We start from the raw sequence: 47,622 nt of genomic DNA, 5'->3' as shown, positions 1-47,622 counted from the left end.
CTCGTCGATCCGGATCACGTTGCCAATCTCTTTGCCGTCCATATCGTCAGTCATGTCTTGCTCCCTTCCGTCACAATAAAGGGAACCGTCTCAATCGGAAAATGTGCGAAAGATTTTGTACGTTATCCATTCATGTCCACCAATGCCTGCGCGTGAGGCAATCCGGTCGATCTTGTCGGTCATCACCAATATCGGTGAAATCGCGGCATCCAGTGTCAGGGAAGCTTCTCAGCCGCTGATGTAACGCGACCGGCCACGTCGCTCCTCATCTGAGACGACTGTCTGAAAATCCGTCCTCACGGTTCCCCCCGTGAAGACGGAGCGGCTTCCAGCGACCGGAACCAGACCTGCATGGGCTTTTCCGTCTCATGGTGTTCGCCGACATCGGTCCAGGGAAAACGCACAAACACCCCCTCCAGCTTCTCGTAGCCGCGCTTGCGCCAGAACGGATCGAGCGGCCGGTAGTCCGCCGGACGCAGGGGGTGGTCATCGGGACGGACGACAGCGCAGAACATCGCGTGGGCGAACCCGAGCCGCCTGGCATGCGCCTCACGCTCCTCAAAGAAGCGGTGGCCGATGCCCCTGCCGCGATAGGCGGGGTCGAGCACGGATTCAGCCAGGTAGAATATCTGCTCGGGCACATGACCGCAGGCTTCCAGGGGCGTGCGGAATGCCGCCAGTTCGCCGCCGAGCGGTTCGCCGGTCGCCGCCCCCACCAGCCGCGGGCCGTCGAAGGCTCCGACGATCACGGCCCCCTCGCTGCGCGCGTAGCGCTCAAGATATCCCGCCTCGTAATCGAGTGATCCCTCATAGAGATACGGCCAGTCCCGGAAGACGGATATCCTCAACCGCGCCAGGCCTTCCAGGGCCGCTTTCAGGTCATCGCCTGTCAGACTTCTGATCTCGACCGGCATTGCGCCCCCTCCCTATCGGCGGAAAACTCGCTTCCACGGCGCGTGCCCCGTTGACCGTGCACGGCAAGCGGCAATTCTTGCAGAAAACGCCTGCAGTGGGAATGGCCGAAAGCCTCCTAGAACCCGACTGAAGAAGACCGGGCAAGAACTTGAATCCGTGACGTCGAATCCTGCTTCCTGACACATTGCATGAACCCGTGCGGCTGCCCTGCGGCTACCGGCGTGCTGCCGGCTACGTGGTGTTACCGAGTGACACATATTCACGTTAACACCCGGTGGAAACCTGTGGCAGAACAAACCGTCATCCCAAGCGGACCTGTTCAATCTCAGGAGGTCGAGCCAGCCATGTCAAAGACACAGCCAGCCGCATACAGTCCCGTTCATATCTTTCTTCACTGGGTCATTGCCGCCCTGATCGTCTTTCAGCTCGTCTTCGGCGAAAGCATCAAGGACCTCGGACGCGCCCTGCGCGACACCGGTGCCCCGGACACACTGACCACCGTCATGGGCAATGCGCATATCTGGGTCGGGGTCACTGTTCTGGTGCTGACCCTTCTGCGCCTGCTCATCCGGGCCAGGTTCGGTGTTCCGGCGCCGGTTCCCGCCTCCCGGATTCAGGAACTCGCCGCAAGGGTGGTCCATGGCCTGCTTTATCTGCTGATGATCGTCGTGCCGATCACGGGCCTGCTCGCCTGGTATGGCGGCATCCGCGAGGCCGGTGACTTGCATGAACTGGCCAAGCCGCTCTTCATCATCCTGATCCTGTTGCATGTTGCAGGCGCGCTTTACCATCATTTCGCCCTGAAGGATCGGACGATGAAGCGGATGATCACCAGCCGTATCTGAGAGGCGCCCGAGAGCGACTGACGGGACGAAGCCTCCCGCGGTGCCATGAATGCGAAAGCCCCCCGCCCGTCAGTCCCGCGCCTCCAGCCAGCGGCGGGTGCTGTCCATATCCCGGGCCATCAGCCCCTCCGCCAGTTTCTGTCCCACCACGGCGCCGAACTTGTAGCCGTGACCGGAACAGGCCGACACGACGGTCGCCTTGTCCGTCGTCGTTGCGAAAAAATGCTCGTCCGCCGTGAAGGTATAGGCGCAGGTCACCACGTCATCGACGCGATATTCGCCGATCCGGCCGAACGGCGGCGAGAAATAGTCGCGCAGGGTCTCGCCCTCCTCCGGTCCGGCTACCCGGTCCTGATCCGGCAGCGCCTTGTACTTGTGAATGCCCGCACCGAATTTCAGCCCCGTTCCTGGCACCGGCGGCAACACGTAGCCGTCAATCGGCCCGCCCGGGTCGAGGATGGCCGGACAGCGCGCCCAGGCCTCCCGCAGGTCCTCCGGCGGCGTCAGATAGACGACCGCCGTCCGGTATGTGGTCAGGCTGCCCGCCAGATCCGGAAACAGGCCCAGCGTCCAGGCACCGGCCGTGACAATGACATGATCCCCGCTCAGAACGGAGCCGTCGGCCAGCGTGAGGGAAGCGGCCGCCGGATCGACGGCGCTCACCTTGCAGTTCTCCCGGACGGTCGCGCCCTCCGCTCTCAACCAGTCCCGCAAGCCACCGGCGATCTTCCGGCACAGCAGAACGCCGCCTTCCTCGCTCACCGCGCCATAGCGGATGGTTGCCGGATCGACAAACGGATACCGCGCCGCCGTCTCCCCGGGAGACAGCGTCTCGAACGGGTAGCCGCCCTCGACAAGCCCGTCCCGATAGATGTCCGCCCCGTCGCCGGCCTGCTGGGACAGCAGCATGAAGCCGGTTTCCACCAGATGCTTTTCGCCAAGATCGGACCACATCTCGTCCCAGGCATCATAGGCGGCACCGATGCGGCGCTGGTATCCGCCCTGGCCGCCGTAGGCCCGGCGGATGATGCGGTGCAGGTCGCCGGAGGCCGACAGCGGATTGGGGATCGGGCCCTGCTCGACCAGCGTGACCGGCACGCCCCGCTTTGTCAGGGCCCAGGCCGTGGAAAGGCCGGATATTCCGGCGCCAACAACAAGTACCGTCATGTGAAAACCATCCTGCGCTGTGCTCCCGAAAATTGAAATACGGCCCCGTGCCCGGTGACTTCGTCTGCAGGACCGGGGCACGCAAACCGCTACATGCCGGTTATGCAGCTGCCGATGCCGGAAAAAAAGCAGCTTCCGGGAAACAGACGGATTATTTCAGGGGAAAATGTCTCGGGTCCGGGAGTACGGAACGTGCTGGAATCAGGCAAATTGACGGATGAACCGCTGGCACAGCGGCGCCTGTCGGATTATCCGGACTGGGGCTACCTGTTGCGGGAGTTCTACGAGGCCTACCGGTTTCTGTCCTCCGGCGGCAGCGAGAAGATCCGTGCCCATCAGCGCGCCGTGCGCGAAGCCGTCAACCGGGTCAGCAAATCCAATTCGGAAATCATTTTCGATGCCCCGGCACAAAAGCCGGTCACCGCCCATCTGAAGCGCGCCCTGGACGAAGGCCGCCTCGAGCGCACGGCCACGCTGATCCGCGCGGTGGAAAGCGTTCAGGATCACCTGATCTGGCAATACGGATACGAAAAGGTACCGCGCGGCCTCGACAAGACCTATGCCTACGCCGAAATCTGCGGGCCCAACGGTCCCGTCCTCACAGATGAAGTGATCCTCGGACTGGTCCTCTTCGCGCCCGGCTGCACCTATCCGGCCCATTCCCACACCGAGATCTCGGAAAGCTACATCTGCCTTTCCGGATCGGTCTCGGAAAACCATCAGGGCGTGTATGCGCCCGGGTCGATGATCTTCAACCCGCCCGAGCACACCCACCGCATCACCGTATCCAAACTGGAGCCGGCTCTCCTGGCCTATGCCTGGGTCGGCCCCAGTGACCGGCTCGCCAACCAGAAAATGGTCTTCAGCCGCAAACGCAGCTGACCGGAGCGTTCGGGAAAGCCGGAGACCTGTACCGTCCCGCCCCCTGAGCCGGGACCTTTTCCTCCGGTTCGTCCTACGCCGCCACCACGTTGTCGGCGCATTCCTTCCGGATCGTGATCTCCGCCTTCTCCAGCCGCCCGTCGGCACGCACCCAGGCCGGCTCGTTGATCAGCTTTTCGCAGACGATGCCAGGCCCGGGAAACGTCAGGCCCATGGAATGCGCCACCGCCACCCGGTCGCCGGGCCTGGGATTGAGACCGCAGCAGATGTCGCGGGTCCCCATCTTCAGGTGGTGGGCGATATCCCATTCTAGGACGACGCCCTTGTGGCGGGTCACCACCCAGCAGTGCCCGTCATCGCAGCACCCGTTCTTCTCGCGCGGAAAGAAGTAGCCGGTGAGATAGCCCGCCTCGTATCCGGCGGCACGCAGACTGGCGATCAGATAGGTGTTGATGTCCACGCAGGAACCTTCCGTCAATCCGCAGGAAAGGTAGGGAACCTCGTCGCAACCGTCGTTGAAACGCACATCCGGATGGGCGTAGCGGAATTTCTCGGCGGCGGCGTTGACCAGGGCCTGGATCGCAGCATGGCCGTCCGCCTGCGCTTCGGCAATGGCGATGGCATCGGACACCAGCTCCGCCGCCGCCTGCGTGAAGCGGTTCCGGTGCGGAACGAAGACCGCATCCGGATAGCCCGGTCCGCCGTCCAGATAACTGTAGCGCACCTCCAGAGGCACTCCGCCGGCCGGAGTGACCAGCGCCGCCATCTGCCCGGTCGTGCTTTCCCCGCTCAGGGAGACATGTCCTCCCCGGACCTCGAAGCCGACAGGCATCTGGTGCGGTGTCGGCAGGCCGGTCGGCACAAGCAGCCGGCGCGAGCGCTCCGCATGGGGGGCAACGTCAATGATGACATTGGTACGCATGTCAGGCTCCTCAAACAACAAGCTGAAAGATCAGGCCGGACAGGACCGCGCCTGCAAAGCCGAGACCGAGATAGGCGACAAACACCGGCGGCTTGACCAGCGACCAGACCGCCGCCATGGCCGGAATGGAACTGACCGCGCCCGCGATCATGAACGCCATGGCGGCGCCCGCCCCCATGCCCTGATCCATAAGGCCCGCAAGCAACGGTGGTGCGACATAGCTGTTGAGATAGGCCGGCATGCCGACCAGCGCCGAAGTCACGATGGAACCGAAACCGTCGCCGCCGACCACCCTTGCGATCACATCCGCCGGAACATAGGTCACCAGAGCGGCTTCCAGCACATAGGCCAGCGCCAGCCACTTGATCAGGAAAACCGCGTTGGCTTTCAGCTCGACGCCGAACTTGGCCGTCCGCTCGCTTTCCCGCCAGAACATCCAGACCGGACGACCGGTCCTGGGCGACGCGCCGCAACCGCAGCCGCTCGCCATGGAGCCGCTTCTGACCGGATCGGAAAACACACCTGCCCGCATGGCCAGCGCAACCGCCGCCCCGCCGAAGAGCCCCAGCGAGACCGCGAAGACCGCCTTGCCCATGGCAAAGGACCAGCCGAGCGCACCGGCGGTGATCAGCAGCGTCGGCGGATCGATCAAGGGCGAGGCCAGCCAGAAGGCCATGATGGCGGAAAGAGGCGCGCCGACCGCCAGAAGTCCGGCGATGAAGGGAATGACCTCGCAAGAGCAGAAGGGGGCCAGACCGCCGAAGAGCGCAGCAAGACAGATGGCAACCGTCTCCCGTCCCTCGAACGCCTTGCCCACGTAAGCCTCCGCGCCCGCAGCCTTGAGCCAGGCAATCAGCGCCACGGCAAAGGCGATATAGGGCAGCGTTCCCAGAAAGGCCTTTACCGCGAAGACAACGAAATCGACGAATTGCGGCTGGTCGAGGATCAGCACCAGCAGCGGCGCCCCCAGAACGATGGTCCAGGTCGAGAACAGGTACTTCCGCCCCGGAAGGGCTTTCCAGGACCATTTCGCGGCAGGCGCTGAACAACATGCCGTGTTGGGTGCGCAGCAGGTTGCCTCGCCCCCGCCCGACGATACTACGGTTGATTCCAGGATATCAGTCATTGGGGGTCTCCGTTTCCGCGTCGGCTGCAGCTCCGTTTTCTTCGGCACAGCATTCCTTGAGAAGGTATCCGGCGAGACTTTCCAGATGGTCGTAGGCCGCCCGGCTGATCACCGACCTGCCGTCCTTTTCCTGCAGGACGAGGCCCGCCGACGACAGGAAACGCAGATGATGGGCCAGGGTCGAGGCGGCCATCCCGGTCCGGGACTGGATATCCCCGACCGTCAGGCCTTTCCCCCCCGCCCGGACCAGCGCCAGCAGCACCTGCAACCGGGCTTCAGAGCCCAGTGCGGCAAACCCTTGAGCGGCTTCTTCCAGTTCCATTCTCGCCTCGCCTATAAATAACTATTTTTCTAGTTATATAGTTATTTATAGGCGAGTCAATGGCCGCATATCCCACTCCGCGGACGCGCAGGATAAGGCACAGGACGGGACAAGGAATTGAAAGGTGCCTTGCGACCGGCAGCCCCCTGCCTGGATCATGTGGCGTCGTGAATTCTGGACGTGGCCCGAGCCAGCACCCGCCTCGCAGATGCCTTGGGGACATGTCCTGAAAAATCAATCTGAGGCAACACGCTCTGACGGCGCCTGCGGGGCGGGGACCGGGACAGCCGGATCCTTCAGGCTTGCGCGGTCAGGCTCTCCGCCTCTTCACCCTGCACCTGATCGATCCAGGTCTGAAGATTGTAATAGGTGGTGATACGGGCAATCCTGCCGTCGCGGATCTCGAAGAAACTGCCTGCAGGAAGCTTGTAGGTCTGCCCCCTGGCTTCAGGCAGGCCCTCGTCGGTCTCGATATAACTGCCGTGAACGATGAATTCGGCCGCCGCCCGGCTGCCGTCGTCATTCACGAACAGCACGATATCGGAAAGCCGCTCCTTGTAGCAGCGGCTCATATGCACATTGAAGGACCAGAACTTGTCCTTGCCGATCCGCCGCTCCCCCTGATTGACGTCATGAATCAGATCGTCGGTGACCAGGCTCTCCATCTTCCGGGTATCGCCGGCATTGAATGCGGCGAAATAGGTGTCGATCAGAAACCGGGACTGCTTGTTCTGCATGGGATCTCGCTGAGACTGGAGGGCGATCTGAACAGGAGTTTGCCTGTTCGCAAAAGACCCCGCAAGGGGCAGTGGATGCGCTGGTTTACAGAGATTGACCGAATTTGCAGCAATGAATTTCAAACCCTTCCAACATCGCCGCCGCATGCTGCCGTCCCGGCCCGCAAGAACCGCCCGCGCACTGCGGCAGGCCGGAAACAGACGATCAGTCCGGCCTCCGTCCCCGCGTTTCGATCCGGAACATCCAGGTGACAACTGCCCCCAGGAGGGAGGTCACCACAAGCCCGCTCAGCAGGGCAACCGTGCCGATATCCGCCAGAAGGATGGGAAACAGGAAGGCGGTCGAAACGGCGCCCAGCTTTGCGAAGGACGCGGCGAACCCGGCCCCGGTCGCCCTGCAGCTCGCGGGGAACACTTCGCCCGCGATCAGATAGGTCTGCGCATTCGGCCCCAGGTTGGTCATCAGGTTGAACAGCATGAAACCGGCGAAGACCAGAACCACATCCCAGCCGCCCCCGGCAAAGCTGCTCGAGGCGGCGATCGCCAGACCGGCGGCACATCCGATGAAGCCGAACACCTGAAGCCGTACCCGTCCGATACGGTCGGTCAGGAGAACCGCCAGGAGGATTCCGACAAGCAGCAACATGTCGATTGCCGCCGACCCCTTGGCGGCCAGAAGATCGTTGTAGACGAGATCGGAAACCGAGACCGCATTCCTGCGCTCGCTCCCCAGCGTGCTTGCCAGAACAACCGGTGTGAAAATGCCGATGCCATAGGTGCCCAGATCCTGCAGGAACCAGGGTACGGAGGCAAAGATGGTCATCCGGCGCGTCGTCTTGTCGGTAAAGAGCTTCGTCCAGGAGACGCCCTCCCGTTCCCGAGCCGTCCCTTCCATCAATGTCTTCAGCACGACGCTGCTGGGATACTGGGGATCGCGGCGCAGAAGATGCAGCAACGCCTTTTCCGCCTCCTGCACCCTGCCCTTGACCATCAGCCAGACCGCGCTTTCAGGAACGGTAAAACGGCCGAGAAACACCAGCAGGGCCGGAATGACGGCGACCAGATACATCCACCGCCAGGCATTCAGTTCCGGAAACCAGATGAGGGTCAGCACGGCGATCCCGCATCCCGAGATGGCGCCGATTGCCTGAAAACTGAAGGCACCAAGCACCATGCGCCCGCGGGACCGGGCGGGAATGCTCTCGGAGATAACCATATGGGCTGTCGGGTAGTCGCACCCCAGAGCCGTTCCGATCCCGAACAACGCCAGCAGGGTAACGCTCAGATTGGGTGAAACCGCAAGCACCAGCAGAAACAGGATGAATAGTGCCATTTCGGCGATGAACATCGCCCGGCGGCCGTAGTGATCGGCCAGCCCGCCCAGGGCCGTCGCACCGATCAGAACCCCGAACAGCACAGCCGACGCTACCAGCCCGTGTTCGATCGCGGTGAGATTGAACTCCCGGCCGATCAGCGGCAGGGCAAGCCCTGTCATGAACACGACCATGCCCTCGAAAAACTTTCCGGCACTGGCCAGCCACCAGATCCGCCACTGCATGCCGGTCAGGACCGGTGTATCGAGGCTGGTGCCGTCCGGCCAGATAGGCGTTTCCTCGATATAGTCGTGAGGGTGCTCATAAGTCATACGGGAGAGGTCGTGATCTCTTCCCGGTGCATCATTCACAGTCATGTCTCACCCGCCTGTCTGTCCTTGTGCGGATATAACGGCCTGGATATGACATGCCTGTGATCCCTTATCGCGGTTGGTGGACTGTCCTCGCAAAAACCGGGATCCCGTCCGGCCGGCCTGACGGAATACCCGTGACAGCGGATCCGGGGACGGCGCAAACGGCTTTGCGGACCGAACCTCGGATTGTCATTTACAGGCATGGCAATCTCTCGATTTATTCCGGAAAAATCCCGATATGGATACGATCTGAAATGGCAAGACACTCCACTCACCGGGCTTTGACATCCGGAACTCTCTCTCGTTTACAAGGGATTGGACATACAACTGCCTCAACGCCGCGCTCGCGCTCCGGACATCCGCAAACGTGAAAAGTGTGATGTGACGGCATTGACTATCAAGGGTTTCCGGCTGAGAGTTTCCCTATTGTTTTGGCAAAAAAGCTGGATTTTTCATGGGATTTCCCGCCGCACGAATTACAGACATGCATACCTGCCCCATGTGCATGGGGGTGCCGGCACCGATCGCCTGGAAAGGCGCCTGGACCGTCCTGACGGGGAAGATGCCCCAGGCACGGGTGACCGACTTGTGTGTATGCGTCGGCCCGCCACCGCCTGTTGGCGGCGATCCGATCATCACCGGAGCCTGGAACGTTCTGGTCGAGGGCATGCCGGCCGCCCGCATGGCCGATCTGACGGGCAAGGGGGGCATGATAACCACCGGACTTCTGACCGTCCTGATCGGCACGGCGGGAAGTGGCGCCGCCAGTTCGCCCGCCAATCTCTCAAGCTTCACCCCGCAGGAACAATCGAATTCCTGCGTGATCGCCACGTCACGCAACATGATCCGCTACTATACCGGCGTGGACATACCGGAATCGGTTCTGCGGGACGAAATGCGCGATATCATGAACAGCCCGAACCACAATTTCGAAACCCAGCCCATCAACCCCGCCTTTGCCGAACAGCTTCTGGAGAACCACGGCGTCCCCTCGACCGTGCGTACCAACCAGTCGCTCAACGATATTCAAAACCTCACCGCCGGAGGCGATCCCGTCATGGTCGGCTTCACCAACCCCGGTCACAGGGTCGCGGTTTCGGGCGTCGAGACAGATGCCGCAGGAAACCGTACATTCGTTGTTATGGATCCGGCGGCCAGCTACAATGGTCAACCGCGCAGAATGAGCGAAAGCGACTTCAACAACCGGTACAATCCAAATGCCATTGTCATTGACCCCGACTGACCATGCACCCCGCCCGCTTCCTCCTTCTTTTCGCTCTTTTCATCGGATTGCCTGCAATGTCCCCCAATGAACTCCCGGCCGGTCTTGTTTCGGTGCTGAACGCCCACAACATCGTCTTCTCTCCGGACCTGTTCGTTCGCGACTGGACGGACCGGGTCGAAATCTACAAGCCCAAACGACTGTTCTGGATCGTCGACGATAAATCGATGGAATCCCGCGTTTTTGCCAGCCCGGACGGAACTGCCTGGCATTCCCTGAACCGGCCGGCCAATATTCCCGTCCTCAACCGCAACCTGGTCGCCCCGGACCTGAAGGATTCCGCAACGGCCGAAATCATCGCCCAGCGGCTGACCGCGCTCCTGCACGACCCCCGCGTTCTCCTGTGCGGCCCGCGGTTCGCCTCATGGCCGGACGCGATACTGCGAACCTATCTCGAGCCGGGCGGACAGCCGCTTGAGGTCCTGCGTTCCGCATGTCAGACCCCGCCGGCCCTCCAGCAAAGCGGTGACGACTGGAGCTTGCAGGCGCGGCTCATGGACGGCACCGGCGCACTTCTGGACGTGCACTACACCGGCAGCATCGTGCCGTTTCAGGTGAATTCGATGAACATCTCCGAGGCCATGAAGCCCGGATCCTTCCGGTTCGCCGACGAGTTCTGATCGGCTGCGTGACCCGGCACTGAGCGCGAGGCCGCGTTTGCATTGCACACGCATTCGGGCGTTTTCCCGGTTTCGGTCCGACACAACCTGCTTCAGAACCCCGTCAGCCCCCGCTCCAGCCACTGGCTCTGCGGAATCTCCGGGCCGATCTTGAAGGAAAAATTCTCGACCCGGGTCACGTCACTGTCCGTCTCACAACGGAATGCGACGTCGAACCACCTGCCGAGCCCCCGGAAGGCCGCGCGGCGTGGCTCCAGGACGGTGCCGGGCTGCGGACGGAAGGAGGGCAGCAATTCGGGAGGGGCCGGGCTCACGACGGTGAGCTGCGCGCGCAACTCGGTCATGCACAGAAGATTGAGCCGCTCCCCCTGTGACATGCCCTTCATGGCGGTCCGGGTGCGTGGATCGTCCAGAATATCACGGGAATAAAGTTCCCTGGCGGCAAGCAGGTCCCTGCGCGGCGCCGCGTTTCCGCCGCTGTTTCGACCGGTCTCCCTGCCGGCTGTCTCCCGGCGCGCCGCCGCCACCGGCCGTGCCGGCTTGGGTACCGGCGTAGCTTCGGTCACGATCGGCCCGACGATACCGAAGTCCTCGGCCGGAACCTCGCCGTCCTCGCCGGCATCCTGCGTGGCCTCCGTTCCGGTTTCATCGGCTTCGGCTTCAGTCTCGGCCTCGGTCTCGGTCTCGGTCTCGGTCTCGGTCTCGGTCTCGGTCTCGGTCTCGGTCTCGGTCTCGGTCTCGGTCTCGGTCTCGGTCTCGGTCTCGGTCTCGGTCTCGGTCTCGGTCTCGGTCTCGGTCTCGGAAGTCGGCTCTTCTTCCCCGGGCTCCCCGTCAAGTTCCGCGGCCTCGTCTTCAGTCGCCTCCTCAGTAGCGTCGGCTTCCGAAGCGGAGTCCTCGTCTTCCTGCTCACCCGGTTCCGTTTCACTCACCGCCGGATCCTCGACCTCGGTGTCATCCTCCTGCGGTCCCGTCGCCTCTTCGCCGAATTCCGTTACGGGCTGCACCACCGTTGGGGGCGGCGGTTCCTGAATGTCCGCCTGCTCCTGTTCTTCCGGCTGTTGCGGCGGTTCGGGAGGCTGAGGCGGCTCGGCGGGTTCCGCAGCCTCCGGCTGCTCTTCCTGCGGCACTTCCGGAACCGGCAGGTCCTCCGGGGCCACCAGTTCCACCTCGATCGGCTCGACCTCCGGTGCCGGCAACGGCAGCACCAGCCAGCCTGCGAGCGCCATGGCGATGAGAACATGAATCGCCAGCGAGATCGCAAAGCCCGCGCCCAGAAACCGCCGGTCGGAGACTTCCACGTCTTCCGCCGGGTCTTTCATGTCTGCGACTATTGCCAAAACGGCGCCTCATCGGAGAAACGGACTTCAGGAAACCGGGGTGGCGATCCGGGACATTCACCCGTCACGAACACCCCACTGTAAACGAAAAACCCGGCGTTTCCGCCGGGTCTTTTTAAGATCTTGTCCCTTCAGGCGGCCACTCAGCTGTCGAGGAACGAGCGCAGTTTCCGGCTCCGGCTCGGGTGTTTCAGCTTCCTGAGCGCCTTCGCCTCGATCTGGCGGATACGTTCGCGGGTTACCGAGAACTGCTGGCCGACTTCTTCCAGCGTGTGGTCGGTGTTCATGCCGATACCGAAGCGCATGCGCAACACACGTTCCTCGCGCGGCGTGAGCGAGGCCAGCACGCGGGTGGTGGTTTCGCGCAGGTTCGACTGGATGGCCGCGTCGATCGGCAGGACCGCGTTCTTGTCCTCGATGAAATCGCCGAGATGGGAATCTTCCTCGTCGCCGATCGGCGTCTCGAGGGAGATCGGCTCCTTGGCGATCTTCAGGACCTTGCGGACCTTTTCAAGCGGCATCTGCAGCTTTTCGGACAGCTCTTCCGGGGTCGGCTCGCGGCCGATCTCGTGCAGCATCTGGCGGGACGTTCTGACGATCTTGTTGATCGTCTCGATCATGTGCACCGGAATACGGATCGTCCGGGCCTGGTCGGCGATCGACCGGGTGATCGCCTGACGGATCCACCACGTCGCATAGGTGGAGAACTTGTAGCCGCGGCGGTATTCGAATTTGTCCACCGCCTTCATCAGACCGATGTTGCCCTCCTGGATCAGATCCAGGAACTGCAGGCCGCGGTTGGTGTATTTCTTGGCGATGGAAATCACCAGGCGCAGGTTCGCCTCGACCATTTCCTTCTTGGCGATGCGCGCCTCGCGCTCGCCCTTCTGCACCATCGCGACGATGCGGCGAAATTCGGTGATCTCGAGGCCCGTTTCGGTCGCCAGCGTCTGGATCTCCTGACGCAGCTCACGCACGGTTTCCTTTTCCTTGGCGATGAAATTCTTCCAGCCGCGCGTGGACAGATTGGCCACCTTGCGCAGCCAGTTCGGATCGAGCTCGGCGCCCTGATACTGTTTCAGGAAGTCGGTCCGGTCCACATTGTAGCTGTCGGCCAGACGCAGCAGCCGGCCTTCGTAGCCCATCAGGCGCTTGTTGATGTCATAGAGCTGGGCGACCAGGGCATCGATACGATTCTGGTTCAGCGACAGGCTCTTCACATCGACAATGATGTCTTCCTTGAGCTTCTTGTAGCGGCGCTCCTGGCTGGGAGACAGGGTTTTGTTCGCCAGCTTGTTTTCCACCAGCTGGTCCTGCAGGCGGCGCAGCTTCTTGTAGTTGTCGGCGATATTGTCGAAGGTTTCCAGGACACCCGGCTTGAGCTCGGCTTCCATCGCGGAAAGGGAAACGTTGGATTCGAACTCGTCGTCGTCGTCCTCTTCGTTCTCGCCTTCCTCGGAATTCTCGGTCGCTTCGGACGTCCCGGCTGCCGGGGTCTCGGCAGCGCCCTCGCCCGGTGCGACATCGTCATTGGCCACGGCCGGTCCCGCCTTGGCGTCCGGACCCGCATAGGTCGCTTCAAGGTCGATGATGTCGCGCAGCAGCACCTTGGCTTCATTGAGTTCGTCGCGCCAGATGATGATCGCCTGGAAGGTCAGCGGGCTCTCGCAAAGCCCCGCGATCATCGCTTCGCGGCCGGCCTCGATGCGCTTGGCGATCGCAATCTCGCCCTCGCGGGACAGCAGTTCGACCGATCCCATTTCGCGCAGATACATGCGGACCGGATCGTCCGTCCGGTCGGCCGGTTCCTTCGCCGTGGTGGTCTTGGCCACCGCGCTCGGGGCTGCGGTCACCAGTTCGCCGGCATCCACCTCTTCCGGACCGTCCTCGGCTTCGTCGGAATCGATCACATTGATGCCCATATCGGAGAGCATGGACATCGTGTCTTCGATTTTTTCGGACGATACCTGCTCGGAGGGCAGAACTTCGTTCAGCTCATCATAAGTGACATAGCCGCGCTTCTTGGCGGCCTTGATCATCTTTTTGACGGCCGCATCCGACAGGTCCAGCAGCGGACCGTCCGGACCTTCCGCGCTCGTTTCCTGTGTCTCGTCTGCTTGCGTCGCTTTGGCTACCATTTCGTGCTCCTGTTCGTGGCCGGAAGGGCCACGCAGCGCCCTTTGTTAAGCTTCAAACCAAATTCGCCCCAGCGCGCCAGCATCACCTGCGGCGGCGTCTGAAAGAATCACCCTTGAGTAGGTTTGTAAGCCGTGTCCCTTAAGTCCCTATTAACCGTACCCTTATCGACATTGCGAGAATTCATCATCGATGAAGCACACGGCCTTTTTCAAATTCGCATCCGTATCGCGGATACCGACGCGGTATTCAAACGGGTTTGCAGCTTCCTTGTTCAGACTTTCGACCGCAAGCAGGCTTGAAGGCTGCGGCGCACGCGAGCTGCAAAACTTCTATTTAGCTCGACGCCCGCGATTCGCAAGTGTGATTCGTCATCGGTCAATTGGAAAAAGCGCATTTTCGCCCTTCCGGCACGCAAAAAAACGAAATTTCGGGCAAGCCCTCCATCTTCAGACGCTTTCTCGCCGCAATTCCCCCGTGCACGAACCGCCCGTCTTTCCGATCGGAATTTGCTAGTTGGCAGCGGCGGTGACGACCACAGGTGGCGCGGATCTGATTTTTCGCGCCCGCTCCGCCAGGTCGGCCTCGTCACGGCTGCATTCCTCCCGCCGCCGGCTGAGATCCTGGGTGAGCGCCTGAATCCGTGCCCAGACCTGTTCGTCCAGATGCTCGTCCGCTCCGGCCAGTTCTGAGGCAAGTTCCGCTTCCAGTGCGTTGAGTTCCAGAACATCCAGAAAATGCACGAAGGCCGCCTCGACGAAATCCTCCGGCGGATTTGTTTTCAACAGCGGGAAACGGTGGTTCAGAGCGGAAAACTCCGCCTGCCTCTGCTCCTGGAACCCGATCGTTTCCAGCATCATCTCGGACATGATGTCCTTGAGCGGTTCCGCCACGCCATTCATCAGATCCGCAACGGGCCGCGTTTCCAGATCGTCGACGATCCGGCACAGGACGTCCCGCAACTGCGTGTGCAACTCATTGACGAAAGGCAGCCGGGAAAAGCGCTCGAAGTTGCGGTCGAGCAGATGCGGGTAGCGCAAGCCCAGACCGAGTATCACGCGCTCGGTGCCGAAATCGTCACTTGTCGCGACCCGCTCGCGCGCCAGACCCGGACTCCAGAGGCTGTCCGCGCCCTTCGTATCGTTCTTGCCGTTTTTGCCGCCCTTCCCGCCCGGCCGCGTCTGCCGCGCCTGCTCGAAAAACAGGTTGGACAGCTTGAACCGCAGGTCGAGCTGGTAGCGCCGCCGCACCCGTTCATCGCGAATGGAGCCGATCAGATCGTCGAAACGCTTCTCGAGCGCCGCCTTGCGCTCCGGCGTGTCCAGGCGGGAGACCGAAAGTTCTCGGTCCCACACGACGTTGAACAGCGACTGCGCCCTGTCCACCTCCGCATGAAAGCCGGCCAGTCCGCGCTGCTTGATCAGATCGTCCGGATCCATTCCGTCCGGCAGGAAGCAGAACTGAAAGGAAAAGCCGCTTTTGAGAACCGGAAAAATCCGGTCGATGGACCGGTGCGCCGCCGCCACACCCGCCGCGTCCCCGTCAAAGCAGATCACCGGTTCGGGTGCGAATTTCCACAGCCGCAGGATCTGGTCTTCCGTAAATGCCGTTCCCAGCGACGCGACCACATGCCGGATACCCGCCTGCCACAGGGCAATGGCATCGAGATATCCTTCAACGACAACAGCCTCCCCGGACTTGAAGGCCGGTTCCCGCGCCCTGTGGGCGTTGAATAGCATGACACCCTTGTGAAACAGCGGCGTCTCCGGCGAGTTCAGGTACTTCGGCTGGCCTTCCGGAGAAAGTGTACGTCCCCCGAAGGCGACCACCCGTCCCCGATCGTCCTGGATGGGGATCATCAGCCGCCCTCTGAAGCGGTCATAGGCGGGCCGTCCGGCCTCGGGCCGGATAAGCAGTCCGGCCTCGATCATGTCCGCTTCCGGCACGTCACGGGCGGCAAGATAGCTTTTCAGGGCATTCCTGCTTTCCGGAGCAAAGCCGAACCGGAATTCGGCGAGCGTTTCGGAGGTCAGCCCGCGCTTGTGCACATAGGTGCGCGCGACCTCTCCCCGCGGGCCGGCGAATTCGGACTGGAAGAAGCGGGCGGCCATCTCGCAGATTTCCGCGAGCCCGGCCCGTTTCTTCTCCCGGCGGGCCGCTTGCGGGTCCACCGCAGGCAAGCTGACGCCCGCCTGCTCCGCCAGCCTTTCGACCGCTTCCGGAAAACTCAGACCCTCGGTTTCACACAGAAAGGTAAAATGATCGCCGGAAGCCCCGCAACCGAAGCACTTGTAGCGGTTGCGCCGGTCGTCCACATGAAAACTCGGGCTTTTTTCCTGATGGAAGGGACAGCACGCCCAGTAGTCGCCCTTGCCCGGCTGCGTCTTGCGCCGGTCCCAGCTCACACGTCGGCCGACGACCTCCGACAGGGTCAGCCGGGCGCGGATTTCATCGAGAAGACGCGGTTCGAAACGCATGGAACGCGGATTGTCCATAATTCGCTGGATACGGGCGGCCCCTGACGGCGCCACAGGCACCGCAGGACAGACGGGGTAAAATAGAAGGTCAGGACCGGCGATGCCAGCCCTTCACGCGATCCGCGCGCATTCTCTGGATGACCTGTTGAAAGACGCTTCAGCGCTGCGGGCAGCAAATGGCCCCGGGCCTAGTCCTTGCCCGCGTCTTCCGGCCCCTTGCCGGACTGCCCGTTGCCGTCGATGCGCAGCATGTCCTTCATCAGGCAGGACGCCTGGACGAAATCCATCTTGCCGGGGTAGCGGGTTTTCAGCTCGCTCATGCAGCGGCCGATATCACGCAGACCGTGGGCCTCGATATCCTTGACGGTCTCCTCGCACAGGGTGCGCATTTCCTCTTCGCTGATCTGTGCCGGCAGGAACTCCCGGATAATGTCCTGCTCGATGCGTTCCTGCTCCGCCAGATCAAGCTGCCCGCTGCTTTCGAACTCCGCGGCAGACGCTTCCCGCTGCTGGACCATTTTATGAAGTATCTCAATAACTTCACTGTCATTTACGCCATCTTTCCCGTTTTCCCGGGCAGCGGCTTCACGGTCTTTCACCGCAGTCTGGACAAGGCGCAAGGTCGCACATCGGCGCTTGTCCCCTTCGTCCTGCGCCGCCTTCAAGGCAGCATTGATTCTGTCGCGCATGGCATCGCGCATGGTTTACCCTATCCTGCCGCACTGAAGCTTCAGGCGCTCGCACGCCCTGTGTGAATGCTCAGTCAAGCTATTGAATTTTAAAGATCTTTTTTCACCGGATCAATGTTGACGATCCCAGCCGCTTCCCATAGAGTCCCGCGCTTGATGCAGGCGGCCAGTTGCAGCCACTTTCGGACTGTCCCAGACGCCTTTCCTGCAGCGCATGATGTCACCAACAGACTCTGGAAACAAGACATGACGATTGCAGACGCATGGTCCGAGACCCCGGCGACCGCCCTGCTTGTGCTCTCCGACGGCAGCGTGATCGAGGGACAAGGCCTGGGAGCCACCGGACAAGCCGTTGGTGAGATTTGCTTTAATACGGCCATGACCGGATATGAGGAAATCCTCACGGATCCGTCCTACTCCGGTCAGATCATCACCTTCACTTTTCCCCATATCGGCAATGTCGGCGCCAATGACGAGGACATCGAGACGGTCAACATGGCCTCCGAAAGCGGCATCCGCGGCCTGGTCCTGGCAGCCTCCATCACCGATCCGGCCAGCTACAGGGCGACGAAACATCTCGATGCCTGGCTGAAAAGCCGCAATCTGATCGGCATCAGCGGCATCGATACCCGGGCATTGACCGCGCTGATCCGCGAAAAGGGCGTTCCCAACGGCGTCATCGCCCATTCTCCGGACGGAAAATTCGACCTGGAGAGCCTGAAGGTTGCCGCCGCCGGCTGGCCCGGTCTGGTCGGCATGGACTTGGCCAGGGACGTTTCCACGACCCAGTCGCATCCCTGGTCCCAGACCCCCTGGAAATGGGGAGAGGGCTACGGGGAATCGACAGGCGGGCGGTTCAAGGTCGTTGCGATCGATTACGGCATCAAGCGCAATATCCTGCGGCTTCTGACCGATGCCGGCTGCGAAGTGACCGTTCTTCCGGCCACGGCGACGGCACAGGAAGTTCTCGCGCACGAACCGGACGGTGTGTTCCTGTCCAACGGCCCCGGCGATCCGGCCGCCACGGGGACCTATTCCGTCCCGATGATCCGGGAAGTCGTCGAAAAGGGTGTGCCGACCTTCGGCATCTGTCTGGGCCACCAGATGCTCGCCCTGGCGCTGGGCGGCAAGACCCTGAAAATGCACCAGGGTCATCACGGTGCCAATCATCCCGTCTTCGACCACACCACCGGCAAGGTCGAGATCACTTCGATGAATCACGGATTTGCCGTCGACGCCGAAAGCCTGCCGGAAAATGTTACCCAGACTCATGTGTCGCTGTTCGACGGGTCCAACTGCGGTCTTGCCATGAAGGACAAGCCCGTCTTTTCCGTGCAGTACCACCCGGAGGCCTCACCGGGCCCGCGGGACAGCCACTATCTGTTCAAGCGCTTCACCGACCTTATGGAATCCGCCAGGGCCGCCTGAGCTCCTGGCGGTGCCGGGCGAGCACCGGCCGTCTGGTCCGGCAGAGGGAATACCGGTCAGTCCGATTTCGTGTCGACCAACATGAAGGAAGTCTGACCGGGGGACCGGCCACGGCCCTCGGCCCGTCCGATTCCGGAAAACCCCAGAATGCCGATGCAGCCTGGGGTCCCATGCGTTCGAATTCTGGCCGGATTATCCGACCAGCTGGTCAAATACGGCCAGGATTTCAGTCACCTCGGCAACCTGCTCGTCAAGCATCTGCTTCTGTTCGATCAGAATTTCGTGCTGGTTCCTGCAGATTTCCTGAATTTCCTTGTACTGGTCCTGGCGTTTGGCGTTGCTTTCAACCAGCTTGATCACTCTGCGGATCTCGGCAAGCGTCAGGCCGATCTTCTTGGCCTGGAGAATGATCCGCATCCTCGAAACGTCCCGTGCGCCGTAAAACCGGCGGGCACCTTTACGCACGGGATTGAGGAGACCTTTTTCCTCGTAGAAACGTAAAGTCCGGAGCGTCACTTCGAAACGTTCCGACATTTCCGATATCGCGAGAGCGCGATCATCCAACACGACATCCTGTCCCGGTCCAGCTATGTCCGGAACAGCAACCATCTTGGTAGCTACATTGTTCATTTTTAAGCCCGATCTTGTCTTTTTTTGTTTCAAGTCTGGCTGGGTCTTGCAACACCCCCGGCTTCCGGGTCCCACCACCCGGTCCTCAGGTCCCACTAGCACCGCAATAACAGCCCCCGCAGTTATAAGCGCATAGCTTACTGGCTCACATGCCCCCATACTTCAAACTCAACGGAGGCTAAGCATTAGTCTAATACACCGGATCAACAGTTAAAATCTACGTAAAAATTGGATTTATTGGACATTTTCCGCAGCAGCATCAGGTTAATCGGCACTAAAACACCGCCACCTCCAGCTAGTTCATACAACTATAAATAACTATTGAGTTTCAAAACCACACGACATAGTAAATAATATTAATTATCGATAATCTGAACCAAGCAAATATACTTGCCACAAATATGGCTGCCTGTTTCAGGTTTTCTTGACCTCACGCCACACTACCTGAGGAAAATACTTAATTTCCGACGTCGCGACACTGATAATTATTACAGTATCCCATAAAGCCAGGGCGCGTATGTAAGCGACTAGCAGTTGAACTACTTTTTCCGGCCATCACCTGATAGAAGAGAGCAGTTCGAAGAATACTCGCAATACGTGTGTTAACGACTGTCACCGAAAAGTCGTGAACCTGCGTTTCATCCCCCGAAATTCCCGGGCGACGGGTTTCGATCAGGCGAATATCGCGCCGAACCGGGTCCCTGTTTCCGTTTATCGAGGCCCTGCAGACGCGGTGCACAATGCGGTCAGGGCGAGAAACCAGCATGGTTCGTAAGGAATGGCCGACAAAAAAGAGCACATTGTGCACTTCACGATTGACAAGCGAACCTGCAGGTTATTTCTGTCAGGTTTGCTGGCGAGCAAACCGCCGATCGTGACCGCAAGGACCCAGGTTATTACGAAATATGGCCGAATCGAAATCAAAAAACCCTGTACGCGGCATGACCCCGCAACAATTCCGCCTCTGGCGACGGACGCTGGGCCTGAAGCAGAAGGACGCCGCCGACCGGCTCGGCTTGAAAAAACGCATGATCCAGTATTACGAGAAAGGCAATCGTGACGGTCGTCCCGTGGAAATTCCGAAATCCATCCGTCTGGCCTGCTACGCCCTTTCCGAGGGAATTGACGATTTTGACGGTCAATCCGCCGTTCCCCTGACAACGGAAGCGTCCGAAACGGACTGATCTTTTCTCTCCGGACCGGAAAACAGCGCCTTGATGGCCGGTCGGGGTTTCCTAGCGCTCCGCTTTTCCCTATAAGACGCGCTCAGCCAACATTGTCATTCACTTCAGACCCGAGCCAGACCGAATAGCGGCCCCGCTAATCCGGATTGGCCGCTGCGAGCCGCGAGCCGAGATGCCCAAACGCACAGATATCTCTTCCATCCTGATCATTGGTGCCGGACCGATTGTCATCGGCCAGGCCTGTGAATTCGATTATTCGGGCACTCAGGCCTGCAAGGCTCTGCGCGAAGAAGGTTACCGCATCATTCTGGTGAACTCGAATCCGGCAACGATCATGACCGATCCGGACCTCGCCGATGCGACCTACATCGAGCCCATCACGCCGGAACTGGTGGCAAAGATCATCGAGAAGGAGCGTCCCGACGCCCTTCTGCCGACCATGGGCGGCCAGACCGCCCTCAACTGTGCGCTCGATCTCGAGGAAATGGGCGTACTGGAGAAATTCGGTGTCGAGATGATCGGTGCCCGGGCGGATGTCATCGAAAAGGCGGAAGACCGGGAAAAGTTCCGCGCCGCCATGGACGTGATCGGCCTGGAGAACCCGCGCGCCGCCATCGCCTCCTCCCCGGCCATCCGCGACGAGAATGGCAAGATCACCGGCTATGACCGCAACGCCGGCTACCTGGAAGCCATGCGCGCGCTCGACGAGATCGGCCTGCCGGCCATTATCCGGCCCGCCTTCACCCTTGGCGGCACCGGCGGTGGCGTCGCCTACAACCGGGAAGAATACGAGACCATCGTCCGCTCCGGCATCGATGCCTCCCCGGTCGGACAGGTCCTGATCGACGAAAGCCTTCTGGGCTGGAAGGAATTCGAGATGGAAGTCGTCCGCGACAAGGCGGACAACTGCATCATCATCTGCTCGATTGAAAACGTCGATCCGATGGGTGTGCACACGGGCGATTCGATCACCGTCGCTCCGGCACTGACCCTGACGGACAAGGAATACCAGATCATGCGCGACGCATCGATTGCGGTGCTGCGCGAAATCGGTGTCGAAACGGGCGGCTCCAACGTCCAGTTCGCGGTCGATCCGGATACGGGACGTCTCGTGGTCATCGAGATGAACCCGCGCGTGTCGCGTTCCTCGGCCCTGGCCTCCAAGGCCACCGGCTTCCCCATTGCCAAGATCGCGGCCAAGCTTGCCGTGGGCTACACGCTGGATGAGCTGGAAAACGACATCACCGGAGGGGCGACACCGGCATCCTTCGAACCGACCATCGACTATGTGGTCACCAAGATCCCGCGGTTCGCCTTCGAGAAATTTCCCGGTTCCCAACCGACCCTGACCACGGCCATGAAGTCCGTCGGCGAAGTCATGGCCATCGGCCGTACCTTCAACGAAAGCTTGCAGAAAGCACTGCGCGGACTGGAAACCGGTCTCAACGGTCTCGACGAGACCGAAATCCCCGGTCTTGACCAGGGCGACGACAAGAATGCCCTGCGCGCCGCGGTCGCGACACCGACACCCAGCCGTCTGCTCAATGTCGCACAGGCCATGCGGCTTGGGATGAGCATCGAGGAAATTCATCAGGCCAGTGGCATCAACACCTGGTTCCTGGAACAGATCGCCGACCTTCTGGCCATGGAGAGCAAGGTCCGCAATATCGGCCTGCCGAAGGATGCCGTAAATCTGCGCAAGCTGAAGGCAATGGGTTTTTCCGACGCCCGCCTGGCAAGCCTTGCGGAACTGGACGCCCATGACGTGGTCAGTCTGCGCAATGAGCTGGACGTCCATCCGGTCTACAAGCGCATCGACACCTGTGCCGCGGAATTCGCTTCCCCGACCGCCTACATGTACTCCACCTATGAAGCTCCCTTCATGGGCAAGCCGGCCTGTGAGTCCAACCCGAGCGGGAAGAAGAAGGTCGTCATTCTGGGCGGCGGTCCGAACCGGATCGGCCAGGGCATCGAATTCGACTATTGCTGCTGCCACGCCGCCTTCGCTCTGGAAGACGCCGGCTACGAGACCATCATGGTCAACTGCAACCCGGAGACCGTTTCCACGGACTACGATACGTCGGACCGGCTCTACTTCGAACCGCTGACCGAGGAAGATGTCCTTGAGATCATCCGCAAGGAACAGGAAAATGGCACCCTTCACGGCGTGATCGTCCAGTTCGGCGGCCAGACCCCTCTGAAACTGGCCCAGGCGCTTGTCCGGGCCGATGTGCCCATTCTCGGTACCTCTCCGGACATGATCGATCTTGCCGAGGACAGGGACCGGTTCCAGAAGCTCCTGGTCAAGCTGGACCTGAAGCAACCTGAAAACGGCATCGCCTATTCGGTCGAACAGGGCCGGCTGATCGCCGGACGGCTCGGCCTGCCGCTGGTGGTCCGCCCCTCCTACGTTCTGGGCGGGCGCGCGATGCAGATCATTCGCGACGAGGAAGCCCTCAACTCCTACCTGCTCGGCACCCTGCCCGAGCTGGTTCCCGGAGAGGTCCGCGCCAAGTATCCGAATGACAAGACAGGCCAGATCAACACGGTTCTCGGCACCAACCCCCTGCTCTTCGACCGCTATCTGGACGGCGCCATCGAGGTGGACGTCGATGCCCTGTGCGACGGCAAGGACGTATTCGTCTGCGGCATCATGGAACATATCGAGGAAGCCGGCATTCACTCCGGTGACAGCGCCTGTTCCCTGCCGGCGTTCTCCCTCAAGGAGGACATGATCGAAGAGCTCAAGCGCCAGACCCGCGCCCTGGCGCTGGCGCTGGAGGTCGGCGGCCTGATGAACGTGCAATATGCGATCAGGGACGGCGAAATCTACGTTCTGGAAGTCAACCCGCGCGCCTCCCGCACGGTGCCCTTCGTCGCCAAGACCATCGGTGTGCCGGTTGCGAAGATCGCCAGCCGGATCATGGCCGGCGAAAGCCTTGCATCCTTCGGACTGAAGGAGAAGAAACTGGACCATATCGCAGTGAAGGAAGCCGTGTTCCCCTTTGCCCGCTTCCCCGGCGTCGACACGATCCTCGGCCCGGAAATGCGGTCCACCGGAGAAGTCATGGGTCTGGACACCGCTTTCGGCAAGGCATTCGCCAAATCCCAGCTCGGATGCGGAACCGGCGTGCCGGATCACGGCACGGTATTCGTCTCCATGCGCGATGAGGACAAGGCGGGGGTCCTCGAGGCGGTACGCAGCCTGGAGGCCATCGGCTTCACCATCATCGCCACCGGAGGCACGCAGGAATTTCTTGAAAGCAACGGAATTTCCGCGAAGAAAATCAACAAGGTGCTTGAAGGCCGTCCGCATATCGTCGATGCTATCAAGAACGGTGAAGTCCAGCTCGTCTTCAACACGACGGAAGGCGCTCAGGCCATCTCCGACAGCCGGTCGATGCGCCGGGCAGCTCTCCTGAACAAGGTGCCTTATTACACCACCCTCGCCGGATCTGTCGCCGCAGCCAAAGGCATCGCCGCCCACAAAGCGGGGAGCCTTGAAGTAAGACCTTTACAATCCTACTTCGGCTAAGTCTAATATGCCCGCGACCGGCCGGGAAAGCGCGCCTTTCCCGGCTTGGTTTGTTTTAGAAGCGTGGTCCTCAGGAAGGGGGACCCAATAAGCTGAAGGTCTGAGACCCATGGAAAAAGTTCCGATGACCTCCGCCGGGTACAAAATGCTTCAGGATGAACTGAGGCAACGTACAACGGAAGAGCGTCCGCGCATCGTTGATGCCATTTCTGAGGCACGTGCGCATGGCGACCTGTCGGAAAATGCCGAATACCATGCCGCAAAAGAAGCCCAGAGTCACAATGAGGGCCGCATTGCCGAGCTGGAGGACAAATTGTCCCGCGCAGAAGTCATTGACGTGACGAAACTGTCCGGAGACATCGTCAAGTTCGGTGCGACAGTTTTCCTGATCGACGAAGATACGGAAGAAAAGAAGCACTACATGATCGTCGGAGATGTCGAATCCGACGTGAAGCAGAACAAGGTTTCGATCTCATCGCCAATCGCCCGTGCCCTGATCGGCAAGACCATCGGCGACAGCGTTGAAGTGTCGGCACCCGGCGGGTCTCATTCCTACGAGATCGTCGAGGTGAAATACGGCTGACCTTAAACCCAGATCGGCCCTCCGATCAGCCTCCACGATATCAGGATGCGGCCCCTCAATCATATACGCATGCTTCCCAATTGACGCCTGCCGGTCGCCGGTTACGGTAGCACCGGCATGTGTCGGAGGGTAGTCTATGGTTTTCAATGCAATAGCGTTCTGGTTGCTGGTCGCGGCGGTTCCCTTGTGGATCTACCGCTGGTTTGCCTATTCCCGGCTGAGTGCGGCCGAAAAGCAGCTGTTCAAGCGGCTGGTGGCCCGCCGGCATGAGCGTTCCATCGGATTCGCGCTGCGCATTTTCGGGTTTCTGACAGCCTTCACCGCTGCCGTTTTCGTGGTCGTGTTCGGGCTGCGTTACCTGAAATACGGGACATTTCACATCCCCCTCTATCGGGACATGTTTCACACCCGCCTCTATTCCGACGTCGAGCCGGTCGACCAGGCCCTGGACACCTTGCAATATGATCAGGTTCTGCCGATCGCCATCCTGACCACCTGCCTGCTGTTGAGCATCGCCTTCACGCTGGTGGCGGCGGCCCTTCGGGACATCAACCTGATCCGCAGGCTGCACCGGAAATTCAGCCATTTGGGACATATGTCCGGAACGCCGGCAAGCTAAATCCAGGCCCTGGGCCGCATTCCGGACCGGTCCGGGGAACGGACGCGTACCGGCCGCGACGGGCGGACCGGAAGCCGCACGGCCCCGGATGCGTCACGGAAATCAGCAGATCAGTCGATCGGCACGACCGGTTCGTATTTGGTCCGGCGGATCGTCAGCGCCGTACGCACGCTATCCACATTCTGCGCGGCCGTCAGGTCGCGGATGACGAAATTCTGGAACGTCTGCAGGTCCGGAGCAACGCACTTGAGAAGAAAGTCCACCTCGCCGGACAGCATGTAGCTTTCCCGCACCAGCGGCCATTTCTGCACCGTTTCCTCGAAGGCGATCAGGTCTGCCTCGGTCTGGCTGTGCAGGCCGACCATGGCAAAGGCCGTGACATCATAGCCGAGCTGTTTTTCATCCAGCAGCGTCCGGTATCCGAGGATGAGTCCGGCTTCCTCCAGCGCCCTGACCCGGCGCAGGCAGGGCGGAGCGGAAATGCCGACGCGCCTTGCCAGTTCAACATTGGTCATCCGGCCGTCTTCTTGCAGTTCCTTCAGGATCTGCCAGTCAATGGCATCAAGCCGCGCTTTCAAACCTGTCTCCTTCGAACGTGGCCTGGACATGCAGGCCGAACTAGATGTGGGTAGTCGACACCGAACCGGCCCTGGCGTCTTGCGGGATAAGAGAATCCCGCTGTAACGTATCTCGCCGGTGCCGGATTATGATTTTTTGCGCGTTTGTGCAAGACTATAACAAAATCACGCACGATCTCGAAAGATTAGGTAGGGGAACCTCGCCAAAAATGACGAGACCGCTGGAGACGTCCCCTTCCTCTGTGTGGATCCTGACCGATGGCAAAGCCGGCGACCTGGCCCAGTGCACCGGCGTCGCGGAAGCGCTTAACTGTCCTTATGAAGCGCGGCAGGTCGCCCCGCGCGCGCCCTTCTCCTGGTGGCTTCCTTTCGGCCCGACAGACCCGAGGGAATGGGAGGGTCGGCCCGACAGTCCCCTGGCGCCCCCCTATCCCGATATCGCGATCGCCTCCGGCCGACGCGCTGCCGCCTATCTGCGCCGCATCAAACGGCGCTCCCGCGGACAAACCTTCACGGTGTTTCTCAAAGACCCGCGCACGGGCCCAAATGCCGCCGATCTGATCTGGGTTCCCGAACACGACAGACTGCGCGGCCGCAACGTTCTGGTGACCCCCACATCGCCGCACCGCTTCCCGGCCGCTGTACTGGCCTCCCTGCGCGCGCGGAAGGTCCCTGAAATCGACGCCCTCTCCCACCCGCGCATCGCGGTGCTCGTCGGCGGAGATAGCCGTCATCACACCTTTACCGAGGACGACCAGAACCGGTTGCTGAACGGACTGCGCCGGGTCGCACGGGACGACGGGGCTTCTTTCATGATCACCGCGTCCCGCCGCACCCCTCCCGGCCTTGCCTACGGTCTGGCCAGCCTGGCGAAATCCGGAGGGCACCTTTACTGGACTGGCGAGAGTCCCAATCCACTCGGCCTTTACCTGGCCAAAGCCGATGCCATCGTCGCGACGGCGGACTCCACCAACATGATCGGCGAGGCCGCCGGCACCGGAAAACCGGTTCACGTGTTTCATCCCGGCGGCGGTCACCGCAAGATTACCCGTTTTTTGGACAATTTGCAGCGTCTCGGCGTCACTCACCCCTTTCCAGGTCCGCTGAAAACCACTACCTACGAGCCGATTGACGCAACACCCGTGATCGCGAAACGCATTCTTGCCGATTTTGCCGCATTGCGGTTGCAGGACAAGAAGGCCTAGGCAGGGTGTGGCAGGCAACACCGGCCCCGGAACAGACGCATAGGAGAAGATGTCCTTCATGAGCACGGAACACAGCAAACTTCTGATCATCGGCTCCGGTCCGGCCGGCTACACGGCCGCGATCTACGCGGCCCGCGCCATGATCGAACCGACACTCGTTGCCGGTATCCAGCCCGGCGGCCAGTTGACCATTACCACCGACGTCGAGAACTACCCGGGCTTCGCCGACCCCATCATGGGGCCCTGGCTCATGGAGCAGATGCAGAAGCAGGCGGAAAACGTCGGCACCCGGATCGTTCAGGACACCATCGTCAACGCGGATCTCAGCCAGCGTCCCTTCCGCCTGGAAGCCGATAGCGGCACCGTCTTCACCGCGGACACGCTGGTGATTGCCACCGGGGCCCAGGCCCGCTGGCTCGGGCTGCCGTCCGAGGAGGCCTACATGGGCGCCGGCGTTTCCGCCTGCGCGACCTGCGACGGCTTTTTCTACCGCAACAAGGAAGTTGTGGTGGTCGGTGGCGGCAACACCGCCGTCGAGGAAGCGCTTTACCTGGCGAACCTTGCAAGCAAGGTGACGCTCGTGCATCGCCGCGACAGCCTGAGAGCCGAGAAAATTCTGCAGGACCGGCTGTTCCAGAATCCCAGGATCGAAGTGATCTGGGATCATCAGATCGACGAGATTCTCGGGGGCGGCGATCCCAAAGCGGTGACCGGTGTGCGCCTCAAGCATGCCACGACAGGCGCGTTCCGGGAGATTTCCACAGACGGTGTCTTCATCGCCATCGGCCATGCTCCATCCGTGGAACTCTTCAAGGATCAACTGACCCTGAAGCCGAACGGATATTTGCAAACCGAGCCGGATTCGACGAGAACGTCCATTCCCGGCGTCTTTGCCGCCGGCGATGTTACCGACGATATCTACCGCCAGGCGGTGACGGCTGCAGGCATGGGCTGCATGGCGGCACTTGAAGCGGAGAAGTTTCTGGCCGAACATGAAGCGGCATCCACACGGCAGGCGGCGGAATAAGCCTCCTGACTGTCCTCCGGAAGGGGCACGCATGGACTGGGACAAGTTACGTATCTTTCATGCGGCCGCTCAGGCGGGCAGCTTCACCCATGCCGGTGATGCCCTTAACATGAGCCAGTCGGCTGTCAGCCGGCAGGTCAGCGCCCTGGAACAGGATCTGGGAGTATCCCTCTTCCACCGCCATGCGCGCGGTCTGCTGCTGACCGAACAGGGTGAACTGCTCTACCGGACCGCCAGCGATGTCATGATGAAGCTGGAGGCGGTACAGTCAAGCCTCACCGACAGCAAGGAGAAACCCTCCGGCGCCCTGCGGGTGACGACCACGGTCGGCCTCGGCTCGACGTGGCTCACCTCCCGCATCAAGAATTTCATCGACCTGTATCCGGATGTGGATCTGCACCTGATCTTCGACGACGATGAGCTGGACCTGGGCATGCGTGAGGCCGACGTGGCCATCCGGCTGCGGCAGCCGACCCAGCCCGACCTGATCCAGCGCAAGCTGTTCACGGTGCATTTCCATGTCTATGCCGCACCGGAATATCTACAGCGCTTCGGCGCCCCAGGCTCCATCGACGATCTGGACAATCATCGCATCATCACATTCGGGGAACAGGCTCCCGCCTATCTCAAGTCCATGAACTGGCTGGAGACCGCCGGTCGTGTGGCAACCAATCCGCGCCGGTCGGTGCTCAAGGCCAATAATCTGGTCGCCATCAAGCGCGCGGTTCAGTCCGGTGTCGGCATCGCCATCCTGCCGGACTACATCATCGACCAGAACTCCCTGCTGGTTCCGCTGCTGACCGAGCAGGAAGACAAGGTGCCCATTTTCGACACCTATTTCGTCTATCCCTCGGAACTGAAGAACACGGCAAGAGTGACCGCATTCCGCGAGTTTCTGCTGACCAGTGCGGAAAAATGGGTCTACTGACACCATGTCCGGGACAGGCTGCCCCGAATACGGTCGCAGCCGTCATCCCGGTCTTCCGGAACCTGCCCGAATACCGGGCAGGTCCGAGGCAGCCTCAATTCGCGCCCTCAGGAATGCAGGCCGATCCGCTCAGCCCTTCCCGTCCTTTTTGCCGATGCGCTCCTTGAGCGCATTTTCGATCGGCAAAACGCTTTCTCTCACCTTGGCAAGGCCGAAGTGATAGGCCTGATCCACGGTGATTTCTGGCGGGACGATCAGCGCACCGGGGTCGACCGCCACATTGATGACCGTGGGCAGATTGTTGCTGAAAGCCTCCGCCAGCGCGGCCTGAAGCCCCTCATGGCTGTCGGCGCGCAGCCCCACGCCGCCGCAGGCCCTGGCGAAGGCAGCGAAATCCGGGTTCACCAGATCGATCGAATGTTCCGGCAATCCCTTGCCTTCCTGTTCCAGCGCGATGAAACCGAGCTTCCGGTTTTCCAGAACCACCACAGTGATCGGCAGTTCGTAACGCACCGCCGTGACGAAATCGGCCATCAGCATGGCAAACCCGCCGTCTCCGGCCAGGGCAACCACCGGCCGGTCGGGAAAGCTGAGCTGCGCGCCGAGCGCCCCGGACATGGCAAAGGCCATTGTTCCCAGACAGGCTGACAGAACGAACCGCTGGTCGTCGCGTATCGTCAGGTGACGGGCGGACCACGCGGTCACCGTCCCCGTGTCGCACAGGAAAATGGCATTGTCCGGCGCCAGCCGGCCGACCGAAGCCAGCACCGTCTGCGGCTTCAGTGGCGTGTCCTGGGAGGTTTCCTCCTTCACCCAGCCTTTGCGCTCCTTCTCGTGAATCGTCCTGATGCCCTGCTGGAACTCTGCGGAGGATTTTTCCGCAACCAGCGGAACCAGCGCCGACAGGGTCGATCCGACGTCGCCGTGAAGCGGCACATCGATCGTGGTGCGTTTGCCAAGTTGCCGGATATCCCGGTCAACCTGGATCGTCTTGGCCGTCTTCGGATAGAAATCGACATAGGGATAGTCCGTGCCGAGCATGATCAGGCAGTCGCATCCGTCCATCGCCTTGGAGCCGGCGCGGCCGCCGAGAAGCCCCAGTCCCCCGACACACTCCGGGTAATCCTCGTCGATCCAGTCCTTGGCGCGAAGCGTACGCACGATCGGAGCCTTCAGTCTGCGCGCCAGTTCCAGAATATCCGCCTTCGCCTCCGCACCGCCGATGCCGGCGAGAATCACGGGTTTCGCCGAGCTGTTGATCAGATCCGCCGCTTGCCGCAAGGCCGCATCTGCCGGCGTGATCCGCGATTGCGCCTTGGCCAGCTGCAGATTGCCGGGGATGAAGGGCACCTTGAGGCCGGCAATGTTGGTCGGCACGGAAATATGCGCCGGTCCCCTCTCGGACAGCGCCGCCTTGATGGCTTCCAGCAGGATACCGGGAAGCTGCCCCGGATCCATCACGGTCTTGGAATAGACGGCGACATCGGAGAACAGGCGTTCGGTATCGACTTCCTGATGGTAGCCCGTCCCGATGAAATCGGTTGCCACCTGGCCGGTGATGGCAATGACAGGCGCCTTGTCCATCCTGGCATCGTAAAGACCGTTCAGCAGATGGATGGCCCCGCCGCCGGCCGTTCCCATGCAGCAGGCAAGCTCTCCGGTCAGTTTGGCCTGGGCGGAAGCCGCAAATGCACCGGCCTCTTCGTGACGCACGAGAACGAACTCCATGTCGGAGCGATTCCGGAGCGCATAGGTAAAGTCATTGATCGCGTCTCCGGGGATGCCGAAAACCTGACGGACACCATGTTGATGAAGGGCTTCTAGGACAAGTTCGGCGACGCGCATGGTTTTCTCCAAAATTGATGGATGAGTCGGGGATCGGATTGCCCCGCTTCCCCGGAAGGAATCACTTAAAAGCAGGTCGGGCGATCTTAACGCGTTGAATCTTCCTGTCTGCGCCCTTCTAAATGTGAAGCCGCACAGCTTTCCGCAGCCGCCCACCATCATTTTCCGTGATATTCCGGTGGCTCGAACAAGGAATTGCGTCGTTTTTCACGAGCCGGGAGACCGCCCCTGCCGCCTGACATTTAGGCAAAAACCGGCATGCACACTGAAAATGCAGCTACGTTAACTATCTGGAATTATTACTTTTTCGTTTATTCACCAGACAGTCGCATCGCCTCGCCGGAGCAAGATGCGCCATAACTGACTGACAGGACTTGGCTTTCACAACAGGCAAGGAAGCCCCACCAGATATGTGAAAAATGCATAGCAGACCTGCGCACCCTGCCTCTTGTTTATGCAGCTTGTGCACTGCATATAAGCATCACTGTTGGTCAGACGGACGTCACGTCCTCCTCCCTGTGAGGTCCAGACCAGCTGTTCCCCTCTGGAAGGTGATTCCACTGTTTACAGTGAATCAATTCAGACTGCCGGGTCTTTTCAGACCCGGCTTTTTTTTGCCTTCATGTCAGCGACGCGGGCATCCAGGAACCAAATCATCCCGTTCGGTTGTTTTTCGTGCAATCCCTATTGGACCATGCTCAAAACCGGATTGAATTGGGCCAACTTATCCGGACTGAGCGAAAGCGCCAGCAACCCACGCAGGAGAAGCTTGCGGAACTATCCGGCGTTGGCGTGCGCTTTGTCAGGGAACTTGAGCCCGGCAAGGAGGGCTGCCATATCTGGCTTGCCTTTGCCGTGATGCAAAGGCTTGTCTGTCCGCGTGACAGGCCGTGGGAGTAGCGCATGAGCCGCGCCCGGGACGTTATATGTGCGGAAAGATGAGGTTGGCCTGCCTCAACAGGACGAAGGCGGCCGACCTCTCTCCGTAGGAGAAAGTGTCGGCAAGTCCTTCCAGGTCACCCGCACCGGCAAGACCGGAGAAGTACCATTCATTCTGATCGGACTATTTGCCGCCGGAACGCCGGCGAATCTCAACCCGACGGTTTTGTGTCCTGCCTGCGACAACGATCCTGGCGCCTTCCGTCGCTTTGGCGGAAACTGTCTGCGCTGCCGGTTTGACCTGCATCTGCGAATGAGTTGCAGCATTGACCGTAGAGGCCGCGGCAAATGCGGCAAAAAGCATAACCGAGGCAATCGTCGTGCGGAACATGGGGGTCACTCCTGATTGGGTTGATATTGGTTGCTCCACTCGTGAAGGTACTCGGTTTATCCGCCATGACATGTGATGGTCGGCACAGCCGATGAAAGTCAAATTTCCCCTCGAAGATCAGAGAACCGGGACGCCAATCGGCGTCCCGGTTCTCGACAGGATGACCTGCCTGGCTCGCCCGCGTTCGAGCGCAACTCATGAGGCCTGACTTTCGGAAAAGGAACGACCGCGTTCAGGCGAATGATTTGCACACCACTGACGCGGACATCCGCCCCTACATGAACAGACGCTCGCCCGTAATGTCCTTGTAGAGACCGGCAACCTGTTCCTCATAGCCGTTGTAGAGCAGCGTGTTGCGGCGCTCGTCGGTGCCCAGCACGGCCTCTGACGCCTGCGGCCAGCGCCGATGCGGCACTGACGGGTTCACATTGGCCCAGAAACCGTATTCCTGCGGCTGGATCTCTTCCCAGAAACTCACGGGACGTTCGTCGGTGAAGGAGATCTTCACCACGGACTTGATGCACTTGAAGCCGTATTTCCATGGCGTCACCAGCCGCACCGGAGCCCCGAACTGCTTGGGAAGAGGCTTGCCGTAAATGCCGGTCGCCATGAAGGCCAGCTCGTTGGTAGCCTCTTCAATGGTCAGGCCTTCCACATAGGGCCAAGGATACCACGACTGGTTCTGGCCATTGGCGACGGAGGGATCGAAGAAGGTCTCGAAACGGATATATTTCGCATCGCTCCGGGGACCGGCCAGCTTGACCAGCTCCGCCAGCGGAAAGCCGGACCAGGGAACCGCCATCGACCAGGCTTCGACGCAACGGTGCCTGTAGAGCCGTTCTTCCAGGGGCATTTTGGCGAGAAGGTCATCGATGTCGAGGGTCTGCGGATTGTCGATCATCCCGTCCAGCGTGACGGTCCAGGGCCGGATCTCCAGCTTCTGCGCCGCTGTCCAGGTCTGCTTGTGGGTTCCGAACTCGTAAAAGTTGTTGTACTTGGCCGCAATTTCCTCGGCGGTCAGATCCCGGTCCAGCGTGTAAGCCGCGTTCCGCTCGACCGGATAGAGCCCGGCGCTTGGATCCTCTTCGGCGAAGGCAGGCCGCAGGCCAAGGCCGCTGCCGAGCAGCGCACCGCCCCCGGCGAGACCGGCGAGAATCTGGCGGCGGTTCAGAAAGATATGCTCAGGCGTGGCTTCCCGCTCGGGAAGGTCCCAGCTGCGTTTTTTCAAAATGTTCATCTCAGGTCTCCCGTTTGTGCCTGAGAAAAGCGGAAACGCCCATCAATGGCAAATAACGCCCTGGTGACCGGCTTCACCAGGGCGCTGCTGGAGAGGCTCCGGCACACCGGCAGACAACACGGGAAGGGCACCGCCGCCCTCCCCCAGGTTGCCGGAAACAGGAAGGCCCGTTCACGCGGCCTGCTGTTTGCCGGAGCGCTGCAGGGCCAGATCCGCGGCCTTTCCCGAAAGCTCGGACAGATGATCGAATTCGGCCGTATAGCTCGCGACGCCCGCCGTCGCCGAGCGCAGCTCGACAATCAGGTCGCCGATTTCGGCTTCGGGCATCAGGGCCTGAACCTCGTCCCAGCCGGGCCAGCCCGGCCGGGCGTCGAAGCCGAGCAACTGCCCCCGCCGCGCCGAGACGATGGCGTTCACCCGGGCCGTCGCATCACTCGGACAGGCGATCACCACCTTGTGGACCGGTTCCAGAAGCACCGGCTTGCACTCCGGAAGCCCGTCCCGGATGGCGAGGATGCCCGCCATCCTGAACGCCTGGTCGGAGCTGTCGACGGAATGATACGACCCGTCCGTCAGGCAGACGGACACATCCACGACCGGAAAGCCGAGAGGTCCCCGGCCGAGCGCCTCCAGCACACCGTCCTTCACGGAGGGAATATACTGTTTGGGCACCACGCCGCCGGCAATCGTGTCGGTGAATTGCACCCCCTCGCCACGCGGCAGCGGCCCGATCTCCAGGGCAACATCCCCGAACTGCCCGTGTCCGCCGGACTGCTTCTTGTGCCGCCGGCGTATCTTTGTGCCCGAGCGGATGGTCTCCGCATAGGGCACATGCGGCGCATGGGCCGAGATGTCCAGTCCGTATTTGCCGGCAAGCCGTTCCTGGGCAACACGCAGATGCATTTCTCCCTGGCCCGCCAGCAGGGTCTCCGCCGTTGTCTGGTTCTGGCTTATGGTCAGGGAAGGGTCTTCCTCGGCAAGTTTCGTCAAGGCCGCCGAAAGGCGGACTTCATCCTTGCGCTGGAGGGCGGAAACGGCCGTCGCCAGCACCGGCGGACGTGCCTCGGCCAGGGCGGGACCCGAAACCGCACCCGCCTCGAAACACAGAAGATCGCCTGTTGCCACACCGTCCATCCGGCCCAGCGCGACCAGGTCCCCCTTGCCCGCCGTCGCGATCCTGGAGGCCTGCTGGCCGAAGACCGAGAACAGACCGGACACCTTGACCTCCCCCTTGCCGTTCCGGAACAGGGTATCGCCGTCTGAGACCTGCCCGTCGAGAACACGGGCGATGGACAGTTTGCCGCCATGCTGGGTATGCAGGGTCTTCACCACCTGCAGCGCAGCGCGCGTGCGTTTGCCGAGCACCCGGCTTGCAAGAAGGTCGACACCCGGCACCTCATGCCGCAACGCCTTCAGGAGACGGCTGACGCCGTTCCCGTGTTCGGCGGAGCCGAAAAAGACAGGACAGATCAACCCGTCCCGCATTTCGTCGACGAGATCGGCGAAGACCAGGTCCCGGTCCGGCGCGATGTCCTCCAGCAGGGCTTCCATGAGATCGTCGTCATGGTCGGCCAGGTGCTCCAGCATGGTGAAGCGGGCGTCGTGTTCGCGTGTCCGATCGGCGTCGGACATGTCGATCTCCGTACTCGTGTCCTTCTCGTGATAGACATGCGCCCGCTCCAGCGCCAGATCGATGAAACCCGTCGCCTGACCGTCTTCCCAGATCGGAATCTGCCTCAGAACCAGCGGCACCGCGGAGGCCGGCTGCAGCACGCTCAGGACGTCGCGCACGCGCCGGGTGCTCCTGTCGATCTTGTTCAAAAACAAAACCCGCGGGATGGCGCGGGCTTCCAGGGCTTTCAGGATGAGCTGCAGGGCAGGAACCTTGCGCTCGTCGTCCTCCGCGACAACAACGGCCAGATCCGCGCCGTTGAGCGCTCCGTCCATCTCGCTCAGGAACTCCACCGACCCCGGGCAGTCGACAAAGATAAAGCGGTCGCCGAGATAGATGGTGTCGGCGATATTGAGTTCCACACTCATGCCGTGCGCCCGCGCTTCCGGCGCGGCGTCCCCCACCGTGTTGCCGTCCGCCACGGTTCCCTGCCGGGCCACCTTGTCCGTTCGCGCCAGCAAGGCCTCCAGAAGACTGGTCTTGCCGCTGCCGAAGGGACCGACCAGAGCGATGCAGCGCGGAGCGCCCTCTGCTGCAGATGCCTTTTCGTTGGTAGTGATTGCCATCATTTGCCTCCCGTGTTCGAGGATATGTCCTCAACAACGCGGCACGGCCGGCGGCAAGAGCAAGATGACTTAAAGAGAAACCGTCCGGCTTCGCGGCGACGGTCCGCCGGCGCGGCGCCGGGCATTCCGTCCGTTGCCGTCAGCACCGCCTTGCGTCATGAAACAGTTCATCTTTCGCACGTCTCGCTCAAGGGACGCGGGCCCGCCGCGTCTCGCCCGAATGAAATCGAAGGCCGATGGCCGATACGCCGGAATTCGAAGAAAGGCGGACCTCTGACCGTCTTGCGGTCAGGGGCCGGCCATTGCCAAGTCCCGGGCACCTGGCCCCGATGAGTGCGGCGCATCGATCGGGGGCGGTCATTCATGGTCGCGCCGAACGCGACATCAACGCAAGGGAAACTTGCGCGGCAGCGCAGCAATTCTTTACGCCGCATCCTGTTCCCGGCACGGGTCATCCGATATCATCGCGCCTGCGTAACAGCTTGACGACCGGTGCCCCCGGAAAGGATCCGCGAATGCAGAAAACACATGGGAAGACAATGCGAGCCGTCGCCGGCGCGTCAACGACGCGGGGAATGATGGCTGCGGGTCTGGTGATCTTCTGGACGATCGCCGCCGGCGCCCAGTCCAACCAGCTTCGCGTCCTGCCCCAGTCGGGCTCTCCGCGCCTGCCGTCGGCCGAACAGCAGCTCAACCAGAACATGAACCGCCAGGAATCGGATTTTTCCACCCGCCAGCGCATGGACAGCACGAACCGGCTGAACCGGACGGAGGATATCAACCGTCAGAACACGCGTCCCGACATCAACTCCGCCCCCTGCCCCGGCGCCAATGCCACCTGCCGGGACAACCAGTAGCGGCGGCCGCGGTTCAGATCCCGAATTGACCCGGCACGCAAAACCGTTGTCTCCCCGGAACACATCCCGGGGAGACAACAATGTGCTGCTCTTACTTGATGAGTTCGAGCGTCATCTTGCTCACACCGAGCGTCAGATTGGTGCCGGTCTGGCTTTCCAGGCTGAACGGATTCAGCGCAATCGAACGGTCAAAGCCGCCGACAAGCGCATTTGCCTTGATCCCGGCTCCCAGGCTCGCACCGGCGGTCACACCACCATAATTGCCGGCCAGAAGACCCGGCTTGCGGTTGGCGGACGGCGCCAGAACGCCCCAGACCAGGGTCGCTTCCTTGGTCTTGCCGATATCGAGGCCATAGTCGCTGACCTTGCCGGTGTAGTTTTCGATCGCACCGCCATCGGCCGGGTTGAAGCTGCAGCCGAGCGTCGCGGTGGAGCCGACGATAAAGCTGTGCTCACCCTCCACGAGGCATTTCAGCGTGCCGATTTCAACAGTCGGGCTGTTTTCGTCGGCCAGAACCGGGCCTGTCATGAAAAGGGCAGTCGCAGCAACGGCAAATAGGGAAAAACGCATTCAGGAAGTCTCCTAACAAAGAGCGTAAACGCCCGCACGGCCTCAAGGGTCGCGGGCAGATCCCTCATATGCGCGCCCATCACGTCAAAATCGGGGCAGGTTGCACACCCGGAAAAATCAGGCCGCATTTTCCGCGCCACAGGAGCCGTATATCTCACCCGTCCCGTCCGGCGTCCCTGCTCTCACTCGGCAGGAACGCGAATGAAAAAGGTTGCAAACACCACCCCAGACTGCTGACAAACCGGTCAGGTCATAGCGAACCGGTGAGACGCACGCCAAGCACCGATCCGGAATCCAGACATGTTCTGTTCCGCTGGCGCGCCCTGAATTCAATAGTTTCAAGAGATTATGGGGGGCTGGCGCTCGTTTCCGCTCGCCTGTATGCGCCGGGTTCCGGATCTGCGCGCAGCGAGGCTGCCGTCTTCGGGAGGACAGGCTTGAGACCTTGTCATCAGTCTGAAAGGGCGGCCAATGCCGCCCTTTCCTGCTCCGGAAATACCGGAGGGCTTATTTCAGATTGCCGCAGAAGCGCTGGATGCGTGTGCAGGCCTCTTCGAGCGCCTCGGTGGCGGTCGCATAGGAGATGCGGAAGTTCGGGCCCAGGCCGAAGGCCGATCCCTGCACCACGGCCACCCCTTCCGTTTCCAGAAGCTCGGTGACGAAGTCCGCGTCGCTCTCGATCACTTTTCCGGACGGAGCGGTCTTGCCGATGGTTCCGGCGCAGGAGGGAAACACATAGAATGCCCCTTCCGGCACCGGACAGGTAAGGCCCTTCGTCTGGTTCAGCATGGAGACCACCAGATCCCGGCGCTCCTTGAAGACTTCATTGTTCTTCGGAATGAAATCCTGCGGGCCGTTCAACGCCTCGACCGCCGCCCACTGGGCGATGGAACACGGGTTGGACGTGGACTGCGACTGGACCTTGGCCATCGCCTTGATCAGTTCGGCCGGGCCACCCGCATAACCGATCCGCCAGCCGGTCATGGCATAGGCCTTGGACACCCCGTTGACCGTCAGCGTGCGCTCGTAAAGCGCCGGTTCCACCTGGGCCGGCGTGGTGAACCTGAAGTCGTCATAGACCAGATGCTCATACATGTCGTCGGTCAGCACCCAGACATGGGGATGTTTGATCAGGACATCGGTCAGCGCCTTCAGTTCGGCTTCCGTATAGGCGGCGCCGGACGGATTGGACGGGGAGTTGAAGATCATCCACTTGGTGCGGGCGGTGATCGCCGCATCCAGGGCTTCCGGCGTGATCTTGAAGGTGGCCTTGTCCGCTTCCACGATGACCGGCTCGCCGCCCGCCATCAGAACCATGTCCGGATAGCTCACCCAGTATGGGGTCGGGATGATGACCTCGTCGCCCGGATTCAGGGTCGCGACCAGCGCGTTGTAGAGAACCTGCTTGCCGCCGGTCCCGACGGTGATCTGGTTGATTTCGTAGGTCAGGCCGTTTTCCCGCTTGAACTTCTCGACAATCGCCGCCTTCAGCTCGGGAATGCCGTCAACGGCGGTATATTTGGTCTTGCCCTCGTTGATGGCCTTGATGGCCGCCGCCTTGACGTTGTCGGGCGTGTCGAAATCCGGCTCGCCGGCACCCAGTCCGATCACATCGCGGCCCGCAGCCTTGAGCTCGCGTGCCTTGTTGGTGACAGCTATGGTCGCGGAAGGTTGAACACGCGCCAATGCGTCAGCGAGAAAGCCCATAATGTCCTCCAGGGAAACGGGAATAACAGCGCGCGGACCCTAGATCCGTGCGCTGCGTAAGACAAGTGCGAAATCCGTGCATCAGCTGCGCGCACAGGCTCGTACTCCGGCAAAAGACCTCCGGCCGCGTTCAGCCGGAGATCTGAAGGATCATTCTGCGTACCGCTGACCGCGAAACGGATCAGCTCCGGGTCTCCAGGATCAGCTTCGGTTCTTTCTTGTCCGCGTCCATGATGCTGCACTTGAACCGCTTCTTCTTGGTCTGGCCGTTCAGCAGGTTCACCGGCACCGAAACCGGTACTTCCGAACCCTGCGTCGCCGCCTCCAGCAGCGCGGAATAGCTGTTGGCATGCAGCAGCATGTCCGTGATGGGCCGTTCTGCGAGAACGTCCGCCGTCAGGTGAAAGGCCTTCAACGCCGCACTGTTGGCGGCAACGATCATGCGCGACTTGCCGTTGACCACCAGCATCGGCGCACTGCAGATCTCGAACACTCTGGAGAAATCGATATCTCCGCTGACATGCCCCGCGGAAAACAGCACGCCGCCGACGGTACCGCTGATGCGGAAATACATGGCGTCGTAATTGAGTTCGAGACTGTCGTTGTTCGCAAGCAGGAACTTGCCCCGTCCCGTCGCGCTCGCCCGGCGGGTGAGGGCGGCCAGCGTCAGCGAAACGATGGTGCGTCCGACCCGGTTCTGAATATGGGCGACGTTGCGCCCCAGGATCATGCGGGCGTCCTCAATCTGGAAACACTTGAGAAAGCCTTCGCTGGCGAAGCGCACATACCCGAAATTGTCGATCAGCAGGACCACCCGATTCGAGGACGCGACGAAATGCTGAAGGATCGGCGCCAGTCCGAGCACCATGCGCCCCGGATTGTCGTCGTTCTCGCCGATCGAGGGAAAACAGATGGCGATGATGCGCCCGTCCGGGAGTTCATACCTGTGGGCCACAATCGGAATGCCCGGAATACGGTGGTCCGGACCGCCGCCGACGTCGAACGGTCCGGCCTGCCCCTCTCGGATCGCCCCCTGCACCAGACGCAGGATGGTCTTGCGGTCTTCCGGCGACAGATGCCGCAGCGCTTCGTTGGAGGGCGCTTCCTGGAGATCCTTGACCTCGCTGTTGAAGCTCTGCGACCCGATCTCGTGCCAGAGGATCGTCTTCCGGCTGATATCCGCGATAAAGAACTGCAGACCGGCCAGCGACAGCGCCGGACTTTCGCCCTCCTCTTTCAAAGGCGTCTCCGGAGAAATCACAGGCTCCTGAGGCTTTTCAGCCAAAGTGCTCCGCGCTGCCTTCAATGTCATCCCTGATCCGACCTGTATGTAGAGGTTCACCCTTGAGGCGAGCATCTTTCATAAAAGAAAACAAAGACTGAAACGGCTCGATAAAATCGAAGTTTTTCGAACACATTTTCAAGTTTAGCGGAGTCTAACTCGAGCATTTTGTCGATATGTCATCGTCATTTTTACCGCTGATTAATTGCCGGGCTCCGCAAGTCTTTGAAGGCGCGGTCGGCTTGCTTGCCTTTCGGCCCGATTCGGGAGTTTCGCCGATACGTTTCCGGACCTCCGCCTCCTCGTCGCATTCATTAAAATTTGCCTCAATATTGCCTCGAAAACACACATCTGCGGCCTGAATGGAGTCCGGGTGCCGGCGCAATTTCTTCGCAGAGTGGCAGCCTGAAAAATGAAGGAGGCTCCCATGCAGACGCCGGATAATGAAGACAGGTCCAATCGCACGTCCAGCGCAAGCTTCGCACCGGCTTTGCTTTATATGCTGGCGGCTGGTCCGTTGCTGTTGATGGCCTTCGCGTTGGAACCGACGTTGGCACCTCCGCTCGCTGCTTTCCTCGCAATGACCGCACTGACCTTCCGCATGGGCCAGCGCCTTTACGGTGAGCTTGTCCGGGCCGCGAGCCGCAGGAACTGAACGAACGCCGGCCGGAACCGGCCACAGACACGAAGACCACATGAGCAGACCATGTCACACCCTCGAACACCGAAACGCCGCAGGCCGGCCCATGAAAAAAGCGACCTGAACGAGGCCCGCCCGCTCCTGCAGGCCATCTTTCTCGGCATGCTGCTCGCCGCGGGCCTGATGACCGCGGCAGCGATAGCCAGTCCGGAAGAGCAGAAGTCTTCTCCCGCCCCGACGGAGACCGTCTCGCAATCCGCCGTCCAGAAGACGGCCCCCTTCCCCGATATGCATCAGCCCTACTGAGGACTGGCCGCAGCTTCGTTACGGCCGCGATGCCTGATCAAGGCCGCTGCGAACCGCTCTGGTTCACCGGCAGCACCTTCGTCTCCTCCGGTGTTGATCGATCCCCGGAACTGTTGATACGGCCGCCCGAACGACTCCCTCTCCGATGAGGCTTGGGCGCGGCGTTCGCTTGCGCGTCAACTGTAATACTGTCCACCGCCGCCCTGGCTGAAACCTCCTTTGTCGACCATCGCGGCCGGACAATCACCTTCGAGACGCCCCCAGAGCGAGTCGTGACGATCGTGCGCTCCGCACCGCTGATCTACCGCGCGATCGACGGCAAGAGCGCTTCAGGGATTGATGGAAGGCAGGCTGCCGTTCTGAAGGAGGCGCAGGGCCAGCTTGGGGCAGCGCTGGCGGCCCCGCAAAGGCGAGGCCCGGCTTCCTGCCTGTCTGGCATGAAAGCCGGGCCCCAAGTGCCCGGTCCGCCCCCGGTAAAGTGTCTTTCCGCGCTGGCCGAAGGCCCCGGCTTCCGGTCTGCGCGGAAATCTGTTCGTCAGGTAAGTAAAGCAACGGACCCGGCTGTCTGCAAGATCGTTCATGCCTGACGAAGCGGCAGAACCTGAAATTAACCCGATGCGCGTTTATCAGACGGGGATACCGGGGATAATCTCCGGACGCCCTTGAAAGGCCCGCACCGCCGCATCCTGTCCGACGGCTGTCTGTATCTGCAGACAATTTCCGCGCCCCCTTGCAACAGATTCATATCATCCCCATTGCCAAGGATGGAAAGTGAACCGATAAAGGACGGCAAGGTTCGTCGGAGGCAGACATGGACATCGACCTGAATTTATCCGCGGAGACCATCCGCCTGCTCGCACAAAAGGCCCGTGCGGTTTCCTCTTCGCTGGAGGACACCTTCGAGGACGGTCATGAGGGCGACGTGGAATTCGACGCCGACTCGCTGGAACAGAGCCACGGCCACGACGGTCTGGCGGAAGAGGAAAACGACGACCTCTCCGATGAGGAACTGCGCGAACTGATCGAAGACCTCAACGTCGACGAGGCCGCCGAACTGGTTGCCATCACCTGGGTCGGCCGCGGCGATTTCGACGCCGAAGATTTCGGGCAGGCCCTACAGGAGGCCCGCGAACGCGCCGAGGGCCCCACCGCGAAATATCTTCTCGGCATGCCCTTGCTGGCCGACCACCTCGAAGCCGGCCTCGACGCGCTGGATCTCTAGGCCAGGCCGACCCGGCACGGAAAATCTTACCGCACTGTCCACATGATGGCGGTTTTCTTGGGAAAACGGGTCAGGAACCGGTTTCCGGCCTTCCCGTGAGCCCCTGATTGCACCAATCTTGCCCGACTGTTTCGGGATCAGGGGATTGATGGACATGCTGCAGGATCAGGCAAACCGCGACGTGTTTACCGCCCACAGGCCGTCGCCATGGCCCTATGTCGCCGCGATGCTGGCCGCGACGGCCCTGATCACGACACTGGTTGTCACCTTCAGCAGTTAGCCTTACCTCTTTCGGGGAATGAACCGTTTCCCTGCCTTCCCGCGTCCGGCGGGCGCCGGTGCGGAACCCTGCGGAAAGCCGGAATATGTCCTCAACTCGTCTGGCAGTGCCCGACCTCGCCCGTGGTCTCGCCGTTGTCGCCATGGCGGTCTATCACCTGTCCTGGGACCTCTCCTGGTTCGGTGTCGTCGACTGGCCGGTGGCGCAGGGCCACGACTGGCGCATATTCGCCGCGCTGATTGCCGGCAGCTTTCTCTTTGTGGCGGGCATCAGTCTGGATCTGGCCCATCACAGGGGCATTCGCCTGCATGCCTTCCTGCGCCGTCTGGCGGTCATCGTCGCGGCGGCAGCGGCCGTTTCCCTGGCCACCTGGTTCACCTTCGGCGACAGTTTCGTGCGCTTCGGCATTCTGCACTGCATCGCCGCCTCCAGCGTCATCGCCCTGCCCTTCACACGCTGGCCGCTCTGGGCGGCGGCCTTGGCCGCCGCCGTCGTTCTGACCCTCCCGTTCTGGGCAAGTTCCGCCATCTTCAATGGACAGTTCTGGCTCTGGACGGGACTGGGAACACCGGACTATGGCAGCGTCGATTATGTACCGCTGGCCCCCTGGGCCGGCGCGACCCTCTCCGGTCTCACCGTTTCCAAGCTGTTCCGGCGGACCGGGATCTGGGAAAAACTGTCGGTCATCCGGGCCAGCGGTCCCGCAGGCCGGTTCACCCGGTTCATCGGCCGCCACTCCCTGCTGATCTATCTGCTGCACCAGCCGGTTCTCTACGGTCTTGTATGGACAGCGACCCTCGTCGCCGGCGATATCGACCGGGCCGGAACGGCCTTCGTCCGCAATTGTTCGGTGGCCTGCCAGGACACCTACGGCTCGCCGGACATCTGCGCACCGGCCTGCGGCTGCACCCTCGCCTTTCTCAAGGCCGACGGCATCTGGACAGACCTCAATGAGGATCCGGACAACCTGTCCCTGCGCAACCGGATGAACCGCAGGTATGCCCAATGTCTCGCCGATCCGGACCTGACGCCCGGCCTCGACAATTAAGCCAGTTCACGCAGCCGGGCCAGGGCCCGCTCTCTCCTGTTGCGGGCAAACGGCAGAAAAGTCCCGGCATCCCGTCCTCTTGCCACCTGCTCCAGCGCCCATAGGGCCGACACCGCATCGCATCTGACCTTCATCGCCTCGATCCGCGTCTCTCCGGGCACGACGCCTGCCGCCTGCCCCGTCCTGTAGGCGTGAAGAAAGGCCGTTTCCTGGGCTTGGGAAAATTCGTGTTCCAGGATCGCATAGGCCAGATCCCAGGCAGGATCCGCCAGCGCGGAATATTCCCAGTCGATCAGCCACAGCCGGTCTTCGGCCCACAGACAGTTTCCCGGCGAGAGATCGCCGTGCACCGGCACCAGCCGGACATCTTCGCCGCGCCCCGCCCTGTCTTCCAGCGCCTGCATGGCCCGGTCGAGTGCCGCGACCTCCGGCAGGAGCTCCACCTCCGAAGTCAGAAATTCCCGCTGGGTCCCGTAGACCTCCACCGGATCGAGCCGGCCGGCGAAGAGCGCGCCGGAGCTGTGCAGACGGCCCAGCGCCGCGCCGAGCCGGGCGGGAAGGTCCGCCGGCACGCGCTCGGCCACCTCCAGGGCTGCGGTCAGGAGAATGCCGTCGCCGGGGTGAACATAAAGCGGCGGCAACGCAAGCCCGAGCCCGGCCGCCAGTGCGAGGTTGCACGCTTCCGCCTGCCTGTCGACAAGCCCCTCGTTTCCGGCTGTCGGCAGGCGCAGGAAAAAGACGCCACGTTCGGCCTCCAGCCGGTAGACCCGATTGGTGAGACCGGCCTGCGGCACGGCCTTTTCAGGCACCCCGCAAACCGTGGCCAGATCCGGGTGCGCCTCAAAGGCGCCGAGGAGATCGGCGCTCAGGTCCTCTGGCATGTCGGCGGGAAATTGTGGCACAAGCGGACGAGATCACCTGTTCTGAAAAGGAGGACGCGCGCCATGGCGGACGTTCCGGCTCCCCATATCATCATCACCTACTGCCGCCAATGCAACTGGCTGCTGCGCTCCGCCTGGATGGCCCAGGAAATTCTCTCCACATTCTCCGAGGAAACCGGCGCCGTGACCCTTGTTCCGGCAACCGGAGGCACGTTCATCATCACCTGCGACGGCAAACCGGTCTGGGACCGCAAGCAGGACGGCGGTTTCCCGGAAGCCAAGGTCCTGAAGCAGCGGCTGCGCGACCTGCTCTGGCCGGAGAAGGATCTCGGCCATTCCGACCGGCCCGGTTCAGACGGCTGAGAGCGGCGCCATTCCGGACAGGCGCGGCGGAAGCCGCGCGCTGGCCCGGAATGGGCGTTGCAAGAGCGATACCAGCCTCTCAGGTGCTCATCAGAGCTGCGGATGGTTGAGGACTCTGCCGTCAGGCAGGCGCGTTCCGGGTGTCGAAAACCTCCTGTGCCGCATTCAGCCCGTTGATGGCCGCCGGCAGTCCGCCATAGACCGCCATCTGCCAGATCGCCTCGACGATTTCCTCGCGCGACGCACCGGCGGCCAGCGTATGCTCGATGTTGACCTTCAGTTGCGGCCCGGTCTGGCCGCCCAGCACGGTCAGCGCCGCGATGGTGCACAGCTGCCGGGTCTTGAGATCCAGCCCCGGCCGGGCGTAATGGCGGCCATAGGCCCATTCGATCAGGCTTTCGGCAAAACCGGGAACCAGACCGTCGTAGCGGTCGCCAAGAACGGTTTCCAGGTCCGGATTAAGCTTCGTTATCAGCGCGCGGCCGCGCTCCAGTGCGTCTGTCATGGGGGGACTTTTCCCGGTTTGGCGGCGCCGCGTGTTCGGTCCGGGCGCAGCTTTCGAAGGCAGGATCGACGGTCTCGCCCGCTTCCATCCTTCTGTAGAGATCAACCTTGTCGTCCAGGACATGCAGGGTTTCGGTCAGGCGGACGATGTCCTCGGCCACCTTGTCGCGGTGCGTTTCCAGCATGCTGCGGCGGTCGGCAAGGGAGGAACTGCCCAGGGTCCGGAGTTCCGCATAGCGCAGCCGGTCCCGGATCCCCATGCCGGTCGCCTTCAGCCGGTCGAGAAACTCGATCCAGCGCAGGATGGTCCGGTCATAGACCCGCCGGCCTCCCGCATCCCTGAGCGGGCGCGGAATGAGACCGATCTTCTCGTAGTAACGCAATGTGTCGGTCGAAAGCCCCGACTTGTCAGCAAGATCACCGATACGCATGTCTGTCTCCGAACGGGACGATTTTCCTGACTTACGGGCTGGAGTGCACTCCAGGTCAAGCGGTATTTTCCGTTTCTGGACTCATCGCCCTCCGGCCCGGGCACGCGCGGCAAAGCCGGATGCCGGTCCGGAAGTCCGGCACCATCGCACACGGCAAACCGCCCCGGACGCCCCGCCTCTGCCGCACTGGCGGGCGGATATGTCGATTTTGATTGATCAATCAATCAAAAAAACCGCATCATCTTCCAGGTCACCGGGACCGCATTTCTGAAGACGGAGGAAGAACGCCAGGCCATGACCCGCAAGAACATCCTGATCCTGATGGTCGACCAGTTGAACGGAACCCTGTTTCCCGACGGTCCGGCGGCGTTTCTTCATGCGCCCAACCTGAAGAAACTGGCGGAGCGTTCGGTGCGGTTCGAAAACACCTATACCGCCTCGCCCCTCTGCGCGCCCGGAAGGGCGAGTTTCATGTCCGGCCAGTTGCCACACCGCACCGGCGTCTACGACAATGCGGCCGAATTCGCCTCGGACATCCCCACCTATGCCCATCACCTGCGCCGCGCCGGCTACACCACCTGCCTGTCCGGCAAGATGCATTTCGTTGGCCCGGACCAGATGCACGGTCTGGAGGAACGCCTGACCACCGACATCTATCCGGCCGATTTCGGCTGGACGCCCGACTACCGCAAGCCGGGCGAGCGCATCGACTGGTGGTACCACAACATGGGTTCGGTCACCGGCGCGGGCGTTGCCGAGATTTCCAACCAGATGGAATATGACGACGATGTCGCCTTCCAGGCGGTGCGCAAGATCCACGATTACGGGCGCGGCAAATACGACCGTCCCTTCTGCCTGACCGTCAGCTTCACCCACCCGCACGACCCCTATGTGGCGCGCAGGAAGTATTGGGACCTCTACGAGGACTGCGCCCATCTTCAGCCGGAAATTCCGGCGATGGACTATGAGGACCACGATCCCCATTCCAGGCGCATCTTCGACGCCAACGACTGGCGCAGTTTCACAATCACGCAGGAGAACATCGCCAGATCCCGCCGCGCCTATTTCGCCAATATCTCCTATCTCGACGACAAGATCGGCGAGATCCTCCATGCGCTCGACGCCATGCATCTGGCCGAGGACACCACGATCCTGTTCGTCTCCGACCACGGCGACATGCTGGGCGAGCGCGGTCTGTGGTTCAAGATGAGCTTCTTCGAGGGATCGGCCCGCGTACCGCTGATGATCGCCGACGCGGATCTGGCCCCGGCCCGCATCCGCACACCGGTCAGCACCCTGGATGTCCTGCCGACCCTGTGCGACATCGCCGGCATCGACATGAGCGAGATCATGCCCTGGACCGACGGCAAGAGCCTGGTGCCGCTGGCACAGGGATCGCCGCGCAGCGAACCCGCCCTGATGGAATACGCCGCCGAGGCCTCCTATGCGCCCCTGGTCGCCATCCGCGACGGCGACTGGAAATACATCCACTGCGACCTCGACCCGCCCCAGCTTTTCAATCTGGCAAACGACCCGTCCGAACGCGTCAATCTCGCCACCGACCCCGCCCATGCCGGCACCACCGCCCGTTTCGCCGCAGCCGTGCAGGCGCAATGGGACATGGAAGCCTATGACGCCGAGGTCCGCCAGTCCCAGGCCCGCCGCTGGATCGTCTACGAGGCCCTGCGCAACGGCGCCTATTTCCCCTGGGACTACCAGCCTCTCCAGAAGGCCTCCGAACGCTACATGCGCAATCACATGGATCTGAACGAGGTGGAGGAGAAGCAGCGGTTTCCCAGGGGGGAGTAAGGTTCAGGCTTGCCAGGAATGACGGAAGCAGGGAGCCTCCTGAAAAGATGGAGCAGCCTGCAGAGCTCTTCCCGATGGGTTTCCACCAAGCCGGGCGATCGCACCCGTGATCACGCCCTCGAAATCGAGTGCAAGTCCGATTGCCTTTTGCCCGGTCCGGCAGGGTCAAATTCTACCAAAATAAATCTCAAGCATCTCCACCCCTAAAAGTTTGACAAAGCATCAACCACACGCTTGGATAGATGATTGTCTCTGCGGGAGGGGCGGGAG

The 47,622-nt window shown here is 61.5% G+C and carries 43 protein-coding genes; 20 read left to right on the top strand and 23 right to left on the bottom strand.

Annotated features, from left to right (window positions below):
• Nucleotides 1-296: 296 nt before the first annotated feature.
• Nucleotides 297-914 carry a GNAT family N-acetyltransferase gene (locus tag DCO57_RS20630; RefSeq protein ID WP_116700808.1) on the bottom strand — a complete coding sequence of 206 codons (618 nt, stop codon included), beginning with the start codon at nucleotides 912-914 and terminating at the stop codon, nucleotides 297-299.
• 345 nt (nucleotides 915-1,259) lie between these two features.
• On the opposite strand from DCO57_RS20630, the gene DCO57_RS20625 reads away from it, so the two are divergent.
• Nucleotides 1,260-1,760 carry a cytochrome b/b6 domain-containing protein gene (locus DCO57_RS20625; protein ID WP_116700807.1) on the top strand — a complete coding sequence of 167 codons (501 nt, stop codon included), beginning with the start codon at nucleotides 1,260-1,262 and terminating at the stop codon, nucleotides 1,758-1,760.
• A 69-nt stretch (nucleotides 1,761-1,829) separates the two neighbouring features.
• Here the strand turns inward: DCO57_RS20625 and DCO57_RS20620 are convergent, their stop codons facing one another.
• Entirely contained in the window at nucleotides 1,830-2,927 is a 1,098-nt protein-coding gene (locus DCO57_RS20620; protein WP_116700806.1) for an FAD-dependent oxidoreductase, read from the bottom strand.
• A gap of 210 nt (nucleotides 2,928-3,137) precedes the next feature.
• Here DCO57_RS20620 and DCO57_RS20615 point away from each other — a divergent pair, with 210 nt between their 5' ends.
• Nucleotides 3,138-3,809, top strand: a complete 672-nt coding sequence (locus tag DCO57_RS20615) for a dimethylsulfonioproprionate lyase family protein (RefSeq protein ID WP_208978068.1) — start codon at nucleotides 3,138-3,140, stop codon at nucleotides 3,807-3,809.
• A 73-nt stretch (nucleotides 3,810-3,882) separates the two neighbouring features.
• Here DCO57_RS20615 and DCO57_RS20610 read toward each other — a convergent pair whose 3' ends face one another.
• The 5 genes from DCO57_RS20610 to DCO57_RS20590 form a co-directional block, all read right to left on the bottom strand.
• Nucleotides 3,883-4,731, bottom strand: a complete 849-nt coding sequence (locus DCO57_RS20610; protein WP_116700805.1) for a transglutaminase-like domain-containing protein — start codon at nucleotides 4,729-4,731, stop codon at nucleotides 3,883-3,885.
• A 10-nt stretch (nucleotides 4,732-4,741) separates the two neighbouring features.
• Nucleotides 4,742-5,857, bottom strand: a complete 1,116-nt coding sequence (locus DCO57_RS20605) for a permease (RefSeq protein WP_116700804.1) — start codon at nucleotides 5,855-5,857, stop codon at nucleotides 4,742-4,744.
• On the bottom strand, nucleotides 5,850-6,179 hold the full coding sequence (locus DCO57_RS20600; protein ID WP_116700803.1) for a metalloregulator ArsR/SmtB family transcription factor: 330 nt from the start codon (nucleotides 6,177-6,179) through the stop codon (nucleotides 5,850-5,852). Before DCO57_RS20600 ends, DCO57_RS20605 begins: the two co-directional genes overlap by 8 nt.
• Before the next feature lie 296 nt (nucleotides 6,180-6,475).
• Nucleotides 6,476-6,916 carry a ketosteroid isomerase-related protein gene (locus DCO57_RS20595; RefSeq protein WP_116700802.1) on the bottom strand — a complete coding sequence of 147 codons (441 nt, stop codon included), beginning with the start codon at nucleotides 6,914-6,916 and terminating at the stop codon, nucleotides 6,476-6,478.
• A gap of 205 nt (nucleotides 6,917-7,121) precedes the next feature.
• A complete protein-coding gene (locus tag DCO57_RS20590) occupies nucleotides 7,122-8,561 on the bottom strand; it encodes an MFS transporter (RefSeq protein WP_116700801.1) in 1,440 nt (479 codons plus the stop codon).
• 526 nt (nucleotides 8,562-9,087) lie between these two features.
• Between DCO57_RS20590 and DCO57_RS20585 the strand changes: the two genes are divergently transcribed.
• On the top strand, nucleotides 9,088-9,846 hold the full coding sequence (locus tag DCO57_RS20585) for a PAAR domain-containing protein (RefSeq protein ID WP_244287987.1): 759 nt from the start codon (nucleotides 9,088-9,090) through the stop codon (nucleotides 9,844-9,846).
• A 56-nt stretch (nucleotides 9,847-9,902) separates the two neighbouring features.
• Nucleotides 9,903-10,505 carry a hypothetical protein gene (locus tag DCO57_RS20580; RefSeq protein ID WP_133192719.1) on the top strand — a complete coding sequence of 201 codons (603 nt, stop codon included), beginning with the start codon at nucleotides 9,903-9,905 and terminating at the stop codon, nucleotides 10,503-10,505.
• 92 nt (nucleotides 10,506-10,597) lie between these two features.
• On the opposite strand, the gene DCO57_RS23740 is transcribed toward DCO57_RS20580, so the two are convergent.
• From DCO57_RS23740 to DCO57_RS20555, 4 genes are all read right to left on the bottom strand, one after another.
• On the bottom strand, nucleotides 10,598-11,842 hold the full coding sequence (locus DCO57_RS23740) for a DUF930 domain-containing protein (RefSeq protein WP_205756234.1): 1,245 nt from the start codon (nucleotides 11,840-11,842) through the stop codon (nucleotides 10,598-10,600).
• Nucleotides 11,843-11,985: 143 nt separating this feature from the next.
• Nucleotides 11,986-13,980 carry an RNA polymerase sigma factor RpoD gene (gene rpoD, locus DCO57_RS20565; RefSeq protein WP_116700798.1) on the bottom strand — a complete coding sequence of 665 codons (1,995 nt, stop codon included), beginning with the start codon at nucleotides 13,978-13,980 and terminating at the stop codon, nucleotides 11,986-11,988.
• Nucleotides 13,981-14,490: 510 nt separating this feature from the next.
• Complete coding sequence (gene dnaG / locus DCO57_RS20560) at nucleotides 14,491-16,455, bottom strand: DNA primase (RefSeq protein WP_116700812.1); 1,965 nt, start codon at nucleotides 16,453-16,455, stop codon at nucleotides 14,491-14,493.
• Between the two features lie 188 nt (nucleotides 16,456-16,643).
• On the bottom strand, nucleotides 16,644-17,144 hold the full coding sequence (locus DCO57_RS20555; protein WP_165814797.1) for a GatB/YqeY domain-containing protein: 501 nt from the start codon (nucleotides 17,142-17,144) through the stop codon (nucleotides 16,644-16,646).
• Nucleotides 17,145-17,390: 246 nt separating this feature from the next.
• Here DCO57_RS20555 and carA point away from each other — a divergent pair, with 246 nt between their 5' ends.
• Complete coding sequence (carA, locus tag DCO57_RS20550) at nucleotides 17,391-18,572, top strand: glutamine-hydrolyzing carbamoyl-phosphate synthase small subunit (protein WP_116700796.1); 1,182 nt, start codon at nucleotides 17,391-17,393, stop codon at nucleotides 18,570-18,572.
• 192 nt (nucleotides 18,573-18,764) lie between these two features.
• Here carA and DCO57_RS20545 read toward each other — a convergent pair whose 3' ends face one another.
• Nucleotides 18,765-19,235, bottom strand: coding sequence for a MerR family transcriptional regulator (locus DCO57_RS20545; RefSeq protein WP_208978067.1), 471 nt, complete (start codon nucleotides 19,233-19,235; stop codon nucleotides 18,765-18,767).
• Nucleotides 19,236-20,143: 908 nt separating this feature from the next.
• Here DCO57_RS20545 and DCO57_RS20540 point away from each other — a divergent pair.
• From DCO57_RS20540 to DCO57_RS20525, 4 genes are all read left to right on the top strand, one after another.
• Nucleotides 20,144-20,386: a helix-turn-helix transcriptional regulator gene (locus tag DCO57_RS20540; protein WP_116700794.1), complete on the top strand. Its 243-nt coding sequence runs from the start codon at nucleotides 20,144-20,146 to the stop codon at nucleotides 20,384-20,386.
• 172 nt (nucleotides 20,387-20,558) lie between these two features.
• Nucleotides 20,559-23,921 carry a carbamoyl-phosphate synthase large subunit gene (gene carB / locus DCO57_RS20535; protein ID WP_116700793.1) on the top strand — a complete coding sequence of 1,121 codons (3,363 nt, stop codon included), beginning with the start codon at nucleotides 20,559-20,561 and terminating at the stop codon, nucleotides 23,919-23,921.
• 109 nt (nucleotides 23,922-24,030) lie between these two features.
• Entirely contained in the window at nucleotides 24,031-24,504 is a 474-nt protein-coding gene (greA, locus tag DCO57_RS20530; protein WP_116700792.1) for a transcription elongation factor GreA, read from the top strand.
• Between the two features lie 136 nt (nucleotides 24,505-24,640).
• The gene (locus tag DCO57_RS20525; RefSeq protein ID WP_116700791.1) at nucleotides 24,641-25,123 is read left to right on the top strand and encodes a hypothetical protein; all 483 of its coding nucleotides are present in this window, start codon (nucleotides 24,641-24,643) and stop codon (nucleotides 25,121-25,123) included.
• A gap of 110 nt (nucleotides 25,124-25,233) precedes the next feature.
• Here DCO57_RS20525 and DCO57_RS20520 read toward each other — a convergent pair whose 3' ends face one another.
• Nucleotides 25,234-25,701, bottom strand: a complete 468-nt coding sequence (locus DCO57_RS20520) for an Lrp/AsnC family transcriptional regulator (protein WP_116700790.1) — start codon at nucleotides 25,699-25,701, stop codon at nucleotides 25,234-25,236.
• Between the two features lie 209 nt (nucleotides 25,702-25,910).
• Here DCO57_RS20520 and DCO57_RS20515 point away from each other — a divergent pair, with 209 nt between their 5' ends.
• From DCO57_RS20515 to DCO57_RS20505, 3 genes are read left to right on the top strand one after another with little or no spacing between them, the layout of a single operon-like run.
• The gene (locus DCO57_RS20515) at nucleotides 25,911-26,906 is read left to right on the top strand and encodes a mitochondrial fission ELM1 family protein (protein ID WP_116700789.1); all 996 of its coding nucleotides are present in this window, start codon (nucleotides 25,911-25,913) and stop codon (nucleotides 26,904-26,906) included.
• 58 nt (nucleotides 26,907-26,964) lie between these two features.
• Nucleotides 26,965-27,933 carry a thioredoxin-disulfide reductase gene (gene trxB, locus DCO57_RS20510; RefSeq protein ID WP_116700811.1) on the top strand — a complete coding sequence of 323 codons (969 nt, stop codon included), beginning with the start codon at nucleotides 26,965-26,967 and terminating at the stop codon, nucleotides 27,931-27,933.
• Between the two features lie 31 nt (nucleotides 27,934-27,964).
• Nucleotides 27,965-28,861 (top strand): LysR family transcriptional regulator, encoded by an 897-nt coding sequence (locus DCO57_RS20505; protein WP_116700788.1) that lies wholly within the window; start codon nucleotides 27,965-27,967, stop codon nucleotides 28,859-28,861.
• Nucleotides 28,862-28,990: 129 nt separating this feature from the next.
• Here the strand turns inward: DCO57_RS20505 and DCO57_RS20500 are convergent, their stop codons facing one another.
• From DCO57_RS20500 to DCO57_RS20480, 4 genes are all read right to left on the bottom strand, one after another.
• Nucleotides 28,991-30,706 carry a thiamine pyrophosphate-dependent enzyme gene (locus tag DCO57_RS20500; protein WP_116700787.1) on the bottom strand — a complete coding sequence of 572 codons (1,716 nt, stop codon included), beginning with the start codon at nucleotides 30,704-30,706 and terminating at the stop codon, nucleotides 28,991-28,993.
• A gap of 1,063 nt (nucleotides 30,707-31,769) precedes the next feature.
• Complete coding sequence (locus tag DCO57_RS20490; protein WP_116700786.1) at nucleotides 31,770-31,976, bottom strand: hypothetical protein; 207 nt, start codon at nucleotides 31,974-31,976, stop codon at nucleotides 31,770-31,772.
• A 274-nt stretch (nucleotides 31,977-32,250) separates the two neighbouring features.
• Nucleotides 32,251-33,213 (bottom strand): protein-methionine-sulfoxide reductase catalytic subunit MsrP, encoded by a 963-nt coding sequence (gene msrP / locus DCO57_RS20485; RefSeq protein WP_116700785.1) that lies wholly within the window; start codon nucleotides 33,211-33,213, stop codon nucleotides 32,251-32,253.
• A 171-nt stretch (nucleotides 33,214-33,384) separates the two neighbouring features.
• Entirely contained in the window at nucleotides 33,385-35,451 is a 2,067-nt protein-coding gene (locus tag DCO57_RS20480; protein ID WP_116700809.1) for an elongation factor G, read from the bottom strand.
• A gap of 515 nt (nucleotides 35,452-35,966) precedes the next feature.
• Here DCO57_RS20480 and DCO57_RS20475 point away from each other — a divergent pair.
• Nucleotides 35,967-36,308, top strand: coding sequence for a hypothetical protein (locus DCO57_RS20475; protein WP_133192718.1), 342 nt, complete (start codon nucleotides 35,967-35,969; stop codon nucleotides 36,306-36,308).
• 91 nt (nucleotides 36,309-36,399) lie between these two features.
• Here DCO57_RS20475 and DCO57_RS20470 read toward each other — a convergent pair whose 3' ends face one another.
• The 3 genes from DCO57_RS20470 to DCO57_RS20460 form a co-directional block, all read right to left on the bottom strand.
• Nucleotides 36,400-36,879, bottom strand: coding sequence for a DUF992 domain-containing protein (locus DCO57_RS20470; RefSeq protein ID WP_116700783.1), 480 nt, complete (start codon nucleotides 36,877-36,879; stop codon nucleotides 36,400-36,402).
• Between the two features lie 507 nt (nucleotides 36,880-37,386).
• Nucleotides 37,387-38,586, bottom strand: a complete 1,200-nt coding sequence (locus DCO57_RS20465; RefSeq protein WP_116700782.1) for a pyridoxal phosphate-dependent aminotransferase — start codon at nucleotides 38,584-38,586, stop codon at nucleotides 37,387-37,389.
• Nucleotides 38,587-38,767: 181 nt separating this feature from the next.
• Nucleotides 38,768-39,826, bottom strand: coding sequence for a hypothetical protein (locus DCO57_RS20460; protein WP_208978066.1), 1,059 nt, complete (start codon nucleotides 39,824-39,826; stop codon nucleotides 38,768-38,770).
• Nucleotides 39,827-40,295: 469 nt separating this feature from the next.
• Here DCO57_RS20460 and DCO57_RS20455 point away from each other — a divergent pair, with 469 nt between their 5' ends.
• From DCO57_RS20455 to DCO57_RS20435, 5 genes are all read left to right on the top strand, one after another.
• Nucleotides 40,296-40,523, top strand: coding sequence for a hypothetical protein (locus DCO57_RS20455; protein ID WP_133192717.1), 228 nt, complete (start codon nucleotides 40,296-40,298; stop codon nucleotides 40,521-40,523).
• Between the two features lie 51 nt (nucleotides 40,524-40,574).
• The gene (locus DCO57_RS20450) at nucleotides 40,575-40,814 is read left to right on the top strand and encodes a hypothetical protein (RefSeq protein WP_116700779.1); all 240 of its coding nucleotides are present in this window, start codon (nucleotides 40,575-40,577) and stop codon (nucleotides 40,812-40,814) included.
• 811 nt (nucleotides 40,815-41,625) lie between these two features.
• The gene (locus DCO57_RS20440; protein WP_116700778.1) at nucleotides 41,626-42,036 is read left to right on the top strand and encodes a DUF3775 domain-containing protein; all 411 of its coding nucleotides are present in this window, start codon (nucleotides 41,626-41,628) and stop codon (nucleotides 42,034-42,036) included.
• 148 nt (nucleotides 42,037-42,184) lie between these two features.
• Nucleotides 42,185-42,316, top strand: a complete 132-nt coding sequence (locus tag DCO57_RS24105) for a hypothetical protein (RefSeq protein ID WP_279629141.1) — start codon at nucleotides 42,185-42,187, stop codon at nucleotides 42,314-42,316.
• 85 nt (nucleotides 42,317-42,401) lie between these two features.
• Nucleotides 42,402-43,364 (top strand): heparan-alpha-glucosaminide N-acetyltransferase, encoded by a 963-nt coding sequence (locus DCO57_RS20435; RefSeq protein WP_116700777.1) that lies wholly within the window; start codon nucleotides 42,402-42,404, stop codon nucleotides 43,362-43,364.
• Here DCO57_RS20435 and DCO57_RS20430 read toward each other — a convergent pair.
• Nucleotides 43,361-44,266, bottom strand: coding sequence for a choline kinase family protein (locus DCO57_RS20430; protein ID WP_116700776.1), 906 nt, complete (start codon nucleotides 44,264-44,266; stop codon nucleotides 43,361-43,363). The genes DCO57_RS20435 and DCO57_RS20430 overlap by 4 nt on opposite strands.
• 42 nt (nucleotides 44,267-44,308) lie before the next feature.
• On the opposite strand from DCO57_RS20430, the gene DCO57_RS20425 reads away from it, so the two are divergent.
• Nucleotides 44,309-44,608, top strand: a complete 300-nt coding sequence (locus DCO57_RS20425; protein WP_116700775.1) for a SelT/SelW/SelH family protein — start codon at nucleotides 44,309-44,311, stop codon at nucleotides 44,606-44,608.
• A 121-nt stretch (nucleotides 44,609-44,729) separates the two neighbouring features.
• Here the strand turns inward: DCO57_RS20425 and DCO57_RS20420 are convergent, their stop codons facing one another.
• Nucleotides 44,730-45,113, bottom strand: coding sequence for a carboxymuconolactone decarboxylase family protein (locus DCO57_RS20420; protein ID WP_116700774.1), 384 nt, complete (start codon nucleotides 45,111-45,113; stop codon nucleotides 44,730-44,732).
• On the bottom strand, nucleotides 45,067-45,543 hold the full coding sequence (locus DCO57_RS20415; protein ID WP_116700773.1) for a MerR family transcriptional regulator: 477 nt from the start codon (nucleotides 45,541-45,543) through the stop codon (nucleotides 45,067-45,069). The genes DCO57_RS20420 and DCO57_RS20415 overlap by 47 nt, the downstream gene beginning before the upstream one ends.
• 294 nt (nucleotides 45,544-45,837) lie before the next feature.
• Here DCO57_RS20415 and betC point away from each other — a divergent pair, with 294 nt between their 5' ends.
• Nucleotides 45,838-47,352: a choline-sulfatase gene (gene betC / locus DCO57_RS20410; protein WP_116700772.1), complete on the top strand. Its 1,515-nt coding sequence runs from the start codon at nucleotides 45,838-45,840 to the stop codon at nucleotides 47,350-47,352.
• Nucleotides 47,353-47,622 lie beyond the last annotated feature (270 nt).

Source organism: Labrenzia sp. 011, assembly GCF_003075075.1.
Classification (GTDB): domain Bacteria; phylum Pseudomonadota; class Alphaproteobacteria; order Rhizobiales; family Stappiaceae; genus Roseibium.
Note: the sequence above shows the minus strand (reverse complement) of the source record. Positions and strands in the feature narration are given on the sequence as shown.

Coding starts and splice junctions, on each gene's coding strand:
- DCO57_RS20630 (WP_116700808.1), bottom strand. CDS start 914: ATGCCGGTCGAGATCAGAAGTCTGACAGGCGATGACCTGAAAGCGGCC.
- DCO57_RS20625 (WP_116700807.1), top strand. CDS start 1,260: ATGTCAAAGACACAGCCAGCCGCATACAGTCCCGTTCATATCTTTCTT.
- DCO57_RS20620 (WP_116700806.1), bottom strand. CDS start 2,927: ATGACGGTACTTGTTGTTGGCGCCGGAATATCCGGCCTTTCCACGGCC.
- DCO57_RS20610 (WP_116700805.1), bottom strand. CDS start 4,731: ATGCGTACCAATGTCATCATTGACGTTGCCCCCCATGCGGAGCGCTCG.
- DCO57_RS20605 (WP_116700804.1), bottom strand. CDS start 5,857: ATGACTGATATCCTGGAATCAACCGTAGTATCGTCGGGCGGGGGCGAG.
- DCO57_RS20600 (WP_116700803.1), bottom strand. CDS start 6,179: ATGGAACTGGAAGAAGCCGCTCAAGGGTTTGCCGCACTGGGCTCTGAA.
- DCO57_RS20595 (WP_116700802.1), bottom strand. CDS start 6,916: ATGCAGAACAAGCAGTCCCGGTTTCTGATCGACACCTATTTCGCCGCA.
- DCO57_RS20590 (WP_116700801.1), bottom strand. CDS start 8,561: ATGACTTATGAGCACCCTCACGACTATATCGAGGAAACGCCTATCTGG.
- DCO57_RS20585 (WP_244287987.1), top strand. CDS start 9,088: ATGCATACCTGCCCCATGTGCATGGGGGTGCCGGCACCGATCGCCTGG.
- DCO57_RS20580 (WP_133192719.1), top strand. CDS start 9,903: ATGTCCCCCAATGAACTCCCGGCCGGTCTTGTTTCGGTGCTGAACGCC.
- rpoD (WP_116700798.1), bottom strand. CDS start 13,980: ATGGTAGCCAAAGCGACGCAAGCAGACGAGACACAGGAAACGAGCGCG.
- dnaG (WP_116700812.1), bottom strand. CDS start 16,455: ATGCGTTTCGAACCGCGTCTTCTCGATGAAATCCGCGCCCGGCTGACC.
- DCO57_RS20555 (WP_165814797.1), bottom strand. CDS start 17,144: ATGCGCGACAGAATCAATGCTGCCTTGAAGGCGGCGCAGGACGAAGGG.
- carA (WP_116700796.1), top strand. CDS start 17,391: ATGACGATTGCAGACGCATGGTCCGAGACCCCGGCGACCGCCCTGCTT.
- DCO57_RS20540 (WP_116700794.1), top strand. CDS start 20,144: ATGACCCCGCAACAATTCCGCCTCTGGCGACGGACGCTGGGCCTGAAG.
- carB (WP_116700793.1), top strand. CDS start 20,559: ATGCCCAAACGCACAGATATCTCTTCCATCCTGATCATTGGTGCCGGA.
- greA (WP_116700792.1), top strand. CDS start 24,031: ATGGAAAAAGTTCCGATGACCTCCGCCGGGTACAAAATGCTTCAGGAT.
- DCO57_RS20525 (WP_116700791.1), top strand. CDS start 24,641: ATGGTTTTCAATGCAATAGCGTTCTGGTTGCTGGTCGCGGCGGTTCCC.
- DCO57_RS20515 (WP_116700789.1), top strand. CDS start 25,911: ATGACGAGACCGCTGGAGACGTCCCCTTCCTCTGTGTGGATCCTGACC.
- trxB (WP_116700811.1), top strand. CDS start 26,965: ATGAGCACGGAACACAGCAAACTTCTGATCATCGGCTCCGGTCCGGCC.
- DCO57_RS20505 (WP_116700788.1), top strand. CDS start 27,965: ATGGACTGGGACAAGTTACGTATCTTTCATGCGGCCGCTCAGGCGGGC.
- DCO57_RS20500 (WP_116700787.1), bottom strand. CDS start 30,706: ATGCGCGTCGCCGAACTTGTCCTAGAAGCCCTTCATCAACATGGTGTC.
- DCO57_RS20490 (WP_116700786.1), bottom strand. CDS start 31,976: ATGTTCCGCACGACGATTGCCTCGGTTATGCTTTTTGCCGCATTTGCC.
- msrP (WP_116700785.1), bottom strand. CDS start 33,213: ATGAACATTTTGAAAAAACGCAGCTGGGACCTTCCCGAGCGGGAAGCC.
- DCO57_RS20480 (WP_116700809.1), bottom strand. CDS start 35,451: ATGGCAATCACTACCAACGAAAAGGCATCTGCAGCAGAGGGCGCTCCG.
- DCO57_RS20475 (WP_133192718.1), top strand. CDS start 35,967: ATGCAGAAAACACATGGGAAGACAATGCGAGCCGTCGCCGGCGCGTCA.
- DCO57_RS20470 (WP_116700783.1), bottom strand. CDS start 36,879: ATGCGTTTTTCCCTATTTGCCGTTGCTGCGACTGCCCTTTTCATGACA.
- DCO57_RS20465 (WP_116700782.1), bottom strand. CDS start 38,586: ATGGGCTTTCTCGCTGACGCATTGGCGCGTGTTCAACCTTCCGCGACC.
- DCO57_RS20455 (WP_133192717.1), top strand. CDS start 40,296: ATGCAGACGCCGGATAATGAAGACAGGTCCAATCGCACGTCCAGCGCA.
- DCO57_RS20450 (WP_116700779.1), top strand. CDS start 40,575: ATGTCACACCCTCGAACACCGAAACGCCGCAGGCCGGCCCATGAAAAA.
- DCO57_RS20440 (WP_116700778.1), top strand. CDS start 41,626: ATGGACATCGACCTGAATTTATCCGCGGAGACCATCCGCCTGCTCGCA.
- DCO57_RS24105 (WP_279629141.1), top strand. CDS start 42,185: ATGGACATGCTGCAGGATCAGGCAAACCGCGACGTGTTTACCGCCCAC.
- DCO57_RS20435 (WP_116700777.1), top strand. CDS start 42,402: ATGTCCTCAACTCGTCTGGCAGTGCCCGACCTCGCCCGTGGTCTCGCC.
- DCO57_RS20425 (WP_116700775.1), top strand. CDS start 44,309: ATGGCGGACGTTCCGGCTCCCCATATCATCATCACCTACTGCCGCCAA.
- DCO57_RS20420 (WP_116700774.1), bottom strand. CDS start 45,113: ATGACAGACGCACTGGAGCGCGGCCGCGCGCTGATAACGAAGCTTAAT.
- DCO57_RS20415 (WP_116700773.1), bottom strand. CDS start 45,543: ATGCGTATCGGTGATCTTGCTGACAAGTCGGGGCTTTCGACCGACACA.
- betC (WP_116700772.1), top strand. CDS start 45,838: ATGACCCGCAAGAACATCCTGATCCTGATGGTCGACCAGTTGAACGGA.